48 protein-coding genes and 1 pseudogene (1 of these 49 running past the window's edge) are annotated in these 57,671 nt (G+C 71.5%); 11 read left to right on the forward strand and 38 right to left on the reverse strand.

Going from position 1 to position 57,671, the window contains the following annotated elements:
* Positions 1-110 precede the first annotated feature (110 nt).
* Positions 111-245 carry a hypothetical protein gene (locus Q5762_RS15285; RefSeq protein WP_315892634.1) on the reverse strand — a complete coding sequence of 45 codons (135 nt, stop codon included), beginning with the start codon at positions 243-245 and terminating at the stop codon, positions 111-113.
* 303 nt (positions 246-548) lie between these two features.
* Between Q5762_RS15285 and Q5762_RS15290 the strand changes: the two genes are divergently transcribed.
* Complete coding sequence (locus Q5762_RS15290; protein WP_315892635.1) at positions 549-887, forward strand: PadR family transcriptional regulator; 339 nt, start codon at positions 549-551, stop codon at positions 885-887.
* Complete coding sequence (locus Q5762_RS15295) at positions 884-1,609, forward strand: hypothetical protein (protein ID WP_315892636.1); 726 nt, start codon at positions 884-886, stop codon at positions 1,607-1,609. The genes Q5762_RS15290 and Q5762_RS15295 overlap by 4 nt, the downstream gene beginning before the upstream one ends.
* 13 nt (positions 1,610-1,622) lie before the next feature.
* Here the strand turns inward: Q5762_RS15295 and Q5762_RS15300 are convergent, their stop codons facing one another.
* Positions 1,623-2,168: a GNAT family N-acetyltransferase gene (locus Q5762_RS15300; protein ID WP_315892637.1), complete on the reverse strand. Its 546-nt coding sequence runs from the start codon at positions 2,166-2,168 to the stop codon at positions 1,623-1,625.
* A gap of 112 nt (positions 2,169-2,280) precedes the next feature.
* On the opposite strand from Q5762_RS15300, the gene Q5762_RS15305 reads away from it, so the two are divergent.
* Positions 2,281-3,171, forward strand: a complete 891-nt coding sequence (locus tag Q5762_RS15305; RefSeq protein ID WP_315892638.1) for an alpha/beta hydrolase — start codon at positions 2,281-2,283, stop codon at positions 3,169-3,171.
* Here the strand turns inward: Q5762_RS15305 and Q5762_RS15310 are convergent.
* The 3 genes from Q5762_RS15310 to Q5762_RS15320 form a co-directional block, all read right to left on the reverse strand.
* Positions 3,161-3,397 carry a hypothetical protein gene (locus tag Q5762_RS15310; protein WP_315892639.1) on the reverse strand — a complete coding sequence of 79 codons (237 nt, stop codon included), beginning with the start codon at positions 3,395-3,397 and terminating at the stop codon, positions 3,161-3,163. The two genes, Q5762_RS15305 and Q5762_RS15310, sit on opposite strands and share 11 nt — an antisense overlap.
* 128 nt (positions 3,398-3,525) lie before the next feature.
* Positions 3,526-5,157: an L-glutamate gamma-semialdehyde dehydrogenase gene (pruA, locus tag Q5762_RS15315; RefSeq protein ID WP_315892640.1), complete on the reverse strand. Its 1,632-nt coding sequence runs from the start codon at positions 5,155-5,157 to the stop codon at positions 3,526-3,528.
* 30 nt (positions 5,158-5,187) lie between these two features.
* Positions 5,188-6,114 (reverse strand): proline dehydrogenase family protein, encoded by a 927-nt coding sequence (locus Q5762_RS15320; protein ID WP_315892641.1) that lies wholly within the window; start codon positions 6,112-6,114, stop codon positions 5,188-5,190.
* Positions 6,115-6,296: 182 nt separating this feature from the next.
* On the opposite strand from Q5762_RS15320, the gene Q5762_RS15325 reads away from it, so the two are divergent.
* Genes Q5762_RS15325 through Q5762_RS15335 form a run of 3 tightly spaced genes read left to right on the forward strand, consistent with a single transcriptional unit; the run spans position 6,297 to position 9,762 of the window.
* Positions 6,297-7,409, forward strand: a complete 1,113-nt coding sequence (locus tag Q5762_RS15325; protein WP_315892642.1) for a helix-turn-helix domain-containing protein — start codon at positions 6,297-6,299, stop codon at positions 7,407-7,409.
* A gap of 35 nt (positions 7,410-7,444) precedes the next feature.
* Positions 7,445-8,593 (forward strand): DUF1266 domain-containing protein, encoded by a 1,149-nt coding sequence (locus tag Q5762_RS15330; protein ID WP_315892643.1) that lies wholly within the window; start codon positions 7,445-7,447, stop codon positions 8,591-8,593.
* Positions 8,590-9,762 (forward strand): DUF1266 domain-containing protein, encoded by a 1,173-nt coding sequence (locus Q5762_RS15335; RefSeq protein WP_315892644.1) that lies wholly within the window; start codon positions 8,590-8,592, stop codon positions 9,760-9,762. Before Q5762_RS15330 ends, Q5762_RS15335 begins: the two co-directional genes overlap by 4 nt.
* Before the next feature lie 86 nt (positions 9,763-9,848).
* Here the strand turns inward: Q5762_RS15335 and serA are convergent, their stop codons facing one another.
* From serA to Q5762_RS15365, 6 genes and pseudogenes are all read right to left on the reverse strand, one after another.
* A complete protein-coding gene (serA, locus tag Q5762_RS15340; protein ID WP_315892645.1) occupies positions 9,849-11,438 on the reverse strand; it encodes a phosphoglycerate dehydrogenase in 1,590 nt (529 codons plus the stop codon).
* Between the two features lie 270 nt (positions 11,439-11,708).
* Complete coding sequence (gene ilvC / locus Q5762_RS15345; RefSeq protein ID WP_315892646.1) at positions 11,709-12,710, reverse strand: ketol-acid reductoisomerase; 1,002 nt, start codon at positions 12,708-12,710, stop codon at positions 11,709-11,711.
* Between the two features lie 137 nt (positions 12,711-12,847).
* Complete coding sequence (ilvN, locus tag Q5762_RS15350) at positions 12,848-13,372, reverse strand: acetolactate synthase small subunit (protein ID WP_215065241.1); 525 nt, start codon at positions 13,370-13,372, stop codon at positions 12,848-12,850.
* Between the two features lie 38 nt (positions 13,373-13,410).
* Complete coding sequence (locus Q5762_RS15355) at positions 13,411-15,288, reverse strand: acetolactate synthase large subunit (protein ID WP_315892647.1); 1,878 nt, start codon at positions 15,286-15,288, stop codon at positions 13,411-13,413.
* A gap of 224 nt (positions 15,289-15,512) precedes the next feature.
* Positions 15,513-18,381 (reverse strand): annotated as a pseudogene (locus Q5762_RS15360) (putative bifunctional diguanylate cyclase/phosphodiesterase).
* A 640-nt stretch (positions 18,382-19,021) separates the two neighbouring features.
* Positions 19,022-19,984, reverse strand: coding sequence for a 2-hydroxyacid dehydrogenase (locus tag Q5762_RS15365; protein WP_315892648.1), 963 nt, complete (start codon positions 19,982-19,984; stop codon positions 19,022-19,024).
* Positions 19,985-20,059: 75 nt separating this feature from the next.
* Here Q5762_RS15365 and Q5762_RS15370 point away from each other — a divergent pair, with 75 nt between their 5' ends.
* The 3 genes from Q5762_RS15370 to Q5762_RS15380 all read left to right on the forward strand — a co-directional run bounded on the left by Q5762_RS15370 (position 20,060) and on the right by Q5762_RS15380 (position 22,488).
* The gene (locus tag Q5762_RS15370) at positions 20,060-21,061 is read left to right on the forward strand and encodes an aldo/keto reductase (protein ID WP_315892649.1); all 1,002 of its coding nucleotides are present in this window, start codon (positions 20,060-20,062) and stop codon (positions 21,059-21,061) included.
* 89 nt (positions 21,062-21,150) lie between these two features.
* Positions 21,151-22,266 carry a PQQ-dependent sugar dehydrogenase gene (locus Q5762_RS15375; RefSeq protein WP_315892650.1) on the forward strand — a complete coding sequence of 372 codons (1,116 nt, stop codon included), beginning with the start codon at positions 21,151-21,153 and terminating at the stop codon, positions 22,264-22,266.
* 12 nt (positions 22,267-22,278) lie between these two features.
* Positions 22,279-22,488 carry a DUF6191 domain-containing protein gene (locus Q5762_RS15380; RefSeq protein WP_315892651.1) on the forward strand — a complete coding sequence of 70 codons (210 nt, stop codon included), beginning with the start codon at positions 22,279-22,281 and terminating at the stop codon, positions 22,486-22,488.
* A gap of 12 nt (positions 22,489-22,500) precedes the next feature.
* Here the strand turns inward: Q5762_RS15380 and Q5762_RS15385 are convergent, their stop codons facing one another.
* The 19 genes from Q5762_RS15385 to Q5762_RS15475 form a co-directional block, all read right to left on the reverse strand.
* On the reverse strand, positions 22,501-25,560 hold the full coding sequence (locus Q5762_RS15385; RefSeq protein WP_315892830.1) for an AAA family ATPase: 3,060 nt from the start codon (positions 25,558-25,560) through the stop codon (positions 22,501-22,503).
* Between the two features lie 5 nt (positions 25,561-25,565).
* Positions 25,566-25,745: a hypothetical protein gene (locus tag Q5762_RS15390; protein ID WP_315892652.1), complete on the reverse strand. Its 180-nt coding sequence runs from the start codon at positions 25,743-25,745 to the stop codon at positions 25,566-25,568.
* A 138-nt stretch (positions 25,746-25,883) separates the two neighbouring features.
* The gene (locus Q5762_RS15395; RefSeq protein ID WP_315892653.1) at positions 25,884-26,453 is read right to left on the reverse strand and encodes a hypothetical protein; all 570 of its coding nucleotides are present in this window, start codon (positions 26,451-26,453) and stop codon (positions 25,884-25,886) included.
* Positions 26,454-26,504: 51 nt separating this feature from the next.
* A complete protein-coding gene (locus Q5762_RS15400; RefSeq protein ID WP_315892654.1) occupies positions 26,505-28,739 on the reverse strand; it encodes an MMPL family transporter in 2,235 nt (744 codons plus the stop codon).
* Positions 28,740-28,928: 189 nt separating this feature from the next.
* Positions 28,929-31,007 carry a phosphocholine-specific phospholipase C gene (locus Q5762_RS15405; RefSeq protein WP_315892655.1) on the reverse strand — a complete coding sequence of 693 codons (2,079 nt, stop codon included), beginning with the start codon at positions 31,005-31,007 and terminating at the stop codon, positions 28,929-28,931.
* Positions 31,008-31,186: 179 nt separating this feature from the next.
* Complete coding sequence (locus tag Q5762_RS15410) at positions 31,187-31,561, reverse strand: GntR family transcriptional regulator (protein WP_315892656.1); 375 nt, start codon at positions 31,559-31,561, stop codon at positions 31,187-31,189.
* Complete coding sequence (locus Q5762_RS15415; protein WP_315892657.1) at positions 31,558-32,346, reverse strand: hypothetical protein; 789 nt, start codon at positions 32,344-32,346, stop codon at positions 31,558-31,560. Before Q5762_RS15415 ends, Q5762_RS15410 begins: the two co-directional genes overlap by 4 nt.
* A gap of 176 nt (positions 32,347-32,522) precedes the next feature.
* Positions 32,523-34,034 (reverse strand): Asp-tRNA(Asn)/Glu-tRNA(Gln) amidotransferase subunit GatB, encoded by a 1,512-nt coding sequence (gene gatB, locus Q5762_RS15420; RefSeq protein ID WP_315892658.1) that lies wholly within the window; start codon positions 34,032-34,034, stop codon positions 32,523-32,525.
* Positions 34,035-34,050: 16 nt separating this feature from the next.
* Complete coding sequence (locus Q5762_RS15425) at positions 34,051-34,284, reverse strand: hypothetical protein (protein ID WP_315892831.1); 234 nt, start codon at positions 34,282-34,284, stop codon at positions 34,051-34,053.
* A 5-nt stretch (positions 34,285-34,289) separates the two neighbouring features.
* Complete coding sequence (gatA, locus tag Q5762_RS15430) at positions 34,290-35,783, reverse strand: Asp-tRNA(Asn)/Glu-tRNA(Gln) amidotransferase subunit GatA (RefSeq protein ID WP_315892659.1); 1,494 nt, start codon at positions 35,781-35,783, stop codon at positions 34,290-34,292.
* A gap of 4 nt (positions 35,784-35,787) precedes the next feature.
* The gene (gene gatC / locus Q5762_RS15435; protein ID WP_015036350.1) at positions 35,788-36,084 is read right to left on the reverse strand and encodes an Asp-tRNA(Asn)/Glu-tRNA(Gln) amidotransferase subunit GatC; all 297 of its coding nucleotides are present in this window, start codon (positions 36,082-36,084) and stop codon (positions 35,788-35,790) included.
* A 106-nt stretch (positions 36,085-36,190) separates the two neighbouring features.
* Complete coding sequence (locus tag Q5762_RS15440; protein WP_315892660.1) at positions 36,191-38,335, reverse strand: bifunctional diguanylate cyclase/phosphodiesterase; 2,145 nt, start codon at positions 38,333-38,335, stop codon at positions 36,191-36,193.
* A 283-nt stretch (positions 38,336-38,618) separates the two neighbouring features.
* The gene (gene ligA / locus Q5762_RS15445) at positions 38,619-40,799 is read right to left on the reverse strand and encodes an NAD-dependent DNA ligase LigA (protein ID WP_315892661.1); all 2,181 of its coding nucleotides are present in this window, start codon (positions 40,797-40,799) and stop codon (positions 38,619-38,621) included.
* Between the two features lie 31 nt (positions 40,800-40,830).
* Positions 40,831-41,835, reverse strand: a complete 1,005-nt coding sequence (locus tag Q5762_RS15450; protein WP_315892662.1) for a methionine synthase — start codon at positions 41,833-41,835, stop codon at positions 40,831-40,833.
* A 14-nt stretch (positions 41,836-41,849) separates the two neighbouring features.
* Positions 41,850-42,539, reverse strand: coding sequence for an SDR family oxidoreductase (locus tag Q5762_RS15455; protein ID WP_315892663.1), 690 nt, complete (start codon positions 42,537-42,539; stop codon positions 41,850-41,852).
* 22 nt (positions 42,540-42,561) lie between these two features.
* Positions 42,562-43,038, reverse strand: coding sequence for a hypothetical protein (locus tag Q5762_RS15460; RefSeq protein ID WP_315892664.1), 477 nt, complete (start codon positions 43,036-43,038; stop codon positions 42,562-42,564).
* 122 nt (positions 43,039-43,160) lie between these two features.
* Positions 43,161-44,978: an alpha/beta hydrolase gene (locus tag Q5762_RS15465; RefSeq protein WP_315892665.1), complete on the reverse strand. Its 1,818-nt coding sequence runs from the start codon at positions 44,976-44,978 to the stop codon at positions 43,161-43,163.
* A complete protein-coding gene (locus Q5762_RS15470; protein WP_315892666.1) occupies positions 44,975-45,397 on the reverse strand; it encodes a hypothetical protein in 423 nt (140 codons plus the stop codon). Before Q5762_RS15470 ends, Q5762_RS15465 begins: the two co-directional genes overlap by 4 nt.
* Before the next feature lie 184 nt (positions 45,398-45,581).
* Entirely contained in the window at positions 45,582-46,115 is a 534-nt protein-coding gene (locus Q5762_RS15475; RefSeq protein ID WP_315892667.1) for a TIGR00730 family Rossman fold protein, read from the reverse strand.
* A 123-nt stretch (positions 46,116-46,238) separates the two neighbouring features.
* Between Q5762_RS15475 and Q5762_RS15480 the strand changes: the two genes are divergently transcribed.
* Positions 46,239-47,027 (forward strand): alpha/beta fold hydrolase, encoded by a 789-nt coding sequence (locus Q5762_RS15480; protein WP_399495169.1) that lies wholly within the window; start codon positions 46,239-46,241, stop codon positions 47,025-47,027.
* A gap of 16 nt (positions 47,028-47,043) precedes the next feature.
* Here Q5762_RS15480 and mnmA read toward each other — a convergent pair whose 3' ends face one another.
* Positions 47,044-48,186: a tRNA 2-thiouridine(34) synthase MnmA gene (mnmA, locus tag Q5762_RS15485; protein ID WP_315892669.1), complete on the reverse strand. Its 1,143-nt coding sequence runs from the start codon at positions 48,184-48,186 to the stop codon at positions 47,044-47,046.
* Positions 48,187-48,246: 60 nt separating this feature from the next.
* Between mnmA and Q5762_RS15490 the strand changes: the two genes are divergently transcribed.
* Positions 48,247-48,897 (forward strand): N-acetylmuramoyl-L-alanine amidase, encoded by a 651-nt coding sequence (locus Q5762_RS15490; protein WP_315892670.1) that lies wholly within the window; start codon positions 48,247-48,249, stop codon positions 48,895-48,897.
* 22 nt (positions 48,898-48,919) lie between these two features.
* On the opposite strand, the gene Q5762_RS15495 is transcribed toward Q5762_RS15490, so the two are convergent.
* The 7 genes from Q5762_RS15495 to Q5762_RS15525 form a co-directional block, all read right to left on the reverse strand.
* Positions 48,920-50,083: a cysteine desulfurase family protein gene (locus tag Q5762_RS15495; RefSeq protein WP_315892671.1), complete on the reverse strand. Its 1,164-nt coding sequence runs from the start codon at positions 50,081-50,083 to the stop codon at positions 48,920-48,922.
* Between the two features lie 115 nt (positions 50,084-50,198).
* Positions 50,199-51,062: a thioesterase family protein gene (locus Q5762_RS15500; protein WP_315892672.1), complete on the reverse strand. Its 864-nt coding sequence runs from the start codon at positions 51,060-51,062 to the stop codon at positions 50,199-50,201.
* 23 nt (positions 51,063-51,085) lie between these two features.
* Positions 51,086-51,763, reverse strand: a complete 678-nt coding sequence (locus Q5762_RS15505) for a trimeric intracellular cation channel family protein (RefSeq protein ID WP_315892673.1) — start codon at positions 51,761-51,763, stop codon at positions 51,086-51,088.
* A gap of 758 nt (positions 51,764-52,521) precedes the next feature.
* Positions 52,522-53,748, reverse strand: a complete 1,227-nt coding sequence (locus Q5762_RS15510) for a dipeptide ABC transporter ATP-binding protein (RefSeq protein WP_315892674.1) — start codon at positions 53,746-53,748, stop codon at positions 52,522-52,524.
* On the reverse strand, positions 53,745-54,848 hold the full coding sequence (locus Q5762_RS15515; RefSeq protein WP_315892675.1) for an ABC transporter ATP-binding protein: 1,104 nt from the start codon (positions 54,846-54,848) through the stop codon (positions 53,745-53,747). Before Q5762_RS15515 ends, Q5762_RS15510 begins: the two co-directional genes overlap by 4 nt.
* Positions 54,845-55,843, reverse strand: a complete 999-nt coding sequence (locus Q5762_RS15520; protein ID WP_315892676.1) for an ABC transporter permease — start codon at positions 55,841-55,843, stop codon at positions 54,845-54,847. Before Q5762_RS15520 ends, Q5762_RS15515 begins: the two co-directional genes overlap by 4 nt.
* Positions 55,844-55,969: 126 nt before the next feature.
* On the reverse strand, positions 55,970-57,671 hold the 3' portion of the coding sequence (locus Q5762_RS15525; protein ID WP_315892677.1) for an ABC transporter substrate-binding protein. It continues 62 nt past the right edge of the window; only the last 1,702 of its 1,764 coding nucleotides appear in the window; the start codon falls outside the window, past its right edge; it ends in the stop codon at positions 55,970-55,972.

The raw sequence follows: 57,671 nt of genomic DNA on the forward strand, positions 1-57,671 counted from the left end.
CAATCACCACCGCGGACACACCGCCCTCGCAGGCAAACCACCCGCCAGCCGCGTCCCCAACCTCACAGGGCAATACACCTAGGGCCTGTCCGGCGGACAGGCCCTAGCGCCTAGTGCCCGGTCGACCCGCCGTTGTCACGGCGGTCGAGGGCACGCTGCAGGGCGGCGGCGGCGTTCTTACGGGCGTCGTCGCCGCTCGGGCGGGCGACGGAGTGGCGGACACGGCGGGCGGTCTCAGCGGCCATGGGGGATCGACTCCTTGAGATCAGTGATGATCCGAGATCAGTGGTGATCGAAGGCGCCGGAAGGGGCGGGGAGCGGGCCCGCAGGGGTTGCCTGCACAAGGGCTGTCGCGCTCACGACCGCCATTCGCTGATGGAGCGAGACGTTCGGCTCCTACAAAGCTAGGACAGCCGACCGCGTCTGTCTCCACAATTACTCGGACTTCCTACTATCTGAGACGGCGACCGGTCACGGCCTGATCCAGCAGGCCAGCTGGCTACCCCACCTAGATTGCATTCCTACCTATCTAGTGATGGAATACAGCCATGGCCGCAGACCGCAGATCAAGTTGGCTCAAGGGCGTCCTGGACCTCCTCGTCCTCTCCTGCCTCACGGAGGAGGAGAGTTACGGGTACGAGATCTCCAAGGCGCTCGCCGAGGCGGGGCTCGGCGAGATCAAGGGCGGGACGCTCTATCCCGTACTGAACCGGCTGGAGGAAGCCGGGCTGGTGGAGGCCGAGTTCCGGGCCGCGGAGCGGGGGCCGGGGCGACGCTACTACCGCCTCACCGAACAGGGCCGGAGCCACCTCACCACAGAGAGCGGGGCGTGGCTGACCTTCCACACCGCCGTACGGACCATGCTGAAGACCGGGGGACCACGATGAACACCGAGCCGAGCACGTACTTCGACGAGCTGACCGACGCGCTGCGCGGAGCCGGCGTACCGGCGGAGCAGATCGCCTCCACCGTCGCCGAACTACGCGGGCACCTCGCCGATACGGGCACGTCGCCGGAGGAGGAGTTCGGCCCGGCCGCCGACTTCGCGGCGCGCCTGGGCGGCACGGTGCCGGCGGCGGCGGAGCCCGCCGAGAAGGCCGAGACCTGGCTCTGGACGGCCGACATCTACAACGACCGGCGACTGCTCGCGCTCCACGGCGACCAGGGCTGGGAGGTCGAAGGCCTCGACACGCTCGGCCGGTTCATGTGCCGGCGGGTGCCGGGCGCCGCTCTGCGCTGGGAGTATCGCCGTGAGCTGATCAACGGGAGGCGGCGCGACGAGGCGCTCGACCGGCTGACGCCGGAAGGGTGGGAGATGTGCGGGGAGTGGATGCTCTTCGCCTACTTCAAGCGCCCGAAGGCGGCGAGCGAAGGACCGGCCGGGGCTCTCGACACCCTGCCCGAGCGGCCCGGCCGATGGCTCTTCCTCAGCCGCAAGGGCAAGACGCTCTTCGCGGTCTGGCTGCTGCTGGTCGTCGTCGCGGTCGTGACGACCACCGTCGGCGCCTTCGATCTGCCGCCGTCCGTGGCGATCTTCGCCGCGCTGTTCGGACTGGCGGGCGGGGTGATCGGCCTGAAGCGGGACGCCACCAAGGGCTGCGAGGACTGAGCCCTCCCAAGGCTCAGAGCACGTCGCCGTCGCGCCAGTCGAAGACGAGCGCGGCGGCGGCCGGGGACGGAAGGACGCGGCCGCCCGCCGACCGGACATAGACCGACCCCTCCTCATCGGGCAGGTGGACGATCCCGTCGGGCGCGAGCGCCTCGATCCGCCCCTCCCACAGGCGCCACCCGCGCGCCGCGTACAGCCCGGCGCCGTCCTCGGAGGCGGACAGCGCCCCGAACACGTACGCCCCGTCGATCACCCGCTCCAGCTCGGCCATCACGAGCCCGCCGAGCCCCTGCCGCCGCCGGTCGTCGCGCACGCCCACGCCCTCGACGTATCCGACCCGGTACGAGCGGCCCCCATGGAGCACCCGCCGCAGGATGACGCTGCCATGGGCGGCCACCCCGCGCTCGTCCTCCACCCAGGCGTGGACGCCACCGAGGGCGTGGTCCCAGTCCTCGTCGGAGAACCCGCCCCGGAAGGCGACGTCGAGCATCTCCCGTACGGCACGCAGCCGTTGGGGGCCGAGCTCATGGGTGGGTGCGACACGCACGGAGTCCGTCATGCCCCCAGTCTGCCGCGCGGGCGCCTCTAACCCCTTCGGCGCACTTGACTGGTTACACAGGCACCTGCTTGACTCAAGGCGTAACCGGTCACAACACCTCAAGGGGTTAGAGATGGCAAGCGCGACGCAGGTCCACCACCGCACCACCACCGTCCGCGGCCACGAGGTCTTCTACCGGGAGGCCGGCCCCGCCGACGCGCCCGTCCTGCTCCTGCTGCACGGCTTCCCCACCAGCTCGCACATGTTCCGCGACCTGATCCCGCTCCTCGCCGACAGGTTCCGCCTGGTAGCCCCCGACCACATCGGCTTCGGCCGCAGCGCGGCGCCGTCGGCCGAGGAGTTCGACTACACCTTCGCCGAACTGGCCGCCGTCACGGCGGAGTTCACCGAGGCCCTGGGCCTGGACCGGTTCGCCCTCTACGTCCAGGACTACGGCGCCCCCATCGGCCTGCGCCTCGCGCTCGCCCACCCCGAGCGCGTCACCGCGATCGTGACCCAGAACGGGAACGCGTACGAGGAGGGACTCGGCGCCGACGCGTGGTCCCCGGTCCTCGCCCTGATCGCGGACCGCACCCCCGAGACCGAGGAGCCGGTCCGCGCGATCCGCTCGCTCGACGGCATCAAGTGGCAGTACGAGACGGGCGTCCCGGCCGAGTTCCGCGACCTGCTCAGCCCCGACGCCTGGCACCACGACGCCGCCCTGACGGCCCGCGCCGGCCAGGACGACATCCAGCTGGGCCTGATCGCCGACTACGGCTCCAACTTCGCCCTGTACCCGGCCTTCCACGAGTACTTCCGCGCCACCCAGGTCCCGCTGCTCGCCGTCTGGGGCGAGGGCGACGAGGTCTTCGTCCCGGCGGGCGCGAAGGCCTTCCTCCGCGACCTCCCGGACGCGGAGATCCACCTCCTGCCGACGGGCCACTTCGCCCTGGAGACGCACGCGCCCCGGATCGCCGAGCTGATCGGTGACTTCCTCGCGCGGCGCGTCCTCGTCAGGCCGTAGCCTTCTCCAGGTCGCGGGCCATTCGCTCCACCCAGTCGGTGAAGGGCTCTCGATGGTCGCCCTCGCCCGCGCGCAGGGCCGCGACCTGCGCGTCGGTGATCCCGTCAGGTCCCGGCTCGGTCAGCAGCCGGTGCAGCTCCTTCATCAGGGACATCATCCGCAACGCGTCGAGGTGCTCGATCCCGTCGACCCCGTGCCCGGGGCGGATCGTCGTCGAACCAGGCATGTCGTGCCTCCTCACCGAACCCCCTCCCAGCAGCGTAAGCCCACCGCATGAGAACCGCCCCCGTCCTGGGTTGGGGGTCCAGGAGGGGGGCGGTGTCAGGGGTGGGCCTCAGGGCGGCCCAGGGGGCGTCAGCCCATGTGGGGGTAGCCGTACTCGGTCGGCGGGACCAGGGTCTCCTTGATCGCGCGGGTCAGCGTCCAGCGCATCAGGTTCTGCAGGGCGCCGGCCTTGTCGTTCGTGCCCGAGGCGCGGCCGCCACCGAAGGGCTGCTGGCCGACGACGGCGCCGGTCGACTTGTCGTTGATGTAGAAGTTGCCCGCCGCGAAACGGAGCTTCTCCATCGCGTCGGCCGCGGCCGCCCGGTCACCGGCGATGATCGAGCCGGTCAGCGCGTACGCCGAGACCGACTCCATCTGCGCCAGCATCTCCTCGTACTTGTCGTCCTCGTAGACGTGGATCGCGAGGATCGGGCCGAAGTACTCGGTCGTGAAGACCTCGTTCGCCGGGTCGGTGCACGCGATGACGGTCGGACGGACGAAGTAGCCCTCCGCGTCGTCGTACGTGCCACCGGCGACGATCTCGCAGGTCTCGTCGGCCTTCGCGCGGTCGATCGCGGCCTTGTTCTTCGCGAACGAACGCTCGTCGATGACGGCGCCGATGAAGTTCGACAGGTCGGTGACGTCACCCATCTTGATGCCGTCGACCTCGGCCGCGAAGTCCTCCTTGAAGCCCGAGTTCCAGATGGAGGCCGGGACGTACGCACGCGAGGACGCGGAGCACTTCTGGCCCTGGAACTCGAAGGAGCCGCGGGTCAGCGCGGTCTTCAGGATCGCGCGGTCGGCGCTCGGGTGGGCGACGACGAAGTCCTTGCCACCGGTCTCGCCGACGATCCGCGGGTACGAGCGGTACGACTCGATGTTGTTGCCGACCGTCTTCCACAGGTGCTGGAAGGTCTTGGTCGAACCGGTGAAGTGGATACCGGCCAGGTCGCGGTGGTTCAGGGCCACCTCGGAGACGGCGATGCCGTCGCCCGTCACCAGGTTGATGACGCCCTTCGGCAGACCGGCCTCCTCCAGGAGCTCCATGAGGAGCACGGCGGAGTGGGTCTGGGTCGGGGACGGCTTCCAGATCACCACGTTGCCCATGAGGGCGGGGGCGGTGGGCAGGTTGCCCGCGATGGCCGTGAAGTTGAACGGCGTGATCGCGTAGACGAAGCCCTCAAGCGGGCGGTGGTCCAGTCGGTTCCACACGCCCGGGGAGGTCGCCGGCGGCTGCTCGGCGAGGATCTGGCGGGCGTACGCCACGTTGAAGCGCCAGAAGTCGACGAGCTCGCAGGGGGTGTCGATCTCGGCCTGCTGCGCGGTCTTCGACTGGCCCAGCATCGTGGAGGCGGCCAGCGTCTCGCGCCAGGGGCCGGCCAGCAGCTCGGCGGCGCGCAGGATGATCGCGGCGCGGTCGTCGAAGGCCATCGCGCGCCAGGCCGGAGCGGCGGCCAGGGCGGCGTCGATCGCGTCCTGGGCGTCCTGCTGGGTGGCACCGGCGAAGGTGCCGATGACGGACTTGTGGTTGTGCGGCTGCACGACGTCGACGCGCTCGCCGCCGCCCATGCGCTTGACGCCGCCGATGGTCATCGGCAGCTCGCGCGGGTTGTCGGCCAGCTCCTTGAGCTTCGCCTCAAGACGGGCGCGCTCGGGGGAACCGGGGGCGTAGCTGTGCACCGGCTCGTTGACCGGAGCGGGGACCTGGGTCACAGCGTCCATGAGTCTCGTAACTCCTTGTGAGGGGTGGGCTCAGCCCTTGGTGAGGATGGAGCGGGCGAAGAAGAGGAGGTTGGCCGGCTTCTCCGCGAGGCGGCGCATGAAGTAGCCGTACCAGTCGGTGCCGTACGCGGTGTACACCCGCATCCGGTGGCCCTCGGCGGCCAGCCGGTTCTGCTCCTCGCTGCGGATGCCGTACAGCATCTGGAACTCGTACTCGTCCAGCTTGCGCCCCGCGCGGCGGGCGAGCTCCTGGCCGATCGAGATCAGTCGCGGATCGTGGGAGCCGATCATCGGGTAGCCCTCGCCGTCCATCAGGATCTTCATGATCCGGACGTAGGCCTTGTCGATCTCGGGCTTGTCCTGGATGGCGACGGAGGCGGGCTCCTTGTAGGCGCCCTTCACGATCCGGACGCGGGAGCCCTCGGCGGCGAGGCGGCGGGCGTCGTCCTCGGTGCGGAAGAGGTACGCCTGGATGACGCAGCCGGTCTGCGGGAAGTCCTTCCGCAGCTCCTCGTGGATGGCGAACATCGAGTCGAGGGTGGTGTGGTCCTCGGCGTCAAGGGTGACCGTGGTACCGATCTCGGCGGCGGCCGCGACGACCGGGCGGACGTTGGCGAGGGCGAGCTCGTGCCCGCCTTCCAGCGCTTGTCCGAACATCGACAGCTTCACCGACATCTCGGCGCGCTCGCCGAGGCCCAGCTCCTTCAGGCGGCCGACGAGCTCCAGGTACGCGTCGCGCGCGGCGTGGGACTGCTCAACGGTGGTGATGTCCTCGCCGACGACGTCGAGGGTGACCTCAAGGCCGCGGCCGGTGATGTCCTGGACGATCGGGATGACGTGCTCGACCGTCTCGCCGGCGATGAACCGGTCCACGACCTGCTTGGTCCCGGGGGCGGCCGACACGAAACGGCGCATCTTGTCGCTGCGGGACGCGGCGAGGATCACGGGACCCAGCACGGGGACCTCCAGAAGGGCAAGGTGACGAAGGGTGCCTACCCGAACTTTCGTAAGCAATCGGGAACAGCACGGAGAACCACCGTGAAACCTAAGGATCGCTCCGATCCTCTGCCATCGACAGCTGTCACGCATCTGTGGGCGGCATCTCATACAAATGTCTGAGGGGATGCGAGAATGGCGCCGTGAAGGGCGATTACCAAGAACTGGTGGACGAGATTTCGGCGCTCCTCGATGCCCCGGCGACGCTGGAGAACCGCGACTTCGGGCTGATCGCCTTCGGGGCCCACGACAGCGACGACGACATGGCGATGGACCCGGTCCGCACCCGCTCGATCCTGACCCGGAAGTCGACGCCCGCCGTCCGCGCCTGGTTCGAGGGCTTCGGCATCACCCGGGCGACCGGCCCGGTCCGTATCCCGGCCGCCCCGGACGCCGGCGTGTTCCGGGACCGCGTCTGCCTCCCCGTACGGCATCGGGGCGTGGTCCTCGGCTACGTCTGGCTGCTCGACGCCGAGCCCGGGCCCACCCACGCCCAGCTCACCGCCGCGATGGAGGTCGCCACCCGGATCGGCGGCCTCCTCGCCGACGAGGAGCGCGCGGGCGCCGACCTCTCGCGCGAGTTCGCCGCAGTCCTGACCGCCGGGCGGGGCCGGCAGAACGACATGGCCCTGGCGGCGCTCCGGGCGGCTCTGGGGCCGAGTGCGGACGGTCTGCACACCGTGGTCTGCGTGACCCCCTGGCGGGGCGAGGCCCCCTCGATCCGGGCCGTCCCCGGCGCGGCGGCCGTCACCACGCTCACGGAAGGCGAGTCCCTCGCGGTCCTCGTACGGCTGCGCACGGCCGAGGATCTCTCCCCCGCCCATACGGCCGCCGAGCGGCTGCGCGCGGACGCCCCGGCCGGTATCGCCACCCCCCGGCGGGGTCTCGCGGAGCTCCCGGCGGCCTGGCGGGAAGCCAGCACGGCGGCCCGTGCCGCCACGGCGCAGCCGAAGCTCGGCCCGGTCGCCGAATGGGCCGGGATCGGCCCCTACCGCCTCCTCGCCGCGCTGTACCACCCCGAGATCGACCCCGCCGTCGCGCCGCTGCTCGCCCCCGCGCACGCCGAACTGGCCCGCACAGCCGAGGTGTTCCTCGACAACGCCGGCCAGGCGGGCCGTACGGCAGCCGCTCTCGGCGTCCACCGCCAGACCCTCTACTACCGGCTGTCCAAGGTCGAACAGCTCACGGGCCTGGACCTGGACGACGGCGAGGACCGCCTTCTGCTCCACATGTCCCTGAAGTCGGCCCGCCTCTAGTCGGACCCCGCCACCCCGTTTCATAGGATCTCCCCATGACCACGGGGAGTTGGACGGCACCGACGTACACCGAGCGGCTGCTCTACGAAGCAGGGGCGCGCGGGGACCGGGACGCCGTCCTGGACGCCCTCGGCAGGACCCGCCTCTACGTGCTCCTCCCCCGGCTGCACGCCGACGCGCCCGGCTTCGCCCCGCCGCTCCCCAGCCGCCGCGACAAGGCCACCCGGCGCACGGTCGTACCGGTCCTCACCCAGGGCATGCTGCCGCCGTGGCACCCGGACTGGGTGTTCAAGCAGACCACCCTCGGCAGGCTCGCCGCCGCCTGGCCGCACGACCGATGGCGGCTCGCGGTCAACCCGGACACCCCCTTCGAGGCCACCCTGCCGGCCAGGCCCGCCGACCGGCGGGCCTGGGAGGAGGCCGACGCCCACGGCGGCGGACCCGCGCGGCTGCGACTGCTCACCCATGCCGGCGAGCACCTGCACGGGCCGGTCGCGCACGCCCTCGCGCTCGGTGCGCACCTCGCCGTCCTCAACGGCCTGGTGTGGAACGCGCTCGGCGCCCAGTACGAGGACTACCCCACGGACGTCGCCCGGCTGCGGCGGCCCTGGGCGGTCCACCACCGCGCGGACTTCCGGGAGAAGCTGCGGACCCTGATCGCCACCCGGCTGGTCGGCCGGGTCCCCGAGTCCGTCCTGGGGATGCGACGCCGTCTCACCGCACGCCTCGGCCACCCGCCGACCGACGAGCAGTGGGCCTCGACGGTCACCGAGAACTTCGAGCGGGACGACCCCTACGGCGAGGACCCGGCCGAGGCCACGGAGTTCCTGCGCCGGATCACCCACTACGAGCAGCGGTTCCGCATCGACGGCCTCCTCCCGCCGGACGGCTGGGTCGACACCCTCGCCGCCTTCGACCACGGCCGCGCCGTGAACGTCGTACGCCTCGCGCTCGGCGCCCGCTACTGCGATCCGCAGGAGGCCGAGCAGTCCCTGCACCAGATCCTCGAAGCCGCCCGGCCGGCCTACGGCTCCTGGGCCGAGTTCTCGCTCGGCTATCTGCTGGCCCGGCTGATCCACTTCGACGAGGACGACCCCGAGCCGATGTACCAGGAGTCCCTGGCCGTCCACCGCACCCTCACGCAGGACCCGTCGAGCCCCTACCGGAACATCAAGTGGTCATGAACTTCCGCCGCAAACCCGCCTCACCCGACGCCCCGTGGATCCCGCCGTCCGAGACCGAGCAGCTACTGCACGAGGCGGTGCTGCACGGCGACCTCAGGGCGCAGCTCCGGGTCCTCGCCGGGGCCGAGCTCTTCATCGGCGCCTCCAAGGCGGAGGTGGACGCCGAGCCGGACGCCGTCTGGTGGCGCCCCCAGCAGGCGCCGAAGGGGCTCCTCGTCCGGCCGGTCCTCACCCGCGGCATGCTGCCGCCCTGGCATCCGGACTGGGTGTTCCACCGGGTCAGCCTCCGCTGGGTCGCCGAGTTCGACTGGCGCGACCCCCGGGTCCTCCTCGCGGTCAACGGCGGCACCCCCGGTGAGCTGCTGCTGTCCGCCACGCCCGAGCGGCGCGCGTGGTGGCTGCGCGCGTACTCCGAGGAGGAGCGGGGCTGGGGCGACCGGTTCGTCGCCCTGCGGAACGGCCCGCTGCACGGGCCGCTCGCCTTCGGTCTCTCCTGCGGCGCCCATCTGGCGTTCGGCAACGGCGTCCCGTGGAACGACGTCGGCTCGGCCTATACGGGGTACACCCACGAGCTCGACACGCTCCGCGACGCATGGGGCGTCACCGACCGCGAAGGCTGGCGGAAGCAGCTGGACGCGCTGCTCGACGGGCGCAACAGCCCGCCGGAGCCGGACTTCGCCCTCCGGGTCCGCGAGGAGCTGCGGAGCGCCCGTGGCGCCGTCCCGTCGGCCGACGAGTGGCGCGAGACGGCCGCCGGCCACGCCCAGGACCTGGGTGCGAGCCCGACGACCGTGCGGCACATCGAGGAGCTCGTACGCCGCATCCTGCGGTACGAGGCCCGGTTCCGGGCCGAGGGGCTGCTGCCGCCGGACGGGCGGGTGCGGAAGACGGTCGCGTACGACTACGGCCGGGCGGTGAATCTGGCCCGCTGGGGCCTGTCGGCCCGGTTCTGCGCGCCCCCGGAGGCCGAGCAGGCGATCGTCCACGCGGGAGCCCTTGCCCGGTCGGCGTACGTGTCGTGGCAGGAGTACTCGACCGGGTACGCGCTGGGGCGGGTGCTGCGCTTCGACGGGGAGGAGTACGGCTGCTTCCACGAGGGGAACGTGGCGGCCCACCGTGTCCTGACGGAGCACGAGGGCAGCCCCTGGCGGAACGTCCCCTGGCGCTGAGACGCTCCGGCCGCATCATGGGACCGGCCGCCTGCTGAGCGGGTACGACGCTCGGCAGGCGGCCGGGTGGGGCAAGTGCGGCCCGGTCAGACCAGGTTGACCGAGCGGGCCGACGCGGCGCCGATCTCGTCCGCGATCTCGGTGAGCACCGTGGCCGGGACCGTGTCGTCCACGGTGAGGACGACGAGCGCCTCGCCGCCCTCCTCCGCGCGCGCCACCTGCATGCCCGCGATGTTCAGGCCGGCCTCGCCGAGGATGCGGCCCACGGTGCCGACGACACCCGGGCGGTCCTCGTAGCGGAGCACCACCATGTGGTCGGCGAGCGCCACGTCCACGTCGTAGTCACCGACGGCGACGATCTTCTGGAGGTGCTTGGGGCCGGCCAGCGTGCCGGAGACCGCGACCTCCTCGCCACTCGCGAGCGTGCCGCGCACGGTCACCACGTTGCGGTGGTCGGGGGACTCGCTGGAGGTGGTCAGTCGGACCTCGACACCGCGCTCCTGCGCGAACAGCGGGGCGTTGACGTACGACACGGTCTCGTCGACCACGTCCTCGAACACGCCCTTGAGCGCGGAGAGTTCGAGCACCTTCACGTCGTGCTGGGTGATCTCGCCGTACACCTCGACGTCGAGCCGCGCCGCGACCTCGCCCGCGAGCGCGGTGAAGATGCGGCCGAGCTTCTCGGCGAGCGGCAGACCGGGCTTGACGTCCTCGGCGATGACACCGCCCTGGACGTTGACCGCGTCCGGGACCAGCTCACCGGCGAGCGCGAGGCGCACCGAGCGGGCGACCGCGATACCGGCCTTCTCCTGGGCCTCGTCCGTGGACGCGCCGAGGTGCGGGGTGCAGACGACCTGGTCGAGCTCGAAGAGCGGGGAGTCCACGCAGGGCTCCTTCGCGTACACGTCGAGGCCGGCGCCGGCGACCCGGCCCTCCTTGAGCGCCGAGTACAGCGCCTCCTCGTCCACGATCCCGCCGCGCGCGGCGTTGACGATCCGGACGGACGGCCTGACCTTGTGCAGCGCCTCGTCGCCGATGAGACCGAGGGTCTCGGGGGTCTTCGGCAGGTGGACGGTGATGAAGTCGGCGACCTCCAGGAGCTCGTCGAGGGTCAGCAGCTTCACCCCCATCTGGGCGGCGCGGGCCGGCTGCACGTAGGGGTCGTACGCGACGATCTTCATGCCGAACGCGGACATCCGCTGGGCGACCAGGACGCCGATGCGGCCGAGGCCGACGACGCCGAGGGTCTTCTCGCTGAGCTCGACGCCCGTGTACTTGGAGCGCTTCCACTCGCCGTTCTTCAGCGCGGTGTTGGCCTGCGGGATGTTGCGCGCGGTGGCGACGAGCAGACCGCAGGCGAGCTCGGCGGCGGTGACGATGTTGGAGGTCGGCGCGTTCACGACCATCACGCCGGCCTTGGTGGCGGCGGAGACGTCGACGTTGTCCAGGCCGACACCGGCCCGGGCGACGACGCGGAGCTTCTTCGCCGCGGCGATGGCCTCGGCGTCCACCTTGGTCGCGGAGCGGACCAGGATCGCGTCCACGTCGGCGATGGCGGGGATCAGCTCGGCGCGGTCGGCGCCGTTGCAGTGCCGGATCTCGAAGTCCGGGCCCAGGGCGTCGACGGTGGCGGGCGACAGCTCTTCAGCGATGAGTACGACGGGTTTCGAGCTCACGTGAGTCCTCACAGATCCAGTGCGGACGGCCGTCCCGACGGCCGCAGGCGGTGGAGGGGGCTTGCCGCGTGAAAGCGCACGACGCTGTGGGCCTGAACGCGAATGTTGTTGAGAGTGTAGTGGTGCTAAGGCGCTGTTCATGCGCCTCGTTGGAAGGATCACCCGTCCGTGGTTGGACGGGGTGTCCAACGATGCGGTGAGGGGCCGGACACACCGTCCGGCCCTCCCCCACGCCCCAGGGGGCGTGGGGGGACCCCCACCCCCGAAGGCTTACGCCTCCTCGTCGTTCACCCAGCTCATGAGCTTGCGCAGCTCCTTGCCGGTGGTCTCCAGGAGGTGCTTCTCGTCCTGGGTCTTGTACTCGTTGTACTTCTTCAGACCGCCGTGGTACTCGTCCATCCAGTTCTGGGCGAAGGTGCCGTCCTGGATCTCGGTGAGGACCTGCTTCATCTCGGCCTTGGTGGCGTCCGTGATGATGCGCGGGCCGGTGATGTAGTCGCCCCACTCGGCGGTCTCGGAGACGGACCAGCGCATCTTCTCCAGGCCGCCCTCGTACATGAGGTCGACGATGAGCTTCAGCTCGTGCAGGCACTCGAAGTAGGCGATCTCCGGCTGGTAGCCGGCCTCGACCAGGGTCTCGAAGCCCGCCTTGACCAGCGCGGAGGCGCCACCGCACAGGACGGCCTGCTCACCGAACAGGTCGGTCTCGGTCTCCTCGGTGAAGGTCGTCTTGATGACGCCCGCACGCGTGCCGCCGATGGCCTTGGCGTACGAGAGGGCCAGGGCGAAGGCGTTGCCCGTGGCGTCCTGCTCGACCGCGGCGATCGCGGGGACGCCGCGACCCTCCTCGTACTGACGGCGGACCAGGTGGCCCGGGCCCTTGGGGGCGACGAGCGCGACGTCGACGCCGGCCGGGGGCTTGATGAAGCCGAAGCGGACGTTGAAGCCGTGCGCGAAGAAGAGGGCGTCGCCGTCCTTCAGGTTCGGGGCGATCGACTCCTCGTAGACCTTGGCCTGGATCGGGTCCGGGATCAGGATCATGATGACGTCGGCCTCGGCGGAGGCCTCGGCGGGCGTGACCACGCGCAGGCCCTGCTCCTCGGCCTTCGCCTTGGACTTGGAGCCCTCGTGCAGACCGACGCGGACGTCGACACCCGAGTCACGGAGCGACAGCGCGTGGGCGTGGCCCTGGCTGCCGTAACCGATCACCGCGACCTTGCGGCCCTGGATGATGGACAGGTCGGCGTCGTCGTCGTAGAACAGCTCGGCCACTGGGAATCTCCTTGATGTGCTGGTGTTGCGTCCCACCGTACGGCGGGGAGCGGGAGGAAGGTTTTCGGGTCTCGCCTGGCGGACCGCCGTTGTGGACAGGCGGTCAGCCGGGGTTGACGGTCAGGCGTGGTTGACGGTCAGGCGCTGCGGTCGAGGGCCCGCAGGGAGCGGTCGGTGATGGACCGCGCTCCACGCCCTATGGCGATCGTGCCGGACTGCACGAGCTCCTTGATGCCGAACTGCTCCAGCATCTTGAGCATCGCGTCGAGCTTGTCACTCGAACCGGTGGCCTCGATGGTGACCGCCTCGGGCGAGACGTCCACGGTCTTGGCGCGGAACAGCTGGACGATCTCGACGATCTGGGAGCGGGTCTCGTTGTCGGCGCGGACCTTCACCAGGACGAGCTCGCGCTGGATCGCGGCGCTGGGCTCGAGTTCGACGATCTTCAGGACGTTGACCAGCTTGTTGAGCTGCTTGGTCACCTGCTCCAGGGGGAGGTCCTCGACGTTCACCACGATGGTGATGCGGGAGATGTCGGGGTGCTCGGTGACACCGACGGCGAGCGAGTCGATGTTGAACCCGCGCCGGGAGAACAGCGCGGCGATCCGGGCCAGGATGCCGGGGGTGTTCTCCACCAGGACGGAGAGCGTGTGCCTAGTCATGTGCGTCGTTCCTCTTCCTACGGCTCTCGGTCTCGGTCTCAGTCGTCTTCGTTGTCGCCGAAGTCGGGGCGGACGCCCCGGGCTGCCATGACCTCGTCGTTGGAGGTGCCGGCGGCGACCATCGGCCAGACCTGGGCGTCCTCGTGGACGATGAAGTCGATCACGACCGGGCGGTCGTTGATGGCGTTGGCCTCTTCGATGACCTTGTCCAGGTCGGCCGGGTCCTCGCAGCGCAGCGCGACGCAGCCCATGGCCTCGGACAGCTTGACGAAGTCGGGGACGCGGGTGCCCTTGCGGGGCGCCGTGCTGGCGCCGACCTGGGAGCCGGCGGCGTCGTGGCCGGTGTCCTCGGCGTGCAGGACGGTGCTGGAGTAGCGCTGGTTGTAGAAGAGGGTCTGCCACTGGCGGACCATCCCGAGGGCGCCGTTGTTGATGATGGCGACCTTGATCGGGATGTTGTTGAGCGCGCAGGTGACGAGTTCCTGATTGGTCATCTGGAAGCAGCCGTCGCCGTCGATCGCCCAGACCGGGCGGTCCGGCATGCCGGCCTTGGCGCCCATGGCGGCGGGGACCGCGTAGCCCATCGTTCCGGCGCCGCCGGAGTTCAGCCAGGTGGCCGGCTTCTCGTAGTCGATGAAGTGCGCGGCCCACATCTGGTGCTGGCCGACGCCGGCCGCGTAGATGGTGTCGGCGGGGGCGAGCTGGCCGATCCGCTGGATGACCTGCTGCGGCGAGAGGCTGCCGTCCTCCGGCACGTCGTAGCCCAGCGGGTAGGTCTCGCGCCAGCGGTTCAGGTCGGTCCACCAGGCGGTGTAGTCGCCCTTGTTGCCCTCGCTGTACTCGGCCTGGACGGCCTGGACCAGGTCGGCGATGACCTCGCGGGCGTCACCGACGATCGGGACGTCGGCGGCGCGGTTCTTGCCGATCTCGGCCGGGTCGATGTCGGCGTGGACGATCTTGGCGTACGGGGCGAAGCTGTCCAGCTTGCCGGTGACGCGGTCGTCGAAGCGGGCTCCGAGGGCGACGATCAGGTCGGCCTTCTGCAGCGCGGTGACGGCGGTGACCGCACCGTGCATGCCCGGCATTCCCACGTGCAGCGGGTGGCTGTCGGGGAACGCGCCCAGCGCCATCAGGGTGGTGGTGACGGGGGCGCCGGTGAGCTCGGCGAGGATCTTCAGCTCGGCGGTGGCACCGGCCTTCAGGACACCGCCGCCGACGTACAGGACGGGGCGCTTGGCGGCGCTGAGGAGCTTGGCGGCCTCGCGGATCTGCTTGGCGTGCGGCTTGGTCACCGGGCGGTAGCCGGGCAGGTCGGTCTGCGGCGGCCAGCTGAAGACCGTCTTCGCCTGCAGGGCGTCCTTGGCGATGTCGACCAGGACCGGGCCGGGACGGCCGGTGGAGGCGATGTGGAAGGCCTCGGCGATCGTCTTCGGGATGTCCTCGGCCTTGGTGACCAGGAAGTTGTGCTTGGTGATCGGCATCGTGATGCCGCAGATGTCCGCCTCCTGGAAGGCGTCCGTGCCGATGGCCTTCGAGGCGACCTGGCCGGTGATCGCGACCAGCGGGACGGAGTCCATGTGGGCGTCGGCGATCGGGGTGACCAGGTTGGTGGCGCCGGGCCCGGACGTCGCCATGCAGACGCCGACCTTGCCGGTGGCCTGGGCGTAGCCGGTCGCGGCGTGGCCCGCGCCCTGCTCGTGCCGGACCAGGATGTGGCGGACCCTCTGCGAGTCCATCATCGGGTCGTACGCGGGGAGGATGGCGCCACCCGGAATGCCGAAGACGGTGTCGGCCCCTACTTCTTCGAGCGAACGGATGAGGGACTGCGCACCCGTGACGTGCTCGACGATGGTGGCGGACTGCCCGCCGTTACGGGTCCGCGGCTGCGGATGGTGCCCGGTGGCCTGCTCGGTCATCAGCATTCTCTTCTCGAAGCAGAGGGTCTTTGCGAGGGTTTTGCGAGGGTTTGGCGGGAGCCGGTGCAACAAAAAACCCCTCGTGCCGGGAGGCAAGCGAGGGGAGCGCGTCGGTAGCGTTTCAAGCCGGGCCTGCTTGAGGCCCTGCTTCAGCCGACGCGCTTTCCAAGTACGAGAATTCGGGTGCGCATGGCACTGACCCTCTCTCCGAGCCACTACCAGTGTCAAGTGGGTGGGACAGGCGTCTCACTATTTGAGCGGATCGAGGGACGGCTTCCGGACAGGAACCGCCGCGCCGCCGGGGACGGGGTACTCGTCCCGGACGAGGGCGCGGCGCAGCCGGTACTCGTCGAGCGGGCCCGAGAACGCCATGCCCAGGCCGTGGGTGCACCCCATGGCGCGCAGGGCGAGCACCTGCTCGGGGACGTCCACGCCCTCGGCGACGGACTGGAGCCCGAGGTCCGAGGCGATCCGCAGCAGCCCGCTGGTGATCTTCCGGAGCCGGGCGGATTCGACCACGCCCTCGACGAGCCCCCGGTCCAGCTTCAGTACGTCGACGGGGAGGCGGCGCAGCGCGTTGATGGCCGCGTATCCGCTGCCGAAGCCGTCGAGCGCGATCCGTACGCCGAGCCGGCGCAGGACGACCAGGCGCTGCTCCAGGTCGTCGAAGGAGACCCGGGGGTCGTTGTCGGCCAGCTCGATCATCAGGGAGCCGGACGGGAGCCCGTGGCGGGTCAGCAGGGCCTCGACGGTGGCGAGCGGGAGTGAGCGGTCGAGCAGCCGGCGGGCGGAGAGCCGGACGGAGACCGGGGTCGGGTGGCCCAGCCCGGCCCGCTCGGCCGCCTGCTCGACGGCCTGTTCGAGGAGCCAGCGGCCGAGCTCGGCGACGCGCTCGCCGTCGTCGGCGACCCGGAGGAACTCGGCGGGGGTGAAGAGGATGCCCTGCGCGGAGCGCCAGCGGGCCTGGGCGGCGACGGCGGTGATCCGGCCGCTGGTGAGGTCCACCACGGGCTGGTGGAGCAGCGCGAACTCGCCGTCGTCGAGCGCGGTGCGCAGCCGGGTGGCCAGCTCCGTCCTGCGGACGACCTCGGCCTGCATCTGCGGGGCGTACATCTCGACGCGGTCCTTGCCGGCGGCCTTGGCCCGGTACATGGCGAGGTCGGCGTTGCGCAGCAGGTCCCCGGCGCTGATGCCGGGCTCGGCGAAGGCGACGCCGATGGAGGCGGCGACCCGTACCTCGTTCCCGCCCTCGACGCGGTACGGCTGGGAGAGCGTGAGGCGCAGCCGGTCGGCGATCTCCTGGACCTGGCGGTCGCGGGCGGCGCGGTCCCGGCCGCCGTCGCCGAGGATGAGCGCCGCGAACTCGTCCCCGCCGAGCCGGGCGGCGGTGTCCCCGGCCCGTACGGAGTCCTGGAGGCGGCGGGCGGCCTGGATCAGCAGCTCGTCCCCGGCCTGGTGGCCGAGGCGGTCGTTGACGCCCTTGAAGCCGTCGAGGTCGATGAAGAGCACGGCCGTGCCGGGGTCGGAGGCGCGGCGGCCGGCGAGCGCCTTGCGGACGCGGCGGGTGAACAGCGCGCGGTTGGGCAGGTCGGTGAGCGGGTCGTGCTCCGCGTTGTGCTGCAACTGGGCCTGGAGGCGGACCCGTTCGGTCACGTCCCGGCTGTTGAAGATCAGCCCGCCCTGGTGGCGGTTGACGGTCGACTCGACGTTGAGCCAGTCGCCGCGGCCGGAGCGGAAGCGACACTCGATCCGGGTGGTCGGCTCCTCCGAGGGAGGAGCGGCGAGGAAGCGGCGGACCTCGTGGACGACCCCGCCGAGGTCCTCGGGATGGATGATCGAGGCCAGCTCCTCGCCGATCAGGTCCTCGGCCTCCCGTCCGTAGACACCGGAGGCGGCGGGGCTGACGTACCGGAGTATGCCGGTCGGCGCGGCGATCATGATCACGTCGCTGGAGCCCTGCACCAGGGACCTGAAGTGGTTCTCCTTCTGGGCCAGTTCGTGGGTGAGGGCGATGTTGTCGAGGAGCATGATGCCCTGGCGGACGACCAGGGCGAGCACGACCGTGCAGCCGGTGAGGACGACCACGCGGTCCACTCTGCGTCCCTCGACGACGTTGTACAGGATGCCGAGCGTGCAGACGGCGGCGGCGAGATACGGGGTGAGGGCGGCCAGCGAGCCCGCGACGGGGCGGCTGTGGTGGCGCCGGTCGCGCGTGGACGCGGCCCCGGTGGCAGGCGAGGGGCGGCGCACTCCCCAGGGGGCGTACGCGAGGAGCAGCGAGCCCGCGAACCAGCCGGCGTCGAGGAGCTGGCCGGAGGTGTAGTTCTCGCGGAGCAGCGGGGAGGTGAACAGGGCGTCGCACAGCACGGTGAGGGCGAAGGCGGCGATGGCGGTGTTGGTCGCCGAGCGGTTCACCTGGGAGCGGCGGAAGTGCAGGGCCAGGACCATGCTGACGAGAACGATGTCGAGCAGCGGGTAGGCCAGGGTGAGTGCGGCCCGGGCGACGCTCTCGCCCTCGGATTGGGCGGTGCTCGCGAGGGCCAGGCTCCAGGACAGGGTGAGCAGTGAGCCGCCGATGAGCCAGGCGTCGAGGGCGAGGCAGACCCAGCCGGCCCGGGTGACGGGTTTCTTGGCGAGGACGAGCAGGCCGACGATCGCGGGCGGGGCGAAGAGCAGGAAGAAGAGATCGGCGAAGGAGGGGCTGGGCACCTCCTTGTCGAGCACGACTTCGTACCAGCCCCAGACTGCGTTCCCTGCGGCGGCCATCGTGGAGGAGAAGGCGAAGAGCAGCCAGGCGGGGCGGAAGCGGCGCTCGTGCACGCGCGCGTAGAGGAAGCAGGAGACGCCGGCGGCGAGGGCGGCGACGCTGAGGCCGAAGTCGCCCATGACCAGGGCCAGTCGCTCGGAGCCCCAGCCGAGGGCGGCGCCGGTCGCGTACCCCGCGCAGATCAGTCCGAGGAGGACCTGGACGAGGCCGGTGGGGAACGCGGAGCGGACGGGTCCCGGCCGGAACCGGCCGGGACCGGAGGCGGAGGCGGGGGCACCGCCACCCGCGACCTGCCCGCGCTCGATGAGCGCGCCGGGGGCGCTCATCGGGTCCGCCGACGATCCGTGCGCACGGGCACTTCCGTGCCCGTCGGCCCGCCCGTGCTCCTCGGCACAGCGACCGCCGTCGGAAGCTTCCGCGAATCCGTCGGCGCCGCCGCGTACTTCGGTGCTTCCGTCGGCGCGCCCGTGCGCTTCGGTGCTGCGACGGCCGTCCGCGCTTGCGTGCGCTTCCGCGCCGCCGTCGGAAGCCTCGTGGCCTTCGGGGTGCCGGGGGCCGGTAACGCGCCCGGTGTCGGGGCGCACGGTCGCGTCCGGGTCCGGGGCATGGTCCCGGTCGGCGGTGTGCCGGTCCGGCTGGGCGGGGAGGCCGGTGGCGCCGCCCGCCCTGCGGAGGCGGGCTCCCTGCGCGGGCGGCCCGGTGTCGTCGTCGCGCGCGAGGGTCGTCGACGGCGGCACCGCCGCGTCGGATCGTCGGTCCATCGGCCGTACATCACCCGTCGCCCCCCTCGGAATCTGGTGACCCGTCACTTCGCTCCCCAGCGTCAGCTCGTACTCGACGCAAGCCCCCCGCTTCGGGACGATACACCAGGACCGTCACACAGGGACAGGGCTGCTGTACTCTGCGTGACGGCCCGGGGGCTCGCGACAGGCGCACCGAGGGGGCGCACGGGCCCGGGCGGCCCTCTCAGGTGGTCAGGACCACGTTCGCCGGCCGCTCCCCCGCGACCAACCGGGTGATCTGGGCGGCGATCAGCCGCTTCGCCCGGGGCATGAACGCCGAAGTGGAACCGCCGACATGGGGACTGACGAGAACACCGGGAGCGTGCCACAACGGGTGGCCCGGCGGCAGCGGTTCGGGGTCGGTGACATCCAGTGCGGCGCTGATCCGCCCGCTCTCGACCTCCTTGAGCAGTGCGGCGGTGTCCACCACGGGACCGCGGGCGACGTTCACCAGAAGGGCGTCGTCCTTCATCCGGGCGAGAAACCCCGCGTCGGCGAGGTGCCGGCTCTCGGGCGTGAGCGGAGTGGAGAGCACGACCACGTCCGCCTGGGGCAGCAGGGCCGGAAGTTCGGAGAGGGGGTGGACGGGCCCGCGCTCCGTGGTGCGTGCGGAGCGCGCGACGCGCACCACCCGCGCGCACTCGAAGGGCGCGAGCCGGTCCTCGATGGCGGCGCCGATGGATCCGTACCCCACGATCAGTACGGACTTGTCGGCGAGCGCCGGATAGAAGCCGGAAAGCCACTCCTCCTTGTCCTGGCCGCGCACGAAGCCGGGGATCCCGCGCAGCGAGGCGAGGATGAGCGCGAGGGCGAGTTCGGCGGTGCTGGCCTCGTGGACGCCCTTGGCGTTGCACAGGTCCACCCCCGGGCGCAGCGACCCGATACCGGGCGTGACATGGTCCGTGCCCGCCGAGAGCGTCTGTACGACGCGGATCGAGGTCATCGCGGCGAGCGGCCGGACGGCGATCTCCGGACCCTTCATGTACGGGACCACGTAGAAGACGCAGCGCGCCGGGTCGGCGGGAAAGTCCGGACCACCGTCCCAGAAACGGTAGTTGAGCCCCGACGCGCCCGGCGCCGGAAGCCCTTCGATCTCGTCCGCGGGAATCGGAAGCCACACGTCAGCGGCGGTGTCATCGAGTGTCATGACCGGGAGGCTATGCGAAGAATCCCGGCCGCCATTGGTTACTTTGGGGGACGGCACAGGGAGGGGTACCGGCAGGTGGAGCGCAGGACTATCGGGGCGGCGGCGCTCGACGTGGGCGCGGTCGGCCTGGGCTGTATGCCGATGAACTGGGCCTACGAATGCTCGCAGCAGCGCGGGGACCGCTCAGTGCGGACGGTGCACGCGGCGCTGGACGCCGGGGTGAGCCTGCTCGACACCGCCGACATGTACGGGCCGTTCACCAATGAGCTGCTGGTGGGGCGGGCGTTGAAGGGGCGGCGGGCGGAGGCGTTCGTGTCGACGAAGTGCGGTCTCCTGGTGGGCGATCAGCACGTCGTGGCCAACGGCAGGCCCGGTTACGTACGGCGGGCCTGCGACGCCTCGCTGCGACGGCTGCAGACCGATGTGATCGATCTCTACCAGCTGCACCGGCCCGACCCGGAGGTGCCGGTCGAGGAGACCTGGGGCGCGCTGGCCGAGCTGGTGTCCGTGGGCAAGGTACGGGCGCTCGGGTTCTGCGCGGTGGGCGCGCGCCGGGCGCGGCGGGGGACGGCGGCCGACGTGTTCGAGGGAACGATCCGGCAGCTGGAGCGGATCCAGCAGGTGTTCCCGGTGAGCGCGGTGGAGGCCGAGCTTTCGGTGTGGTCCCCGGAGGCGCTGGAGCGGCTGCTGCCGTGGTGCCAGGCGCGGGGGGTGGGGTTCCTGGCGGCGATGCCGCTGGGGAACGGGTTCCTGACCGGGACGCTGACGCCGGGCGGCGGTTTCGAGCCGGACGACCCGCGGGCCCGGCATCCCCGGTTCACCGCCGAGATGATGGCCGCGAACCAGCCGCTGGTGGCGGGGCTGCGGCGGGTGGCGGCGCGGCACGGGGAGGACGTCACGCCGGCGCAGGTCGCGCTGGCGTGGGCGCTCGCACAGGGGCCGAACGTGGTGCCGATCCCGGGCGCGAAGCGGGAGCGCTGGGCGGTGGAGAACGCGTGGGCGGCGGAGCTGGTGCTGACGGCCCGGGATCTGGCGGAGATCGCCGGGCTGCCCGGGCCGCGCGGATCGTGGGACTGAGGGCGCGAACGGGAACCTTCTCGGGCCCGGCGGTGTATCAAGGGTAAGGAGCGCCGCTTGAAGGGATCGGAACCGTGGGCCGAGCTTTCGTGGGAGCTGTGGGGGCCGCCGCCGTACTGGGGCTGCTGACCGGGTGCGCGTCGGACGGGGACGGGGACGGGGCCTCGTCGCCCTCCGCTTCCCCGCCCGCGTCCGCGTCACCGTCCGCTACGGGATCGGGGACGCCGGGCGCCCCGGGCTCCGTGCGGGTCGCCGGGACGCTGACCGAGGACCTGAAGTCGCCGTGGGGTGTGGCCGCGCTGCCGGACGGCGATCTCCTGGTCGCCTCACGCGACGAGCGTACGATCACCCGGGTCGACGCGCAGACCGGGAGAAAGACGCCGGTCGGAGAGGTGCCGGGGGTGGTTCCCGGCGGAGAGGGCGGACTGCTCGGCCTCGCCGTGCGGGACGGCCGGGTGTACGCGTACTTCACGGCCGAGTCGGACAACCGCATCGTCCGCATGCCGTACGGAGGCGGGCCCGGGGACCGGCTCGGCGCGCCCGAGGTGGTCCTCGCGGGCATCCCGAAGGGGACCGTGCACAACGGCGGGCGGATCGCGTTCGGCCCGGACGGGATGCTGTACGCGGGGACGGGCGAGCGGGGCGAGACCGGGCTCGCGCAGGACCGGGAGTCGCTGGGCGGCAAGATCCTGCGGATGACGCCGGAGGGGAAGCCCGCGCCGGGCAATCCGTTCCCCGGTTCGGTGGTCTATTCGTACGGTCACCGCAATGTGCAGGGCCTGGCCTGGGACGGGGACGGGCGGCTGTGGGCGGCCGAGTTCGGGCAGAACACCTGGGACGAGCTGAATCTGGTGCGGGCCGGGAAGAACTACGGCTGGCCGGAGGTCGAGGGCGTGGCGAAGAAGTCCGGGTTCGTGGACCCGGTGGCGCAGTGGAGGACGGACGAGGCCTCGCCGAGCGGTATCGCGTACGCGGAGGGCGCGATCTGGATGGCGGGGCTGCGGGGCGAGCGCCTCTGGCGGATCCCGTTGTCCGGAGCGGAACGCTCCGGTGACCCCGAGGCGTTCCTCGTCGAGGAGCACGGACGGCTGCGCACGGTCCTGGCGGCGGGTGACGGCCGGCTCTGGCTGACGACGAGCGAGACCGACACCCGGGGTACGCCCGGGCCCGGCGACGACAAGATCCTCCGGCTGGAGGTGAGGTAGGAGGCGGAGACGATGTTCAACGCGATGGAAGAGCTGTTCGCGCCCGGCCGTCAGCACACCGACGACGAGCGGCAGCGGCTGGCCCTGACCCGGGAGGACCAGGGGGACGCGGACCCGTCGCGCGGCCCGATAGACCTCAGCTCGGGCGCCGTGCTGATACGGATGCCGAGCCCGGTGACCGCCCGCGACGACGAGGACGGGGACGAGGACGGCGACGAGTAGGGCCGGGGCCCCTCAGGGCGTCGGCTCCAGGAGGCGGAGGCGGTGGGCCAGGGCGGCCGCTTCGCCCCGGCCCGAGACGCCCAGCTTGGCGAGGATGTTGGAGACGTGGACGCTCGCCGTCTTCGGGGAGATGAAGAGTTCCTCGGCGATCTGGCGGTTGGTGCGGCCGGCCGCGACCAGCCGGAGGACGTCCTGCTCCCGGGGGGTCAGGCCGAAGGCGTCGTCGCCCGGGTCCGGTTCGGGGGCGCGGTCCGGGGCGGTCAGCGGAAGGCGGGCGCGGGCGGCCAGGAGTTCGACGTCCTCGCGGAGCGGGTGGGCGCCGAGGCGGACGGCCGTGGCGTGGGCCTCGCGGAGCAGTGCGGCGGCCTCCTCGCGCCGGCCGCCCTCGGCCAGCAGGGCGTCGGCGAGGCGGTGCCGGGCGAGGGCGAGGAGGTAGGGGCGCCCCAGCGGCTCGTAGGCGGCGACGGTCTCCGTCCAGCGGTCGACCCGGCGGGCGCCCTCGGCGCGGTCCAGCTCGGCCGAGACATGCCGGGAGTACGCCTCCCAGACGGGCGCCGGTGTCGCCAGGCCCCGGGCGGAGCGGCGGAGCAGGGCGAGGGCCTCCGCCCGGCCCTCCTCGGCGGCGGGCAGGCCGAGCGCGTCCGCCTCGGCGGTGGCGGCGGCCAGGAGCAGCGGCCAGGCGTCGCGGTGGGTACCGAGCGGAAACCCGGTCTCCGCGGCGGCGACCAGCTCGGCCCGGGCGTCGTGGATCCGCCCGCCTCCGGCGGCGATGCTCACCGCGACGTACCGCATCGGGATCGTGTACTGCGGCATCGGGTCGGCCTTGCCGAAGTGCTCGGCGGCCGTGGCCAACTGGACGGTGGCCAGGGCCAGTTCGCCGCGAGCGAGGGCGAGCTGGGCCAGGCGGAGGGCGGCGGAGCCGCGCGGCTTGGAGCTCCGTCCGGCGCTCTCCAGCCACTCGCCGTTGCGCTGGGCCTCGTCCCACAGGCCGAGGGAGAACTGCGACTCGGCCTGGTTGGCGCGGACCCAGCCCTGGCTGTCGAGGAGTCCGTGGTCACGGGTCAGCCGGACGGCCGCCTCGGCGACCTCGATGGCCTCCCGTGAGCGGCCGAGGCCCTCCAGGCAGGAGGAGAGGTTCACATGGGCGCGGGAGCACTCGTGGTAGAGCCCGAGGGCCAGGGTGCGGTCGCGCACCTCGTACATCGAGGCGAGCCCCTCCTCCAGGTCGCCCGCCGCGACCTGGAGCGTGCCTAGGGTGACCCGGGCGCCGAGCTCGATGGCCTCGGCCTCGACCAACCGGGCGTACTCGACGGCGCGTTCGGCGGCGGCGAGACTCTCGGGTCCGGGCTTGTGGAGCATGCCCCAGCCGGCGGCCACGGTGAGGACGACGGCGTGGACGGCGGACGGCGACAGCCCCTTGACGAGCTCCTGGGCGGTGGCGATCTCGGCCCAGCCGTCGGACCGTCCGAGGCTGGACATGATGCGGGAGCGTTCGGTCCAGAACCAGGCGCTCCGCAGGGGGTCGCTCTCCTCGCCCTCCTCTCCTTCGAGGAGCCGCAGCGCCATCTTGCCGATCTTCAGGGCGCGTTCGCGTTCTCCGCACAGCCGGGCGGCGTACGCGGCCTCGGCGAGCAGGTCGAGGTAGCGCAGCGGGGTGGAGGCGGGGTCGCAGCCGCAGGCGGGGTAGGCCTCGACGTAGTCGATGGGCCGCAGCGAGTCGCGGACCTCGGCGGGGACCTCGTCCCACAGCTCCATGGCCCGTTCGAGGAGGCTCAGCTGCTCGGCGTAGGCGTAGCGCTTGCGGGTCTCGACGGAGGCGCGGAGGACGGCCGGGAGGGCCTTGGCCGGGGCGTGGGCGTGGTACCAGTAGGTGGCGGTCCTGGTCACGCGTTCGTCGGCACGGACGAGGGCGGGGTCGGCCTCCAGCGCCTCGGCGTAGCGCCGGTTGAGGCGGGAGCGTTCGCCGGGCAGCAGGTCGTCGCTGACGGCCTCGCGGACCAGGGAGTGCCGGAAACGGTAGCCGTCGCCGTCGGGGACGGTGAGCAGGATGTTCGCGCCGACGGCGGCCCTGAGCGCCTCGATGAGGTCGTCCTCGGAGAGCCGGGCGACGGCGGCGAGCAGCGCGTACTCGACGGTGGAGCCGCCCTCGGCGACGATCCGGGCGACCCGCTGGGCGTCCTCGGGCAGCGCCTCGACGCGGACGAGCAGCAGATCGCGCAGGGAGTCGCTGAGGGCGCCCGGGGCGCAGCCGGCCTCGTGGGAGACGACGAGCTCCTCGACGAAGAAGGCGTTGCCGTCGGAGCGGTCGAAGACGCCGTCCACGAGGGCGGCGTCGGGTTCGGCGGCGAGGATGCCGGTGAGCTGGCGGCGCACCTCGGCGCGGGTGAAGCGGGCGAGTTCGATGCGCCGGATGGTCCGCAGCCGGTCCAGTTCGGCCAGCAGGGGGCGCAGGGGGTGGCGGCGGTGGATGTCGTCGGAACGGTAGGTGGCGACGACCACGATCCTGCCGCGGCGCAGGGTGCGGAGAAGGTACGAGAGGAGGTGCCGGGTGGAGGCGTCGGCCCAGTGCAGGTCCTCCAGGACGAGCACGATCGTACGGTCGGCGGCGAGGCGTTCCAGGAGCCGTACGGTCAGTTCGAAGAGGCGGGCGGTGGAGTCCTCGTGGGAGGGCTCGTGGCTGCCGACGTCACCGAGTTCGGGCAGGAGCCGGGCGAGTTCGCCCTCCTGCCCCGCCGCCGCCTCGGCCAGTTCGGCCGGGAGGCGGCGGCTGAGCGAGCGCAGGGCCGTGGAGAAGGGCGCGAACGGCAGCCCGTCAGCGCCGACTTCGACACAGCCTCCGACCGCGACGTACGCGCCCCGGTCGCAGGCCGCCGCGACGAACTCCTCGATGAGCCGCGTCTTGCCGACACCGGCCTCGCCGCCGATGAGCAGGGCCTGCGGCTCGCCGTCGGTGGCGCGGGCGAGGGCGTCGGTGAGGGCGGTGAGCTCACCGGCCCGGCCGACGAACACGGGACTGACTGACCTGGTCTCCACGGCGCCGAGCATCGCACAGACATCCGGGACGGCGCCCATAAGGGTCACGCGGCCCGGACGTAGCCGTCGCGTTCCTGCCCCACCCGCCCCTCGGGGTCGTGGTGGGCGGACCGGGCGGCCTTCGCGGCCCGCCGCGCCGTGACGGCCTGCCGGGTCAGGCGCTGGGCGGCGGCCTCACGGACGAGGTCGGCGTGGTGCAGGCGGTTCAGTTCGTACGCGAACATGTCGTTCTCCCCTGGTGTCCTGGTGTCGGTATCGCTCCTTGCGATGCCTCTACTCTCGTCGGCCAGGGGGTACGACCACATCGGGCGAGTGCCGCATGTTCGGGGCACGGGGGTCCTTAGGCGGGCCCCGGGGGTGCCTTACGGCGCGGTCGGCAGACTCAGGAACAGGTCGAAGTACATCCCCGCCGACAGGAGCATGCCGATCGCGCCCAGGACGGCACCGCCGACGGCCACCGCGCGGACCCAGACGGGCCGCTGCGGGCTGACGAGGACGAGGACGAGCACGCCGACGAGCAGGGCGAGGAACGCGAAGACGCCGTTGACGAGAGCGGTCGCGTGCCAGGCGTCGGCGTAGATCTCGTTGATCTGCTGGGCGGGGGTGCCGCCCTGGGCCTGGATCTGGCCGACGAGGGCCTCGCGCTCGCTGCTGACCTTGCCCACCCAGGTGCCGGTGAGGGCGGCGAGCCCGAGTCCGGCGGAGACGACGGCGGCGGCGCCCGCGCCGACGCCGGAGGCGGCATCGGCCCCGTCCATGGCGAGGTCGTCCAGGTCGTCGTCCAGGTCGTCGGCCTCGGCCGACTCGTCGACCTCGTCCGTCGGCTCGACAGCCTCCGCGGCCGTCTCTTCGGACGCCGTCTCTTCGGACGCCGTCTCTTCGGACGCCGTCTCTTCGGCCGGCTCCGTCGTCTTCTCAGTCTTGATAGTCATGCGACGCACGCTAGGTGCAGCAGATGAGAAGTGTCTTAAGACGAGGACGCGTCAGGGCGTCTTCTCCTCGACCGTCGGCACCGTCACGCGCTGCGCGGGGATCGTCGCGTCCCGGGACGCGACCGCGGCGCGGCTCTCGGGCGGCTCGATGCTGATGCGGGGCATGCGCCGGTCGAGCCAGCGCGGCAGCCACCAGTTGGCGCCGCCGAGCATGTGCATGAGGGCCGGGACGAGCAGGGTGCGCAGGACGAAGGCGTCCAGGGCGACGGCCGCCGCGAGCGCGATGCCGAACATCGCGACGACCCGGTCACCGGAGAGCACGAAGGCGAGGAAGACGGAGATCATGATGACCGCCGCGGAGTTGATCACGCGGCTGGTCTCGGCGAGCCCCACCCGGACCGCCCGCCGGTTGTCGCCGGTCTCCAGCCACTCCTCGTACATCCGGCTGACCAGGAAGACCTGGTAGTCCATGGAGAGCCCGAAGAGCACGGACACCATGATGACCGGCAGGAACGGTTCGATCGGGCCCGCGCTGCCGAGTCCGAGCAGCTCGCTCCCCCAGCCCCACTGGAAGATCGCGACGACGATCCCGAAGGCCGATGCGACGGCCATCACGTTCATCAGCGCGGCCTTCAGCGGGATGCCGATCGACCGGAAGGCGACCAGGAGCAGCAGACAGCCGAGCGCGACGACGACGCCCACGAAGAGCGGCAGCTTGCCGACGATGATCTCGGCGAAGTCGTCGTACGAGGCGGTGACGCCACCGACGTGCACATCGAGCGACGTGCCCTGCTCGGCATCCGGCAGCACATCCGCGCGCAGCCGGTCGACCAGCTCGCTCGTCGCCTTCGACTGCGGTGAGGAGTCCGGTACGACGGTGAGGACGGCGGTGTCGCCCGCGCTGTTGTACGTGACCGGTGAGACGGACTCGACGCCCTTGGTGTTCGCCAGCGCGGTCGGCAGCTCGCCGAGCGCGACGCGGTCGTCGGCGCCGTCGATCTGGGCGACGAGGGTGAGCGGCCCGTTGACGCCGGGCCCGAAGCCGTCGGCGAGCAGGTCGTAGGCCTGCCGGGTGGTCGAGGTGGCCGGGCCGTTGCCCTGGTCGGAGGTGCCGAGGTGGAGCGAGAGGGTCGGCAGCGCGAGGACGGCCATGACGATGGCGGCGACCCCGCCGAGGAGCTTGGGGTGGCGCTCCACGAACGCGGACCAGCGGGCGGCGAAGCCGGTCGGCAGCTCGGGCTGCGGCCCGTGCTCGGCGAGCTGCCGGCGCTCGCGCCGGGACAGCGCCCGCATCCCGATGACGGAGAGCAGCGCGGGAAGGAGGGTGACGGACGCCGCGACCGTGAGGACGACGGTCAGCGAGGCGGCGATGGCGACGCCGTTGAGGAAGCTGAGTCGCAGTATCAGCATGCCGAGCAGCGCGATACAGACGGTGGCGCCGGCGAAGACGACGGCCCTGCCGGTGGTGGCGACGGCGATCCGCGCGGATTCGGGGACCGGGAGCCCGCGTTTGAGGCCCTTGCGGTGCCGGGTGACGATGAAGAGCGCGTAGTCGATGCCGACGCCGAGGCCGATGAGCATGCCCAGCATGGGCGCGAAGTCGGCGACGGTCATGACATGACCGAGGAGCACGATCCCGGAGTACGCGATGCCGACGCTGACGAGGGCGGTGGCGATCGGGAGCGCGGAGGCGGCGAGCGAGCCGAAGGCGAGGAAGAGGACGACGGCCGCGACGACTACGCCGACGGCCTCGGCGACCTTGCCGCCGGAGGCCTCGGTGAGGGCGACGGCGCTGCCGCCCAGCTCGACCTGGACGTTCTCGTCGGCGGCCTGGCGAGCCGTGTCGACCAGGGCCTTCGCCTCGGACACCGGAATGTCGTCGGCCTGCTCGTGGAAGGTGACGGCCGCGAAGGCGGTGCGCCCGTCCTCGCTGATCTGCGCCTGGGCGGCGGCGGGACCGGAGCCGTACGGGGAGGCGACGGAGGCGATGCCGGGGAGTTCGGCGACCTCGTCGAGCATCTCGGTCATGCGCTGCTCGACGGCGGTCGCCCGGACGCTGCCCTTGTCTGTCTGCCAGACGATGGTGTTGCCGTCGCCGCCGGTGCCGGGGAAGCCCTTTTCGAGGAGGGCGGTGGCGCGGCCGGACTCGGTGCCGGGGACCTCGTAGTCGTTGGAGTACGCGGAGCCCGCGACCGCGGCTCCGGTGGCGACACCGCCGAGGGCGGTGAGCCAGAGCAGAACGGCGACGAGGCGGTGCTTGATGCACCACCGTGCGATGGCTGCCAAAGGACGTGCTCCCTGGTGGGTGGTTCGTGGATCTTTACCGGGGAACAGCCCGCAAAGAACGCATGACCTACGTCAGGCCACTGTTACAGCCTTAAGAGATCATTTGCCCCTTTCGTGTCGTTACTCACAGCGGTGCGCGGGAGCTCAGGCCTTTGGTCCTGGGCTCCCGCGCGCGCCGTGTCCGGGGGCTCAGCCGGATACGCTCGCCCGCCCGTTCTCGATGTGCCCCATGAGGCGTCGGCGGAAGCCGCCGGGGGCGGTCACCTCGACGTCGTACCAGCCGTGCGCGTCGGCGGCCGAGTGCACGAGGGTACGGCTCCGGCCAGGCTTCACCGTGACCGTGCGGGTCCAGTCGCGGAGGTCGTCCTCATCGACGTACCCGACCGGCCGGACGGTGAAGGAGACGGGCGCCTTCCCGGTGTTCCGTACGGTGAGGTGCAGGTCACGGTCGTGATGATCGATGTACGAGGCGAGCTCGGCACCGCCCGCCGCCGGGCCCTCGAACTCGCGGCGGAAGCCGTTCGGGCCGGTGATCGTGAACCGGTAATGATCACCCGTAAGGGGTACCGACCATTGCGCCGTGCCCCTTACATCGCGGTGCTGGGGGGCGGTGAACCCACCGGCGTACGGGTACAGCGCGAAGTGCGCGGAGCCCTTCCCGCTGTTCTTCAGGTCGACGGTGACCCCGCCCGCAGCTACCCGCGCCTGGGCGTCCGGCTGGTACGGCAGCGGGCGGGCGGGGCGGGTGCCCGGCTCCTGGACCGGCATCGTCTGGACCAGCGGGGGCTGCGGCCGCCAGCGCCCGGAGAACGGCGGGATCGGACCGGGCTCCTCCACATCGGGCTGCCGGTGGGCGCGCCGGAAGTCGAAGGCGGAGGTCAGATCGCCGGTGACGGCGCGCCGCCACGGGGTGATGTTGGGCTCCTTGATGCCGGTGAGCTTCTCCAGGAAGCGGATCACCGAGGTGTGGTCGAAGGTCTCGGAGCAGACGTAGCCGCCGAGCGACCAGGGCGAGACGACGAGCATCGGGACGCGGATGCCGAGGCCGGTGGGCAGGCCCTTCCAGCGCTCGTCGGTGTTGTCGGCCGGCGGGACGGGCGGCGGCACGTGGTCGAAGAAGCCGTCGTTCTCGTCGTAGTTGATCAGCAGGACGGTGTGGCGCCAGACGTCCGGATGCGAGCCGAGCGCGTCGAGCACCTTGTAGACGAGGGAGGCGGAGGCGATCGGCGAGGAGGAGCCGGGGTGCTCGGAGTCGATCGCGGACGGCACCAGGTACGAGACCTCCGGCAGCGTCCCGGCGGCCACGTCGGCGCGGAAGGCGTCGGCGAGCTTCCCGGACTCGACGCGGCGCAGTCCGCGCTCGAAGAGCGAGCGCTCGGCGTCGGTGAGGGTGGCGACGCCGTCTTCGAGGGCGGCGAGCAGCCTGGTCCGCTCGGCGGGGTCCTCCGTGTCGCGGACGGCGGCGTAGAAGGACTCCATGAAGGTGTGCCCGCCGGTGGGGGCGAGGGCCTTGCGGGCGATCTTCTTGAAGGAGGTGAAGAACTCGATGTTGTTGTCGGTGAAGTTCTCCCACTCCGTGTACGTCTTCCAGCTCCGCCCGGCCGCTTCGAGGCGCTCGGCGTAGGTGGGCCAGGAGTAGCCGGGGTGGGTGCCCTCGGCGTACGCGGCGTTGGTGACGGCGCGGCTGCCGTCGGCCTCGTAGCCGGTCCAGCCGGACCACAGGTGGTTGCGGTTGGGGCTCGTCGAGGTGTGGGTGGACGAGTGGTAGGCGTCGCAGATGGTGAAGGTGTCCGCGAGCTCGTAGTGCAGCGGGATGTCCCGGCGGTCGTAGTACGCCATGGTCGCGGCGGTCTTGGCGGAGACCCAGCCGTCCATCCAGCCGTCGTGCCAGGCCTTGGCGCCGCCGCTCCACGAGTGGTCGAGTTCGCCGATGTACTGGAGGTCCTTCTTCTGCGTCTCGGCGGCGCCCCGGATCGGGAACGGCAGCACGGTCCGGCCGAGGGCGGCGGGCTGCTCGAACACGGGCTTGCCGGAGGGCAGCTCGATCGCGTTGCGGTCACCGAAGCCGCGGACTCCGCGGAGGGTGCCGAAGTAGTGGTCGAAGGAACGGTTCTCCTGCATAAGGATCACCACGTGCCGTACGGCGTTCATGCCTCCGGCCGGCGGCCCGGCCGCGATCGCCTCCTGGAGCGACGGCGGGAGCAGCGAGCCCGCCGCAGCGGCGCCGAGCGCGCCTCCGCCCAGGGCGAGCACCTTGCGGCGGGACATCCGGGACTTCTCGGGGGACAAGACCGACCTCCAGTCGACGGCCAATGGTTCGCCTTCGAGCCATTGGGTGGTACGCGGGGGACGGTAGTCAGGCCGGGTGACGGCGGGAAGACCCGGCGACGGCGCGACGGTGAACGTCCGTCAGGCGGACGAACGCCCGGCCGAGGCGGGTCGGCAACCTACCGACCCAGCGCGGTCCGTACGGCGGTGAGGACGGCCGCCTCGTCGGCCCCGGTGGCCCGGGCTTCGGCGACGTACGCCCGGGCGAGCCGGGTGAGTCGTTCGGCCTCGGCTCGGGCAGGTGCGGGGAGGGCCGCTACCCGGGTGCCCGCGCCGCGGCGGGTGCGGATGAGGCCGGCGGCCTCGAGTTCCTTGTAGGCGCGGGCCACGGTTCCGGGGGCCAGGCCGAGGTCGCCCGCGAGCTGACGGACCGTCGGGAGCCGTTCCCCCTCGGGCAGACGGCCGCCACCGATGAGCGCGGCGAGTTGGGAGCGGATCTGCTCGTAGGGCGGGACCGCGCTCGCCGTGTCGACCCGGACGGCCGGCCCGGTCACGACCGCCTCCGGGAGACGGATCGAGGGGCCGCGAGGGTCAGCAGGGACCAAACCGCCGTACCGCCCGCCACCAGCGCGATGGGCAGCAGGGCCCATCCGACGGCGTGGGCCGCGGCGCCCAGGCAGGAGAGCGACCGCAGCGCGCCGGACGCGAACAGGGCCGCTCCGGCGAGCGGGGCCGACACCGTCAGCCCCCAGGCGGCCGTCACCGCGAGCGCTCGGTCCCGGCGCTGCTGCTCGTCGGCCGCGCGCAGCGCGGAGTCGCCGCCGGGGACGGGCTGCCGGACGATGCGGTGGAGGGCGTACCAGCAGGCCGCGGTGGTCAGGGCGAGGGCGCCGATGACGGGGGCACCGTAGAAGAGTCCGGGCCAGGGGCCGTGGGACTGGATGACGTTCCCGCAGGCCGCACCGAGCGTGCGGCCGGCCCGCCCCATGTCGTCGGCGGACGCGGTGGCCGCGGCGACCGCGAGGAGGACGAGCAGTACGGCGGCCTGGACGGTGAGGAGCGCGGTGAAGCGCACGGGCAGGTAGTCGCGGACGCGGCGCGGTGTGAGCCCGGCACGGCGGACCTCCCCGTGCGGCCGGGATGCCAGAACGTCTCCGGCCAGGACCCCCGCCACGGCACAGAGGCCGAAGACGGGCAGGGCATGGAGAACGCCGAGACCGAGGCGGCCGCTCTGGGCGATCAGGATGCCGAGCACGGCCCCGAGCGAGAGGCCGGTCCAGCGGGCGAACAGAGCGACCCCGGCGGGTACGCCGGGGCGAGGCAGAGCGGTGTCGGACATGAGTTCCCCCGTCGTCACACTTGTATCAAGCATCAGGTACAAGATGAGGGGTCAAGCCGCCTTGTGTCAAATGCTTGATACAAGAGGGCTGACGTGCTGTCGGTACGACGAAGAGGGCGGCGCCCCGAGTCGTGAGACCCGGGGCGCCGCCCTCGTACCCGTACGGGAAAGCAGGCTCAGCCCTCGCTGACGCCCAGCTTCTCCAGGATCATGTCCTTCACGCGCGCCGCGTCCGCCTGGCCGCGGGTGGCCTTCATGACCGCGCCGACCAGCGCGCCGACCGCCGCGACCTTGCCGCCGCGGATCTTGTCGGCGATGCCCGCGTTGGCCGCGATGGCCTCGTCGACGGCCGTGCCGAGCGCGCCCTCGTCGGAGACGACCTTCAGGCCGCGCTTCTCGACGACCTCGTCCGGGCCGCCCTCGCCCGCGAGCACGCCCTCGATGACCTGGCGGGCCAGCTTGTCGGTGAGGTCACCGGCGGCGACCAGCTCGGTCACCCGGGCGACCTGCGCCGGGGTGATCGGCAGCTCGTCCAGGGCCGTGCCCGACTCGTTGGCGGAACGGGCCAGTTCACCCATCCACCACTTGCGCGCCTGGTCCGACGGAGCGCCCGCGTCCGTGGTCGCGACGATCAGGTCGACCGCGCCCGCGTTGAGGATCGACTGCATGTCGTGCTCCGACACGCCCCACTCCTCGCGGAGCCGGTTGCGGCGCACGCGCGGCAGCTCGGGCAGTCCGCCGCGCAGCTCCTCGACCCACGCGCGGGCCGGGGCGACGGGGACGAGGTCGGGCTCCGGGAAGTACCGGTAGTCCTCGGCGTTGTCCTTGATCCGGCCGGAGGTGGTGGAGCCGTCGTCCTCGTGGAAGTGACGGGTCTCCTGCACGATCGTGCCGCCGGAGGTCAGGACGGCCGCGTGGCGCATGATCTCGTAGCGGGCCGCGCGCTCCACCGAGCGGAGCGAGTTGACGTTCTTCGTCTCCGAGCGGGTGCCGAAGACAGTCGTGCCGTTGGGGCGCAGCGACAGGTTCACGTCGCAGCGCATCTGGCCCTTGTCCATCCGCGCATCGGAGACACCGAGGGCGCGGATCAGCTCGCGCAGTTCGGCGACGTACGCCTTGGCGACCTCGGGGGCCCGCTCGCCGGCGCCCTCGATGGGCTTGGTGACGATCTCGATGAGCGGGATGCCGGCCCGGTTGTAGTCGAGCAGCGAGTGCGAGGCGCCGTGGATCCGGCCGGTCGCGCCGCCGACGTGCAGCGACTTGCCGGTGTCCTCCTCCATGTGGGCGCGCTCGATCTCCACGCGGAAGATCTCGCCGTCCTCCAGCTGGACGTCCAGATAGCCGTTGAAGGCGATCGGCTCGTCGTACTGCGAGGTCTGGAAGTTCTTCGGCATGTCCGGATAGAAGTAGTTCTTCCGGGCGAAGCGGCACCACTCGGCGATCTCGCAGTTCAGCGCGAGACCGATCTTGATCGCGGACTCGACGCCGATCGCGTTGACGACCGGGAGCGAGCCGGGCAGACCGAGACAGGTGGGGCAGGTCTGCGAGTTGGGCTCGGCGCCCAGCTCGGTCGAGCAGCCGCAGAACATCTTGGTCTTCGTACCGAGTTCGACATGGACCTCAAGGCCCATGACGGGGTCGTACGCAGCGAGGGCCGCGTCGTACGACAGCAGTTCAGTGACAGTCACGGTGAGACTTTCCCTCTCAGCCCAGCAGGACGTCGTCGTCGCCCAGGCGCTTCAGCTCCCGGTAGAGGATCGCCAGGCCGGTCACGATGGCGGCGGCGGACACAGCGGCGTCGATCAGCCGCAGCATGTCGTTGTCGTTGCGGGCCAGCTTCGCCTGCTTCGCGACGCTGATCGCGCCGAAGGCGGTGCTGGCCAGCGAGACGTAGACGCCGGTCTTCGACTTCTTGAAGTTCTTGGCCTTCTTTGCCATGGCACTCACAGCGACGGAGCCTCCTCAAGCAGCGGGTGACCCCACTTTTCCACGAAGGCGGCCTCGACGGCGGCGCCGACCTTGTACAGCCGGTCGTCCTTCATGGCGGGGGCGATGATCTGCAGGCCGACCGGCAGTCCGTCCTCCGGCGCGAGGCCGCAGGGCAGCGACATCGCGGCGTTGCCGGCCAGGTTGGTCGGGATGGTGCACAGGTCCGCGAGGTACATCGCCATCGGGTCGTCGGCGCGCTCGCCGATCGGGAAGGCGGTGGTGGGGGTCGTCGGGGAGACGATCACGTCCACCTGCTCGAAGGCCTGCTCGAACTCGCGGGTGATGAGCGTCCGGACCTTCTGCGCCGAGCCGTAGTACGCGTCGTAGTAGCCGGAGCTGAGCGCGTACGTACCGAGGATGATGCGGCGCTTGACCTCGTCGCCGAAGCCGGCCTCACGGGTGAGGGCGGTGACGTCCTCGGCCGACCTCGTGCCGTCGTCGCCGACCCGCAGGCCGTAGCGCATGGCGTCGAAGCGGGCCAGGTTGGAGGAGCACTCGGACGGCGCGATCAGGTAGTACGCCGACAGGGCGAGGTCGAAGGTCGGGCAGTCCAGCTCGACGATCTCGGCGCCCAGCTCCTTGAGCAGCTCGACGGACTCGTCGAAGCGCTGCACGACACCGGCCTGGTAGCCCTCGCCGCGGAACTGCTTGACGACACCGACGCGCATGCCGGCGACGGAGCCGTTGCGGGCGGCCTCGACGACCGGCGGGACCGGCGCGTCGATGGAGGTCGAGTCCAGCGGGTCGTGCCCGGCGATGGCCTCGTGCAGCAGGGCCGCGTCCAGGACCGTACGGGCGCAGGGGCCGCCCTGGTCGAGGGAGGAGGAGAAGGCCACCATGCCGAAGCGGGAGACACCGCCGTAGGTCGGCTTGACGCCGACGGTGCCGGTGACGGCGGCGGGCTGACGGATCGAGCCGCCGGTGTCCGTGCCGATGGCGAGCGGGGCCTCGTACGCGGCGAGGGCGGCGGAGGAGCCGCCGCCGGAACCGCCGGGGATCCGGGTGAGGTCCCAGGGGTTGCCGGTGGGGCCGTAGGCGCTGTTCTCGGTGGAGGACCCCATGGCGAACTCGTCCATGTTGGTCTTGCCGAGGATGACGACGTCGGCGGCCTTGAGGTTCTTCACCAGGGTCGCGTCGTACGGCGGGATCCAGCCTTCGAGGATCTTCGAACCGACGGTCGTCGGCATGCCGGCGGTGGTGAAGATGTCCTTGAGCGCCAGGGGTACGCCGGCCAGCGGGCCGAGCTTCTCGCCCTTGGCGCGCTTCTCGTCCACGGCGCGGGCCTGGGCGAGGGCGCCCTCGCGGTCGACGTGCAGGAAGGCGTGGACCTTCTCGTCGACGGCCTCGATGCGGGCGAGGTGGGCCTCGGTCACCTGGACGGCCGTGAGCTCGCCGGCGGCGATCTTCGCGGCGATCTCGGCGGCCGTGAGCTTGATGATGTCCGTCATGTGATTAGTCCTCCCCCAGGATCTGCGGCACCTTGAAACGCTGCTGCTCCTGGGCCGGGGCGCCGGAGAGCGCCTGCTCGGGGGTGAGCGACGGACGGACCTCGTCCGCGCGCATGACGTTCGTCAGCGGCAGCGGGTGGGAGGTCGGCGGTACGTCTTGGTCGGCGACCTCGGAGACGCGGGCGACCGCGCCGATGATGTCGTCGAGCTGACCGGCGAAGTGATCGAGCTCTTCGCCCTTCAGCTCCAGACGCGCCAGCCGTGCGAGGTGGGCGACCTCCTCGCGCGTGATGCCAGGCATGCGATCCTCACGGGTGAGTTTGATGGTGTTGGCCCAATCCTATGGGGACCGCACCGCCACCCGTGAAACGGTTCGTCCGCCGCGCTCGCCCGGGCGCGCTTCGTGGCTACTGCACCGCGTGGCCCGAGGGGTGGTCGAGGTCCACGGCCGCGGCCGCCTGGGCGGCCTCCAGGGCCGCCACCTCGGAGGGGCGGCGCCAGCCGTGCTCGCCGCGGGCGCGCAGCCAGGCCGTGGTCTCGGCGGGCGGCATCGCGGCGGCCACCAGCCAGCCCTGGACGGCGTCGCAGCCCAGGTCGCGCAGGCGCTCCCAGGTCTCGTCGTCCTCGACGCCCTCGGCGACCACGAGCAGGCCGAGCGAGTGGGCCAGGTCGAGCGTGCAGCGGACGATCTCGGCGTCCTCCGCGTCGACGGCGAGCCGGGCGACGAAGGAGCGGTCGATCTTCAGCTCGCTCACCGGGAGGCGCCGCAGGTGGACGAGGGAGGAGTAGCCCGTACCGAAGTCGTCCAGGGACATCTTCACGCCGTGGCCGGTCAGGCCGGCCATGGTGTCGGCGGCGCGCTGCGGGTCCTCCAGGAGCACGTGCTCCGTTATCTCCAGCTGCAGGGCCCCTGCCGGGACGCCGTGCCGGGCCAGGCGGGCGGCGACGGCGCCCGCGAAGCCGGGGGTGTGGACGTCCCGGGGCGAGACGTTGACGGCCACAGGAACGTTCAACCCCTGGGCACGCCAGCGGGCCACCTGCGCGAGCGCGGTCTCCAGGACGTACTCGGTGAGGTGCGGCATCAGTCCCGAGGACTCGGCGATGGCGATGAACTCGTCCGGAGGGACCCGGCCGCGCTCCGGGTGCACCCAGCGCACCAGGGCTTCCAGTCCTGCGACCTGTCCGTCGAAGCGGACCTTGGGCTGGTAGTGCAGCTCGACCTCGCCGGCGTCCAGGGCGCGGCGCAGGTCGCCGAGGAGTCCGAGCCGGTCGGGGGTGTTGGAGTCGCGCTTGGACTCGTACACCTCGACGCCCGTACGGTCCCGCTTCGCCTGGTACATCGCGACGTCGGCGCGGCGCAGCAGGCCTTCGGCGTCGAGCGCGTGGTCGGGGAAGACGGCGACGCCCGCGCTGGCCTCCAGGACGAGCGTGAGGCCGTCGAGGTCGAGCGGCGAGGAGAGTTCGGCGACCAGGTGGCGGGCCACGCGCTGGGCGCTGGTGGTGGAGTCGGCGGTGGGGAGCAGGACGGCGAACTCGTCGCCGCCGAGCCGCGCGGCCTCCGCTCCGCGCGGCAGCGCGAGCTTGAGCCGCTCGGCGATCTGGAGGAGCAGCCGGTCGCCGGCGAGGTGCCCGAGGGTGTCGTTGACCGATCGGAACCGGTCCATGTCGATCAGGACGAGCGCGGAGCGGACACCCTCGCCCTCGGCCTGCTCCAGGGCCGTCCAGGCCCGCTCCAGGAGCCACTGGCGGTTCGGCAACCCGGTGAGCGGGTCCTTCAGCTGCTCCTCGGCGCGGGCGCGGGCGATCCAGAGCGTGGAGTCGAGGGCGATGAGCGGGACGGCGAAGAGCGGCAGCAGCAGGGGCTGGGAGACGGCGACGACGCAGATCAGCGGGGCGATGCCGAGCAGTGCGACGGCTACCAGGCCCTGGCGGAGCAGGGCGGTGCGGGCGACGGTCGGAAGGCCGCCGCCCTGGGGCGAGAGGGCGTACCACAGGAGCAGCCGGGTCACCACGAGGTAGGTGGCGGCGGCGAGGGCGACTTCCGGGATGTCGGCGATCCCCCAGTCGGGGGGCCGCCAGGGCTGTTCGACGGTCGGTACGTCGCCGAAGGCGGCGAGGACCAGGGCGGCGGCGCCGACGCCGAGGACGTCCACGGAGCCGTGCAGGAGGCCCTGGCGCCAGCGGTGGCGGCGGGCGAGCCCGACCAGGAGGACGACGGCCATGGAGACGAGGCCGGCGGGCACCCAGCCGTAGAGGAGCAGGACGGCGAGGGTGAGGGCGGCGCCGGATCCGGTGCCGCCCCACCAGCGGTCCCGGCCGAGGGCGACCAGGTGTCCGACGATGAGCCCGGTGAGGACGGCGAGGGACCAGCCCTCGGCGCCGCCGGGGAAGAGTCCGTGGCCGGCGCTCACGGCCCGGTAGATCCCGGTGGCGAGCACGACGGCGGCGAGGCCGACCACCACTCCGGGCAGCCGGGAGGTGATCGCCCCACAGGCCGCGCGGCCGCGCGCCGCCCGGGAGAGCGGGGCGGCGGCACTCTCGGTCGGTTTCATTACGTCCCTCTCACAGCCGGCGGTGCCGTTGCAACGCGATGGGCCGTTGTCATGCCGCCACGACCGGCGGAGCCCCACGCAGCCGTGCGCGACAGACGCACGGTCTCAACACTAGGCCGCGGAGGGCTCCGACGGGCAGCGCTCTCCATCTCTTGCCCGAATGCCACCCGCCCACCCGTAACGATCTGGTATGCGCCGAACGGGTGACCTTTTGGGGGGCTGTGAGCGGCCCCCGGACGGCTCGTAATCGTCGCCCTCCGGCTGCCCCTCGGCCGCCCTTCGGCTACCCCTCGACCGGAACCGCGGCCTCCCGAGCTGCTTCGGGCCCCTGTTCGAGCAGCACGGCGAAGCCGGCCTCGTCCAGAACCGGAACCTTCAGCTGCATCGCCTTGTCGTACTTGGACCCCGGGTTCTCGCCGACGACGACGAAGTCGGTCTTCTTCGAAACGGAACCGGTCACCTTCGCTCCGCGGCTCTGGAGGGACTCTTTTGCGCCATCCCTGGTGAAGTTCTCCAGCGTGCCGGTGACGACGACCGTGAGGCCCTCCAGCGGACGCGGCCCCTCGTCCTCGCCCGCGCCCTCCTCCGCCAACAGGACCCCGGCCGCGCGCCACTTGCGCACGATCTCGCGGTGCCACTCCTCGGAGAACCAGTCCTTCACGGCTGCGGCGATGATCCCGCCGACCCCGTCGACGGCGGCCAGCTCCTCCTCGCTCGCCTGCTCGATCCGGTCGAGCGAGCGGAACTCGCGGGCGAGCGCCTGGGCGGCGACCGGGCCCACGTGCCGGATGGAGAGCCCGTTGATGAACCGGGCGAGCGGCCGGGTCTTGGCCGCCTCGATGTTCGCCAGCATGGCGAGCGCGTTCTTCTTCGGCTCGCCCTTCTGGTTGGCGAAGACCGTGACGACCTTCTCCTCGCCGGTCTTCGGGTCCCGCTTGGGCAGCCCGCTGTCCGGGTCGAGGACGTACGCCTTGATCGGCAGCAGCCGCTCGATGGTGAGGTCGAAGAGGTCGCCCTCGTCGACGAGCGGCGGCTCGGTCGGCTCCAGCGGGCGAGTGAGCGCGGCGGCGGCCACCGAGCCGAAGTTCTCGATGTCCAGGCACTCGCGGCCGGCGAGATAGAAGAGCCGCTCGCGCAGCTGGGCGGGGCAGGTCCGCGCGTTCGGGCAGCGCAGATCGATGTCGCCCACCTTCATGGCCTTGAGCGCCGTCCCGCACTCGGGGCACTCGGCGGGCATGACGAACTCCCGCTCGGTGCCGTCCCGCAGGTCGGCCACCGGGCCGAGGATCTCCGGGATGACGTCACCGGCCTTGCGCAGCACGACCGTGTCGCCGATGAGGACGCCCTTGGCCTTCACCACCTCCTGGTTGTGGAGGGTGGCGAACTCGACCTCGGAGCCGGCCACCGTGACCGGCTCGACCTGGGCGTACGGGGTGACCCGGCCGGTCCGGCCGACGCCGACCTTGATGTCGACCAGCTTGGTGTTGACCTCCTCCGGGGCGTACTTCCAGGCGATGGCCCAGCGCGGGGCGCGCGCGGTGGAGCCGAGCCGGCCCTGGAGCGGGATCTCGTCCAGCTTGACGACGACGCCGTCGATCTCGTGCTCCACCGAGTGCCGGTTCTCACCGAAGTACGCGATGAACTCCCGTACCTCCGCCAGCGAGTCGACCACCCTGTTGTGCCGGGCGGTCGGCATGCCCCACTCGCGCAGCAGGTCGTACGCCTGGCTGAGGCGGTCGATGGCGAAGCCCTCGCGGGCGCCGATGCCGTGCACGACCATGCGGAGCGGGCGGGTCGCGGTGACCTTCGGGTCCTTCTGGCGGAGCGAACCGGCCGCCGCGTTGCGCGGGTTGGCGAAGGGCTTGTCGCCGGCCTCGACCAGACGGGCGTTGAGCCCCTCGAAGGCCTCCATCGGGAAGTAGACCTCGCCGCGGATCTCGACCAGGTCGGGGACGCGGTCGCCGTGCAGCCGGTCCGGGATGTCGGCGATCGTACGGACGTTGGGCGTGATGTCCTCGCCGGTCCGGCCGTCGCCACGGGTGGCGGCGCGGGTCAGCCGGCCCTGCTCGTACGTGAGGTTGACCGCGAGGCCGTCGACCTTGAGCTCGCACAGCAGGTGGTAGTCGGGGGTGCCGACGTCCCGGGCGATCCGCTCGGCCCAGGCGGCCAGCTCCAGGTCGTCGAAGGCGTTGTCGAGGGAGAGCATGCGCTCCCGGTGCTCGACGGAGGTGAACTCCGTTTCGTACTGCCCGGCGACCTTCTGCGTCGGCGAGTCCGGCGTGCGCAGCTCGGGGTACTCCTCCTCCAGCGCCTCCAGGGCACGCAGGAGCTTGTCGAACTCGCCGTCGCTGATGACCGGCTGGTCCTTCACGTAGTACCGGAAGCGGTGCTCCTCGACCTGCTCGGCCAGGCCCGCGTGCTTCTCCCGTGCCTCGGCGGGCAGGGCCCCCTGTTCGACTGCCACCGTTACTCGTCCTCCCGTTGCTCCGACCCTGTCACTCAGGGTTGTCCGCGAGCGATCTCGCCGCCCGGGCGCAGTGGGCGAGGGCCGCCCGGGCGTACGCGGGCGAGGCGCCCGCGAGCCCGCACGTCGGGGTGACCACGACGGACTCGGCGAGAGTCCCCGGATTCAGCCCCAGCCTGCGCCACAGCGTCCTGACACCCATGACGCTACCGCCCGGGTCGGACAATGCCGTGTCGGTGGACGGCACCACGCCCACGAAGAGCCTGGTGCCGGACTCGACGGCCTCGCCGATCGGCTCCTCGTCACGTTCGGTGAGGAGCCCGAAGTCGAACGAGACCGCGTCGACGCCGGCCCGCCGCAGCAGCCCGAACGGCACGTCGGGGGCGCAGGAGTGGACGGCGACCGGGCCGTCGTGGACCGCGATCACCTCGCGCAGGGCGGTCTCCACGACCTGCCGGTCGACGGCCCGGTACGTCCGGTACCCGCTGGCGGTCCGGACGTGGCCGCGCAGGACGGCGGTGAGGGAGGGCTCGTCGAGCTGGAGGACGAGCCGGGCGCCGGGGATCCGCTTGCGGAGTTCGGCGAGGTGGGCGCGGAGGCCCTCGGCGAGGGAGCCCACCAGGTCCCGGCAGGCGCCGGGGTCACCGAGGGCGGCCTCGCCGCCGCGCAGCTCCAGGGCCGCGGCGAGGGTCCAGGGGCCGACGGCCTGGACCTTGAGCGGGCCCTCGTAGCCCTGGGTGAACTCCTCCAGGGCGTCGAGGTCCTCGCCGAGCCAGGAGCGGGCGCGCCGGGTGTCCCGGCCGGGCCGGTCGCTGACCCGCCATCCGCTCGGCTCCACATGCGCGTACATCTCGACCAGCAGGCCGATGGTCCGGCCGATCATGTCGGCGCCGGGGCCGCGCGCGGGCAGTTCGGCGAGGAAGGGGAAGTCCTCGAAGGAACCGGTGACGGTCTTGGCGGCCTCGCGGGCGTCGCCACCGGGCAGGGAGCCGACGCCGGTGGCGGGCCCCCAGGGGAAGTTCTCGTTCTCGGTCACGGTGGTGGCGGTCCCTATCGTCCCGGACGGACCGTCAGGTCGTTGATCTCCGCGTCGCGCGGCAGATCGACGGCCGTGAGGATGGCGGTGGCGACCGACTCCGGGTCGATCCACCGGGAGGCGTCGTACTCCTTGCCCTCCTGGGCGTGGACCTTCGCCTGCATCGGGCTCGCGGTGCGGCCCGGGTAGACGGAGGTGACCCGCACGCCGTTGCCGTGCTCCTCGTGGCGCAGGGAGTCGGCGAGCGCCTTCAGGCCGTGCTTGGAGGCGGCGTAGGCGCTCCACTCGGCGTGCGCGTTGAGCCCGGCGCCGGAGTTCACGAAGACCACGTGGCCCTGGGAGACGCGGAGCTGGGGCAGGAAGTGCCGGGTCAGCTCGGCGGGAGCGATCAGGTTGACGTTGAGCTGGTGGCGCCAGGTCTTGGGGGTGAGCTCGCCGACCGGGCCGAGGTCGACGACGCCCGCGATGTGCAGGAGGGTGTCGACCCGCTCGGGCAGGCTCTGGTGCGAGAACGCCCAGGAGAGCTTGTCGGGGTCGGCGAGGTCCCCGACGAGGGTCCGGGCGCCGGGGAACTCGGCGGCGAGCTCCTTGGCCCGGCCGGCGTCGCGCACGTGGAGCACGAGATCGTCCCCGCGCGCGTGGAGCCTGCGGGCGACCGCGGCCCCGATGCCGGAACCCGCCCCGGTGATCACATGAGTAGCCATGGGCCCATCGTCCCACCTGCGGTCAGGGGGAGGCGGCGGGGCTCGACACGGGGGTTTCGGCGGACCAGAAGTCGGAGCGGACGTTGGGGTAGGGGATGTCGACGTCGTTGTAGGCGGGGCCGTTGGACAGGGTCTTCGGCGGGGCCACTTCGGACTTGCTCACACAGGGTGACGTGACCTCGAAGAACGCCTGCCCCTTGTCGCCGAAGACGAGGCTGATGCCGAAGCCGTCCGGCGACACGGCGTAGATCGCGGGGGTCCTCTTACTCCGGTTCACCGACTTGATCTTGTAGTCACTCTGCGTCCAGAACCGCTCGACCACGCCGAGGAAGTTGCCGCGCCGCTGGTCGGAAATGACGGTCATCACCGTCCAGTACCGCGTGACGTCACAGCTTCCGGTCGTCGTGGTGTCGAACGTCCACTGGATCTCCGGCACGACCGCCTTGACGGTGGCGCTGAGCATCCCGTCGGCACGGTCTGCCGCACCTTGCATGTCCATGGCCGCCGCAGCCCCTCTTCCCTCTGTCGTCCCTTGTCCATCCCCCAGTACTCCACACGCGGTGAAGACCACCGCCGCCACGGCGACCGAAACGCCCACGCGCAGTACTCGCCGCAGTCGGCTCACCTGTACTCCTCGGTCTTGAGGTTGAGCTCTCCGGAGACGATACGGCTGATGTTGTCTGCAGACACCTGGTCCTTCTCGGGTGTGAAGTACTGGGAGTGGGCGTCGAAGCCACCCCCGTCCATGATCATGCGCGGCCCGTCGTCCACTTCGAAACGCTGCGCGCCGAAGGCCTTGCTGGCCGGGTCCTTGCCGAAGTAGAGGTCGTCATCACCCTGGTCGGCGATATCGCCCACGATGTAGGCACCGAAGGGGCCGCCCGCCAGCAGACCGGCGAAGCCGGCCGCGCTCTGCTGCTTCGAGGGCAGCTTGGTGACCGGGTCGTTGTCCGCCGCACCGACATAGACGTGTTCCTTGCCCACGCCCAGGTCCTCCGCCTTGTCGACGCCGACACCGGGGCTGCCGAGCAGAATGACGTCGTCCACACCGGGAATCCCCCCACTCTCCTTGGCCGCCGTGCCCACGGTGAGCGAGCCGTACGAGTGGCCGATGGCCGTCACATGTGGGTCCGCGTTCTGGTTCGTGGCCGAGAGGCCCGACATGAAGCTGTTGTACGCGGGGGCTCCGCGCTTGGCGTCACCGGTGCTCATGACGTCCACGTTCTGTGGGGCGTCGTAACCGAGCCATACGATCGACGCGCTCGATCTGTCGTACCGCTGGGCACCCTTCGCGGTGTCCAGAGCACGCTTCATCGTGTCGTCGACGAAATCTCCGTTGAGCTTCGTGCCCAGGCCGGGTACGTACGCGGACACGTTCCGTGAGGTGTCCGGGTTGCCGTACGCGACGATCGCGCGGCCGTTGCCCTCGTCACCGATGCCGAGCAGGAACATCGGCGGCCTGCTCGGGCTGTCCAGCTTGTCCTCGATCTTCCGGAGCGCGTCCAGCTTGGTCTTCGCCTCGTCGCCGCCCTCGCGCGCCAGGTCGTCCATCAGCACCGGCAGGTAGTTGCGGTTCGCCTCGTCACGCGCGACCGACGGGATGCCGTCGAGGTTACCGATGAGGTCCGGGGCGACGTTCAGATACTCCTGGCGCTGCTCCTCCGACAGGCCGTCCCACCAGGCCTTGCGTTCGGCGGGCGACTTGTCTTCGGGGATCTCGCGGGCGAGGTAGGCCCCCGCGGCGTGCCGTACGTCGGCGGTGTCGCCCCGCACGTCCTTCAACGTCGCTGCCGTGACGTCCAGGCCCTTCTCCGCCTTGAGGCCGTTCAGGGTCTTCGCGTACCGCGCGTCGATTTCGCCTGCAGACCTCACGGCCCTGGCGATACGGTCGGCCACGTCCTGGGCCTTCGCCGCGTTCGGGTTGAGGGGCTTGAAGCCCGAGTAGCCCGGGTACAGCGGCGACTGCCCGTTGGCGCCGAAGCCTGGCGGTTCCAGGGGGAGACGCGCGCTGCCCTGGACCGTGCCGCCCGGGGCCTGCTTCTTCTCGCCCGTCAGGTCCTGGACCTCGGCGGCCGGGTAGCTGACCGAGCCGTCCTCGTGGATGGTGAGCTGCAGGCTCGCAGCGTCCTCAAGGGCCTGCTTCAGCTGGCGCTGCGGCTCTGCCAGGTCGGCCGCGAGGCCGTTGAGGGTCGTACGGATCAGTCCGCACTCGCTGTGCAGGTACTCGAAGTTGCGACTCAGACGCTGAAGCCTGCCGAGAGCCGCCTCGGCGGACTCGCTCTCCTGGGTCTCGCGGAGCTTGGCGGACATGGCCCGATCGACACGGATCCGATCGGAGTCGGAACGGCCGGAGACCTCGTGCCACTTGTCGCCGGCGTCCTCGAACTCGGACGCCTTGAGGTCGCGGAGCTGCTGCCAGGTGAGTGCCGTCCCGGTCACCGCTTCTCCTCTGCCTTCTCGGCGGGCTTGAGGGACTGCTCAACCGCGATGTCGGTCTCGCCCATCTCCTTGGCGACCTTGAGCAGGGCGCCTTCGAGCTGATCGCACTCGTCCCGTACGGCCGTGAGGCGCTCCTCCCAGGACTTCAGCACGCTCGTGAGGGAGGCCGCCGAGGCGAATCCGGTGGCCCCCGCGGAGACCCCCTCGTGGCCGCGGCCGAGGGCGACACGGCTGGTCTCGGTGCTCGTGCGCAGGTCGGCGGATGTGCCGGACGCCTTGGTCCAGGGGCCACCGCTGTGCTGCAGCGTCCCGGCGCCGGGTCCCCCCGTGCTGGGCTCCGGGGCCGTCGAGGCGAGGTTCATCGCCGGCCCCCCATCGGCCGGTCCGAACAGTTCCTGCCAGCGCTCCGAATACGACACGATCCCCCCGTTGCTCAACTGCTTTCCGCATCAGCGCACCGTGAGATTAGCGCAGGTGGCCCCGGCCTACGCGATTGTGAAGGCTATCCATACCCGGGAACGCCCTCAAGCCCTGGCAGGCTGGTCACGTATGCACAAAAGCCATCCTGCGGGCATTGCGAACGCAGACGGGCCATTGACGCACTCACCTCATGCTCGACTCCAGGTACGTGAGCGCGGAGACGCCGTCCTCGGCGAAGAAGACCAGGTCGGTGAGGGGCAGCGGTAGGAAGCCCTCGTCCTCCATGCGGTGGAACTGGGCCTTCAGGCCGTCGTAGAAGCCTGCGGTGTTCAGCAGGACCACCGGCTTGGTGTGCTGGCCGTGCTTGCGCAGCTCCAGGACCTCGGTGGCCTCGTCGAGAGTGCCGGTGCCGCCGACCATGACCACGATCGCGTCCGACTTGGCCAGCAGGAGGGCCTTGCGCTCGGCGAGGTCCTTGGCGATGACCATCTGGTCCGCCCCCGGCCGCGCCTTCGCGGCGAGGAACTCGACGGAGACGCCGACGAGCCTGCCGCCCGCGTCCTGGACGCCGTCGGCGACGACCTTCATCAGACCGGAGTCGGAGCCTCCCCACACCAGGGTGTGGCCCGCCTTGCCGAGACGCTCGGCGAAGTCGCGGGCGGGGGCGGTGTAGCGCTCGTCGAGGTCGGCGGCGGAGAGGAAGACGCAGATGTTCATGCCACCCACCGTATCCCCGCCTCCTCGACGCCCCTGACCTCGACTTTCAAGATTTTTTCGGGAACTTCCGTGCCACGCCGATGAGTTCCGGGAGCGGCTCCGGTCAACACCCTCATGGACGAGATGAGCGGCACTCTCAGCAGGGTCCGGGGGCGGGTCAGGTCCGCGGACGGAACGCGGATCGCGTACGAGCGGCGCGGGGAGGGGGTGCCGGTGATCCTGGTGAGCGGCGCCCTGTGCACGGGCGAGACGGAGCGGCCGCTGGCCGACCTTCTCGCGCCGCGCTTCTCGGTCGTGACGTACGACCGGCGGGGGCGCGGCGGGAGCGGTGACACCGGGCCGTACGACGTGCAGCGGGAGATCGAGGATCTGGAGGCCCTGATCGGCGAGGTCGGCGGCAGCCAGGCCTTTGTGCACGGCATCGGGTCGGGTGGGGCGCTGGCGCTCGCCGGGGTGGTCGCCGGGCTGCCGGTGGACCGGCTGTCGGTCTTCGAGCCGCCGTTCTCGGCGGAGGCCGGCGCCCGTGAGACGTTCACGGCGCGGCGGCGCCGTCTGGCCGGGCTGCTTGAGCGGGGGCAGCGGGGCGCCGCCATCGACCTGTTCCTCGCGGAGGCCGCCGACGTCGCGGAGCCGGTACGGGGGCTGCCCCGGCTCGAGTCCGTCGCGCACACCCTCGCGTACGACCACGCCGTCCTCGGCGACGGGACCGTGCCGGCCGCGCGGCTCGGGCGGATCCACGCGCGCGTGCTGGTCGTCGACGGCGGCGCGAGCCCGGCCCGGACGCGCCGGGCGGCCCTGGCGGTCTCGACGGCCCTCCCCCGCGGCCGCCACCGCACCCTGACGGGGCAGACGCACCTGGTGGCCCCGCACGTCCTCGCGCCGGTCCTGGAGGACTTCTTCGAGGAGGAGTGAGCCGACAGAACAGGCCTTACGCCGTCGCCGGCTCCGTCTCCGTCTCCGTCGTACGCCGTACCGTCGTCGCGATCGTCGCCGAGCCCACCACGCGCGTGCCGTCGTACAGCACGATCGCCTGCCCCGGGGCCACGCCCCGGACCGGCTCGTCGAAGGTGACCGTCAGCTCGCCGTCCGTCAGTCCCGCCGTCACCGCCGTCTCGCCGCCGTGGGCGCGCAGCTGGGCGGTGTAGCGGCCGGAGCCCTCGGGGGCCGTGCCGCACCAACGGGGCTTGATCGCGGTCAGGCCGGTGACGTCGAGCGCCTCGACCGGGCCGACCGTGACCGTGTTGTTCACGGGCGAGATGTCCAGGACGTAGCGCGGCTTGCCGTCCGCCGCCGGGTGGCCGATCCGCAGGCCCTTGCGCTGGCCGATGGTGAAGCCGTACGCGCCCTCGTGGCTGCCGACCTTCGTGCCCGACTCGTCGACGATGTCGCCCTCCGCCCGGCCGAGCCGGGAGGCCAGGAAGCCCTGGGTGTCGCCGTCGGCGATGAAGCAGATGTCGTGGCTGTCCGGCTTCTTCGCCACCGCGAGCCCGCGCCGCTCCGCCTCCGCCCGGATCTCGTCCTTCGTGGTGAGGGTGTCGCCCAGCGGGAACATCGCGTGCGCGAGCTGCTTCTCGTCCAGGACACCGAGGACGTACGACTGGTCCTTGGCCATGTCGGAGGCCCGGTGCAGCTCCCGCGTACCGTCCTCGTTCAGCTGAACCGTCGCGTAGTGGCCGGTGCAGACCGCGTCGAAGCCGAGGGCGAGCGCCTTGTCGAGCAGGGCGGCGAACTTGATCTTCTCGTTGCAGCGCAGACACGGGTTGGGCGTGCGGCCCGCCTCGTACTCCGCGACGAAGTCGTCCACGACGTCCTCGCGGAAGCGCTCGGCGAGGTCCCAGACGTAGAACGGGATGCCGATGACGTCGGCCGCCCGGCGGGCGTCCCGGGAGTCCTCGATGGTGCAGCAGCCGCGCGCACCTGTACGGAAGGACTGCGGGTTCGCCGAGAGCGCGAGGTGGACGCCGGTCACGTCGTGGCCGGCTTCGGCGGCGCGGGCGGCGGCGACGGCGGAATCGACGCCGCCGGACATGGCGGCCAGGACACGGAGGCGGCGCTGGGGAGTCTGAGTCATAGCCCTACCAGGGTACGGGGCCCGGGAACCACGGTCGCGCGGGTAAGCGTTGTCCTGCACATGGGGAGCGAGAAGAAGCGGGGGGTGGGGCGGCGAGCCGTCCTGCTCGGCGGCGGCGCGGCCGTCCTCGGTACGGCGGTCCTGGCCCGCGACGAACTGTGGCGTGCCTGGTGGCGGCTGCCCGGGACGGAGCAGGACCGGGTGGAGGGCGAGCTCGACCACAAGGGCGCGGACTGGACGGCGGCCTCGCGGGCGAACTGGCGGCGGGCCGACCGGCCGGCCGACTACACGATCGACCGCGTGGTGATCCATGTCGTCCAGGGCAGTTACGCGACCGCGCTGAAGGTCTTCAAGAACCCCGGGCACGGCGCCGCCACGCACTACGTCGTCCGTAAGGACGGTCATGTGGCACAGATGATCCGCGAGCTCGACGTGGCCTTCCACGCCGGGAACCGGGACATGAACGAGCGGAGCGTCGGCATCGAGCACGAGGGCTTCGTCGACCGTCCGCAGGACTTCACGGCGGCGATGTACGCGTCGTCTGCGCGGCTGACGGCCGGGATCTGCGCGCGGTACGGGATACCCGTCGACCGGGAGCACATCATCGGGCACGTGGAGGTGCCGGGGACGGACCACACGGACCCGGGTCCGCACTGGGACTGGGACCGGTACATGAAGCTGGTGCGGGAGGCGTCGAAGAAGCCGGCGTAGGGCCAGGGCTTCGACGGGGGCCTCACATGAGGCCGGCGGTCCTCGCCCGTTCCACCGCCGGGCCGATGGCCTGCGCGACGGCCGCCACGTCCTCCTTCGTGGACGTGTGGCCGAGGGTGAAGCGCAGGGTGCCCCGGGCGAGGTCGGGGTCCGTGCCGACGGCGAGCAGGACGTGGCTGGGCTGGGCGACGCCCGCGGTGCAGGCGGAGCCCGTGGAGCACTCGATGCCCTGGGCGTCGAGGAGCAGCAGCAGGGAGTCGCCCTCGCAGCCGGGGAAGGTGAAGTGGGCGTTGGCGGGGAGCCGGTCGACCGGGTCGCCGCCGAGGATCGCGTCGGGGACGGCGGCGCGGACGGCCGCCACCAGCTCGTCGCGCAGGGCGCCGACCTCGCGGGCGTACTCCTCGCGGTGCTCGGCGGCGAGCCGGCCGGCGACGGCGAACGCGGCGATGGCGGGCGCGTCCAGGGTGCCGGAGCGGACGTGGCGCTCCTGGCCGCCGCCGTGCAGCACGGGTACGGGGCTGTACTCACGGCCGAGGAGCAGTGCGCCGATGCCGTACGGGCCGCCGATCTTGTGGCCGGACACGGTCAGCGCGGCGAGGCCGGAGGCGGCGAAGTCGACCGGGACCTGACCGAAGGCCTGGACCGCGTCGGAGTGCAGGGGGATACCGAACTCGCGGGCCGCGTCGGCGAGTTCGCGGATCGGCATGATGGTGCCGATCTCGTTGTTCGCCCACATGACGGTGGCAAGCGCGACGCTCTCGGGCTCGCGGGCGATGGCCTCGCGCAGGGTGTCGGGGTGGACGCGACCGTACCGGTCGACCGGGAGGTACTCGACGGTGGCGCCCTCGTGCGTGGCGAGCCAGTCGACGGCGTCGAGGACGGCGTGGTGCTCGACGGGGCTGGCGAGGACGCGGGTGCGGGCCGGGTCGGCGTCGCGGCGGGCCCAGTACAGGCCCTTCACGGCGAGGTTGTCGGCCTCGGTGCCACCGGAGGTGAAGACGACTTCGCTGGGCCGCGCGCCCAGGGCGGCCGCGAGGGTCTCCCGGGCCTCCTCGACGGTCCGCCGGGCGCGCCGCCCGGCCGCGTGCAGGGAGGAGGCGTTGCCGGTGACGGCGAGCTGGGCGGTCATCGCCTCGATCGCCTCGGGGCGCATGGGCGTGGTCGCGGCGTGGTCGAGGTAAGCCATGGTTTCTTGATTCTACGAGGCGGGTTCCGCACCTCGGCTGCCTGGCCTGTTTACGCCACGGGTGGCGGGGACTCGCGGTCGCGGTCCACCCGACGCGCCCCCGCCCGGTCGGACGTCAGCCCCGGGGTGCGCGGGCGAGTTGGCGGGACTGGGCGACCAGGCGGTCCGCACTGTCCCAGACCTCGGCGTCCTCCTCCAGGAAGCCGCCGGCGAGGTTGCGGGTGGTGATGGCGACGCGCAGCGGGCCGGGGGCGGGGCGGCAGCGGACGTGCGTCGTCAGTTCGACGGTCGGGGTCCAGCCCTTGAGGCCCAGCTCGAAGGAGGTCGGCGGGAGCGCGTCGACGGTGAGCAGCAGGGAGAGCGCGTCGGGCTCGCGGCCGTCGGCGAGGGCGAACCAGCCGCGCATCTCGCCCTTCCCGGACGGCGCGCCGATCGCCCAGCCGACGGTGGCCGGGTCGAGCTTGATCGCGAGGCGGTCGGTGATGGCGCTGGAGCCGGGGATCGGCGGGCGGGGGCCGTCGGCGGGGCCGAAACACTGGTCGATCGGCGCGATGGCGGGCGGCGTGGCGGAGGTGCGGACGTCGTCGGGGAGCGCGTCGAGGTCGCCGTAGGAGGCGAGGACGCGGATGCGCTCGACCTCGGTGCCGTCCTCGGCGTACTGGAAGAGGGACGCCTGGCCGGTGGAGAGCGTGCGGCCGGTGCGGACGGTCTCCGTACGGATCACCGCCGGGCCCGGCACGGACGGCGTGAGGTAGTGCGCCGAGATCGTGAAGGGGTCGGGGTGCGGGAGGTGGTCGCCGAGGGCGCGGCCGAGCAGGGCGAGGAGGTAGCCGCCGTTGACGGCGCTGATGATCGTCCAGCCGGCGGAGAGGTCGGCGTCGTAGACGCCGGGGGCGCGGAGGGTGACGGCGGTGTCGCGGTCGAACTCGCTGGTCCCCGCGTCCGTGCCGACCGTCGTCGTCTCGATGCTCGTGCTCATGGTTCCGACGGTACCGCAGGAAGCTACTGAGCGGTAGCTTTTTCGGGCTCCTCGCGGGCGGAGGAACGGCGGTTCCAGGCACGGGGCGCGCGCCAGTGGTAGCGCATGGCGAGGAGGCGGAGAACGAAGGCGGTGAGGACGGCGGCGCCGCTGGTGTACGCGTTGAGGGCGTCGAAGCGGATGCAGAGGGCGACCATCGTGGCGCCGACGATGGCGGGCACGGCGTAGAGGTCGCGGTCCCAGCGGAGGAGGGAGGGGACCTCGTTGGCGAGTACGTCGCGCAGGACACCGCCGCCGACGGCGGTCGCGAGACCGAGGACGGCGGAGTAGGTGAGACCGAGGCCGTATTCGTACGCCTTGATGGTGCCGGAGACACAGAAGAGGCCGAGGCCGGCGGCGTCGAAGACGTTGACGGCGGTCTGGGTGCGCTCGACTTCGGGGTGGAGGAAGAAGACGAGGACGGTGGCGACGAGCGGCATGAGGAAGTAGCCGAGATCGGTGAAGGCGGCGGGGGGTACGGCGCCGATGATCAGGTCGCGGAGGAGACCGCCGCCGAGGGCGGTGACCTCGGCGAGGACGGCGATGCCGAAGACGTCGAAGTTCTTACGGACGGCGAGGAGGGCGCCGGAAATGGCGAAGACGAAGATGCCGACGAGGTCGAGGGCGTGCTGTACGTCGGGACTGAAGAGATCGTGGACCACCGCCTAATTGTGCCGGGTGGCGGGGGTGGGGGTGCGCGGGCGGGGCGGGCGCGCGAGCCTGACGGGGCCGGTGGGTGGGTGGCGGGCCTGGTGCCGGTGGGCCTGCGCGGCGCGTGGGTGGCGTGGAACTCCCTGACGGGACCGGGCCCCGCCCCCGAACCCCGGTCCGCGGCAGCTTCGCGCCGCAGCGGGCGGGGCGCCGGCGAGGCGGGGGCCCGGGCCGGTGGGCCTGCGCGGCAGGTGGGTGGCGTCGAACTCCCCCACCCCACCCCTTCCCGAAACCCTGACGGGACCGGGGGCTCCGCCCCCGAACCCCACGGCGCGGCAGCTTCGCGCCGCAGTGCGCCGACGGAGCGGGCCTGGCCGGGTTGGCCAGAGCCGACGCGCTGCCGGGCGGCCCAGGTGGGTGGGAATCCTGACGGGACCGGGGCTCCGCCCCCGAACCCCGAACCCCGGTACGCGGCACCTTCGCGCCGCAGCGGGCGGGGCGCCGGCGGGGCGGGGGCCCCGGCCGGTGGGCCTGCGCGGCAGCTTCGCGCCGCGGGGGTGCGGGCGCCCCGGTGGCGCGGACGGGCCCTGGCAGAGCCGGAACCAGGGCCGGTGGGCCTGCGCGGCAGCTTCGCGCCGCGGGGTGCGGGCGCCCCGGTGGCGCGGACGGGGCCGCCACGCTCCGCGGCGCGCAGCCGCCCTGCGGCCCCCTTCACGCCGCGAGGCCCCCGCCCGCCCGGGCAGCCGGGCGGCGGGGGCCTCGCATGCAGTCACGCCTTCGGCGCGTCGTCCTTGGACGGGGTGTCCGCCTCGGCCGGGGTCGCTGACGACTCCGGGGTGGCCGCCTCGGCGGGATCCGCCGGCGACTCCGGGGTGTCCGCCTCGGTGGGCTCCGCCGGCGACTCCGGCGACTCCGCGGGGTCCGCCGCCGCAGGCTTCGCCGGGGCCTTCACCTCTACCGACTCCCTCGCCTGCGGCACCGTCACGCCGTCCGCGTTCTCCGGGTGGTGGCACGCGACGCGTTGGCCCGGGCGGAGTTCCAGGAGGGGGGGTTCCTGCGTCTTGCAGACTTCCGTCGCCTTCCAGCAGCGGGTGTGGAAGCGGCAGCCCGGCGGGGGGGCGATCGGGGACGGGACGTCGCCCTTGAGGAGGATGCGTTCGCTCTTCACGCCCTTGCGGCGGGGGTCCGGGATCGGGACCGCCGACATCAGGGCGCGGGTGTACGGGTGCATGGGCGACGTGTAGAGGGACTTGCGGTCCGCCAGCTCCACGATCTTGCCCAGGTACATCACCGCGATCCGGTCCGAGACGTGCCGGATCACCGACAGGTCGTGGGCGATGATCACGTACGTGAGGCCCAGCTCCTCCTGGAGGTCGTCCAGGAGGTTCACCACCTGTGCCTGGATCGAGACGTCCAGGGCTGAGACGGGCTCGTCCGCGACCACCAGCTTCGGCTTCAGAGCCAGTGCTCGCGCTATGCCGATGCGCTGCCGCTGGCCGCCCGAGAACTCGTGCGGGTAGCGGTTGTAGTGCTCCGGGTTCAGGCCTACCAGGCCCAGCAGGCGCTGGACCTCCTTCTTCACGCCGCCTTCCGGGTCCACGCCCTGGAGCTTGAAAGGCGCTGCGACGATCGAGCCCACCGTGTGGCGCGGGTTCAGCGAGCCGTACGGGTCCTGGAAGATCATCTGGATGTCGCGGCGCAGCGGGCGCATCTTCGCCACACCCAGGTGCGAGACGTCCACGCCCTCGAACTCGACCGTGCCGCCCGTCGGTTCGAGCAGCCGCGTGATCAGCCGGCCCATCGTCGACTTGCCGCAGCCCGACTCGCCGACGACGCCGAGGGTCTCCCCCGGGTACACCTCGAAGTCGATGCCGTCGACCGCCTTGACCGCCCCGACCTGGCGCTGCAACAGGCCCTTCCTGATCGGGAAGTGCTTCACCAGGCCATTGACCCTCAGCAGAGGGTCCGTGCTCTTGAGGCTCTTGTTTTCGCTCACAGCTTCGGCGCAATCTCTTCGGTCCAGATCCGGGTCCGCTCCTCGCGCGACATGTGGCACGCCGAGTGGTGGCGGCTGCCCGTCTCCTTCAGCTCGGGGCGCTCGGTGCGCGTGATGCCGCCCTTGGGCACGTCCGCGTACGGGCACCGCGGGTTGAACGCGCAGCCGCTCGGGATGTTGATCAGGCTCGGCGGGTTGCCCTTGACCGGGATCAGGCGTTCCGTCTGCTCCCGGTCGATCCTCGGCATCGAGCCCAGCAGGCCCCAGGTGTACGGGTGCTGCGGCTCGTAGAAGACCGACTCGGCCGGTCCGCGCTCCACGCACCGGCCGCCGTACATCACCAGGATGTCGTCGGCGACCTCGGCGACGACGCCGAGGTCGTGCGTGATGATGACGACCGCGGAGCCGAACTCCTTCTGCAGGTCCCGGATCAGGTCGAGGATCTGCGCCTGCACGGTCACGTCGAGCGCGGTGGTCGGCTCGTCCGCGATGAGCAGTTCGGGGTTGTTGACCAGCGCCATCGCGATCATCGCGCGCTGGCGCATACCGCCCGAGAACTCGTGCGGGTAGTTCGAGAAGCGCTTGGCCGGCTCCGGGATGCCGACCCGGTCGAGGAGCTCGACGGCCCGCTTCTTCGCGGTCTTCTTGTCGACCGGGTGGTGGACCCGGTACGCCTCCACGATCTGCGCGCCGACCGAGTAGTACGGGTGCATCGCGGACAGCGGGTCCTGGAAGATCATCGCCATGTCGCGGCCGCGCAGCCTGCGGACCTCTTCGGGGTCGGCCGAGAGCAGCTCGCGGCCGTTCAGCCAGATCTCGCCCGAGATCCGCGCCTTCTGCCGGCCGTACTGGCCGACGGTGTGCAGGCCCATGATGCCGAGCGAGGTCACCGACTTGCCGGAGCCGGACTCGCCCACGATGCCGAGGGTCCTGCCCTTCTCCAGCTGGAAGCTGAGCCCGTCGACGGACTTGACCAGACCGTCGTCGGTCGGGAAGTGGATCTTCAGGTCGCGGACGTCGAGGAAGGCGTCGGACGGGGCGTTCCCGGCGGCGACCGGCTCGCCGAGCGCCGCGCCGGTCTTGGTCAGCTTGTCCGTCATGCGAGCCTCACTCGGGGGTCGATCACCGCGTACAGAAGGTCCACCACGAGGTTGGCGATGACGACGGCGGCGGCGGTGATCAGCGTGACCGCCATGATCAGCGGCAGGTCGCGCTCGCTGACGCCCTTGATCGCCATCCAGCCGAGACCCTGGAGGTTGAACGCGGTCTCGGTCAGGATCGCGCCGCCGACGAGGGCGCCGAGGTCCATGCCGAAGATGGTCAGGATGGGGGTCATCGTGGAGCGCATGGCGTGCTTGCCGAGCACGACCCGCTCCGGCAGACCCTTGGCCCGTGCCGTACGGATGTAGTCCTCGCCGAGGACCTCCAGCATGGTGGCGCGGGTGAGCCGCGCGTACATCGCCGCGTAGAGGAAGGCGAGGGTGATCCAGGGCAGCAGCAGTCCGCCGAACCAGCTGCCGAAGGACTCGCCGATCGGCACGTACGAGGCGTTCAGCCAGCCCAGTTGGGTACGGAAGATCAGCATCGCCAGCATGGCGGTGAAGAAGATGGGGAGCGAGACGCCGGCGAGGGCCGTGACCATCGCGGCGCGGTCGACGATGGTGCCCCGCTTGAGCGCGGAGATCACACCGGTCGAGACGCCCATGACCAGCCACAGCACGGCGGCGCCGAGGACCATGGAGATGGTGACGGGGAACGCGTCGACGAGCATCGTCGAGACGGCCTGCTCGGTACGGAACGAGTACCCGAAGCAGGGTGCCTCGCACTGGATGGTGCTGCCTCCGCCGGTGTAGTCACGGCCGACGAAGATGCCGGAGACGAACTCCCAGAACTGCACCAGGATCGGCTCGTCCAGGCCCAGCTTCTGTCGGACAGCTTCGATGGAAGCCGGATCCGCCTGCTTGCCGACGAACATCGCGGCAGGGTCGCTGCCGGTCATCTTGGGGATGAGGAAGAAGATGCTGAGCGTCGCCAGGGTGACGACCATCAGCATCACTGCGACGGCGAACAGCCGTCGGAGGAGATATGCAAGCATGCGGTCGGCCGACCGGCGGCCGGGGATCCCGATCGGTTTCCCCGGCCGCCGTGGGCGGCCATCACCTGCCCTTCGGACCTAGCGGCGGGTGGTGCGCCGTTGGAGCGGGTGGATTGACTCTGGCAGTTACTTCATGACGCCGAGCGACGCGTAGTCGTAGCGGCCGTTGTAGGCGTCGGCCGTGTAGACGTTGGTCAGTCGCGAGGAGCGCCAGATGATGTTCTTCTCGTGCGTGAAGGGCAGGTAGACCGCCGCGTCCGAGACCTTCGTGTTGATCTGCTTGTAGAGCTCGCCGGCCTTGGCCGGGTCGGTCTCCTTCAGCGCGTCGTCGAAGAGCTTGTTGACCGACGGGTCGTTCAGCTCCGAGAAGTTGTTGTTACCGCTCTGGAGGATGAAGCGGCCGTCGACCAGCGGCTGCAGGAAGCCCTGGCCGGACGGGAAGTCGGCGCCCCAGCCCATGATGATGATGCCGTAGCCCTTCTCCTTGACCACCTTCGGCGAACCGATGATGCCGGAGGTCTGGGCGCCGTCGAACTGGTCGATCTGGGCGTCGATGCCGACGGCCTTCAGCGACTGCTGGAGGGACTCGGCGGTCGCGATCTCGATCTTCTTGTTGTTGCGGACCGCGATGGTGGTCTTGAAGCCGTTCGGCTTACCGCACTTGGCCAGCGCCTCCTTGGCCTTGGTGAGGTCCGGCTGGCCGGCCAGCTTGCCGTACGGGTCGGCCTTCGGGTCGGCACCCTTGATCGCCGGCGGCAGCATGTTGGAGGCGATGTCGCCACCGGCCTGCGGGCCACCACGGGCGGTCTGGAGGGACTTGGAGTCGGCCGCGTAGATGATCGCCTTGCGGCACTCGACGTTGTCGATGACCGTCTGCGGGAAGACCGCGTAACGGATGAAGCCGGTCTGCGGGTTGTCCGCGTTCTCCTTGTGCTGCTGGAGCACCTTCGCACGGGCCGCGGCACCGACGCCGGTGGCGTTGATGTCGAGGTCGTACTCGCCCTCGACCAGACGGTTGTCCATGTCGTCGGCGTTGGTGGTGAACTTGACGCTGATCTTGTCCGGCAGCGCCTTGCGGATGGTGTCCGTCTTGGCGTCCCACTTGTCGTTGCGGACGAGCAGCATCGACTTGTTGGGGGTGTACGACTTCCACTTGTACGGGCCGGAGGAGAAGGGCTTCAGGCCGTACTGGGCCTTGGTGTCCTTGTCCTGGCGGACCGGGGAGGCGGCCGGCATGGCCAGCATCTGCAGGAAGTCACCGTTGGCGACCGGCAGCTTGAAGATGATGGTCTTGTCGTCCGGGGTCTCGATCGCCTTCAGGCCGAGCTTGTCCGGGGTGGTGTCCTTGTAGGGACCCTTGTACTCCATCTTCGGGTCGAGGACCTGCTGGAGGTAGATCGGGCCGCCGGAGATGACGTCCTGGGCCCAGATGCGCTCGATGCCGTACTTGATGTCCTTGGAGGTGATCGGCTTGCCGTCCTCCCAGGTGACCCCGTCCTTCAGCGTGAAGGTGTAGGTGAGGCCGTCGGGCGAGACCTTGCCGGTGTCGGTGGCGAGGTCGGAGACCAGCTCGGTGGAGGCGGCACCCGGCTCGGCCTTGAAGGAGATCAGCTGGCGCGTGTAGTAGCGGGCGAAGTCCCACACGAAGCCGTAGTAGCCGCGCTGCGGGTCCCACGAGTCGGCCTCCTGCGAGCCGATGAACTTCAGCTCGCCGCCCTTCTTGTCGGAGGCGTTGGCGACCTTGTTCACCGCGGCGTTGAAGCCGGGTGCGCCGGTCTTGCTCTTGTCGTCGCCGCTGCCGCCGCCACACGCGGTGGTGACGACCATC

Source organism: Streptomyces sp. P9(2023), assembly GCF_032436795.1.
GTDB lineage: Bacteria > Actinomycetota > Actinomycetes > Streptomycetales > Streptomycetaceae > Streptomyces.

Bases quoted from the DNA above. Each gene is read 5' to 3' on its own strand.
- Q5762_RS15295 (WP_315892636.1), top strand. From the start codon at position 884: ATGAACACCGAGCCGAGCACGTACTTCGACGAGCTGACCGACGCGCTG.
- Q5762_RS15515 (WP_315892675.1), bottom strand. From the start codon at position 54,848: ATGACGGACAAGCTGACCAAGACCGGCGCGGCGCTCGGCGAGCCGGTC.
- Q5762_RS15500 (WP_315892672.1), bottom strand. From the start codon at position 51,062: ATGAGCACGAGCATCGAGACGACGACGGTCGGCACGGACGCGGGGACC.
- Q5762_RS15330 (WP_315892643.1), top strand. From the start codon at position 7,445: ATGACCACGGGGAGTTGGACGGCACCGACGTACACCGAGCGGCTGCTC.
- Q5762_RS15405 (WP_315892655.1), bottom strand. From the start codon at position 31,007: ATGTCCCGCCGCAAGGTGCTCGCCCTGGGCGGAGGCGCGCTCGGCGCC.
- Q5762_RS15355 (WP_315892647.1), bottom strand. From the start codon at position 15,288: ATGACCGAGCAGGCCACCGGGCACCATCCGCAGCCGCGGACCCGTAAC.
- gatC (WP_015036350.1), bottom strand. From the start codon at position 36,084: ATGCCTGGCATCACGCGCGAGGAGGTCGCCCACCTCGCACGGCTGGCG.
- Q5762_RS15365 (WP_315892648.1), bottom strand. From the start codon at position 19,984: ATGACACTCGATGACACCGCCGCTGACGTGTGGCTTCCGATTCCCGCG.
- Q5762_RS15475 (WP_315892667.1), bottom strand. From the start codon at position 46,115: ATGAACATCTGCGTCTTCCTCTCCGCCGCCGACCTCGACGAGCGCTAC.
- Q5762_RS15385 (WP_315892830.1), bottom strand. From the start codon at position 25,560: ATGGGCGCCGTCCCGGATGTCTGTGCGATGCTCGGCGCCGTGGAGACC.
- Q5762_RS15305 (WP_315892638.1), top strand. From the start codon at position 2,281: ATGGCAAGCGCGACGCAGGTCCACCACCGCACCACCACCGTCCGCGGC.
- Q5762_RS15415 (WP_315892657.1), bottom strand. From the start codon at position 32,346: ATGTCCGACACCGCTCTGCCTCGCCCCGGCGTACCCGCCGGGGTCGCT.
- Q5762_RS15380 (WP_315892651.1), top strand. From the start codon at position 22,279: ATGTTCAACGCGATGGAAGAGCTGTTCGCGCCCGGCCGTCAGCACACC.
- Q5762_RS15290 (WP_315892635.1), top strand. From the start codon at position 549: ATGGCCGCAGACCGCAGATCAAGTTGGCTCAAGGGCGTCCTGGACCTC.
- ilvN (WP_215065241.1), bottom strand. From the start codon at position 13,372: ATGACTAGGCACACGCTCTCCGTCCTGGTGGAGAACACCCCCGGCATC.
- Q5762_RS15395 (WP_315892653.1), bottom strand. From the start codon at position 26,453: ATGACTATCAAGACTGAGAAGACGACGGAGCCGGCCGAAGAGACGGCG.
- Q5762_RS15495 (WP_315892671.1), bottom strand. From the start codon at position 50,083: ATGGCTTACCTCGACCACGCCGCGACCACGCCCATGCGCCCCGAGGCG.
- Q5762_RS15480 (WP_399495169.1), top strand. From the start codon at position 46,239: ATGAGCGGCACTCTCAGCAGGGTCCGGGGGCGGGTCAGGTCCGCGGAC.
- Q5762_RS15460 (WP_315892664.1), bottom strand. From the start codon at position 43,038: ATGGACATGCAAGGTGCGGCAGACCGTGCCGACGGGATGCTCAGCGCC.
- gatA (WP_315892659.1), bottom strand. From the start codon at position 35,783: ATGACGGACATCATCAAGCTCACGGCCGCCGAGATCGCCGCGAAGATC.
- Q5762_RS15425 (WP_315892831.1), bottom strand. From the start codon at position 34,284: ATGGCAAAGAAGGCCAAGAACTTCAAGAAGTCGAAGACCGGCGTCTAC.
- Q5762_RS15335 (WP_315892644.1), top strand. From the start codon at position 8,590: ATGAACTTCCGCCGCAAACCCGCCTCACCCGACGCCCCGTGGATCCCG.
- Q5762_RS15300 (WP_315892637.1), bottom strand. From the start codon at position 2,168: ATGACGGACTCCGTGCGTGTCGCACCCACCCATGAGCTCGGCCCCCAA.
- pruA (WP_315892640.1), bottom strand. From the start codon at position 5,157: ATGGACGCTGTGACCCAGGTCCCCGCTCCGGTCAACGAGCCGGTGCAC.
- Q5762_RS15440 (WP_315892660.1), bottom strand. From the start codon at position 38,335: ATGAAACCGACCGAGAGTGCCGCCGCCCCGCTCTCCCGGGCGGCGCGC.
- Q5762_RS15310 (WP_315892639.1), bottom strand. From the start codon at position 3,397: ATGCCTGGTTCGACGACGATCCGCCCCGGGCACGGGGTCGACGGGATC.
- Q5762_RS15490 (WP_315892670.1), top strand. From the start codon at position 48,247: ATGGGGAGCGAGAAGAAGCGGGGGGTGGGGCGGCGAGCCGTCCTGCTC.
- Q5762_RS15520 (WP_315892676.1), bottom strand. From the start codon at position 55,843: ATGCTTGCATATCTCCTCCGACGGCTGTTCGCCGTCGCAGTGATGCTG.
- Q5762_RS15455 (WP_315892663.1), bottom strand. From the start codon at position 42,539: ATGGCTACTCATGTGATCACCGGGGCGGGTTCCGGCATCGGGGCCGCG.
- Q5762_RS15285 (WP_315892634.1), bottom strand. From the start codon at position 245: ATGGCCGCTGAGACCGCCCGCCGTGTCCGCCACTCCGTCGCCCGCCCG.
- mnmA (WP_315892669.1), bottom strand. From the start codon at position 48,186: ATGACTCAGACTCCCCAGCGCCGCCTCCGTGTCCTGGCCGCCATGTCC.
- Q5762_RS15390 (WP_315892652.1), bottom strand. From the start codon at position 25,745: ATGTTCGCGTACGAACTGAACCGCCTGCACCACGCCGACCTCGTCCGT.